Source organism: Allorhizobium sp. NPDC080224, assembly GCF_050281005.1.
Lineage (GTDB): Bacteria > Pseudomonadota > Alphaproteobacteria > Rhizobiales > Rhizobiaceae > Allorhizobium.
This window is the reverse complement of record NZ_JBNNWJ010000003.1, coordinates 115,344-170,641: the sequence shown is the minus strand read 5'-3', so window position 1 is coordinate 170,641 and position 55,298 is coordinate 115,344. Positions and strand designations below refer to the sequence as shown.

The window sequence follows — 55,298 nt, the reverse complement described above, 5'->3', positions numbered from 1 at the left end:
GTCTGGGCATACGCCTAAGGAAAAGCAGACGCTCCGCCAGGTCCGAACCAATCTTGCAGAGCCTGAGCCACAGTTGCGCAAGCGCTTGCAGGAAATATACGACAATTCCGGCTCGGACTTCGTGAAAGAGAACGTCGCCGCGTTCGTCAACATGACGCCGGAGACCTTCTCCGGCGTCTATGCCAATGCCATCAAGGAGACGCATTGGCTCTCATACCAAAACTATGCAGCGCTCGTTTCAGGTTCGACATTCCGGACCGAGGATATCGCGTCGGGCAAAACGGACGTGTTCATCAATATCGACCTGAAGACGTTGGAGACCCACAGCGGAGTGGCACGCGTCGTGATCGGCTCGTTTCTGAACGCGATCTATAACCGCGACGGCGCAATGGACGGCCGCGCCCTCTTCCTCCTCGATGAGGTCGCCCGTCTTGGTTACATGCGGATTTTGGAGACCGCCCGGGACGCCGGTCGCAAGTACAGCATTACGCTGACGATGATCTATCAGTCGATCGGCCAGCTGCGCGAAACCTACGGCGGGCGCGACGCCTCGAGCAAGTGGTTCGAGAGCGCAAGCTGGATCAGTTTCGCGGCCATCAACGATCCGGAAACAGCAGACTACATCTCTCGCCGCTGCGGCATGACGACGGTCGAGATCGACCAGGTCAGCCGCAGCTTTCAGTCGCGTGGCTCTTCGCGGACCCGGTCAAAGCAGCTTGCCGCTCGGCCACTCATCCAACCGCACGAAGTGCTGCGCATGAGGGCGGACGAGCAGATCGTCTTCACGGCTGGGAACCCGCCGCTGAGATGCGGCCGCGCCATCTGGTTCCGGCGAAACGATATGAAGGCTTGCGTTGAGCAGAGCAGGTTCCAGCGTCGCGAAGCGCCCGCACATGAACAATGAAGAGCATCGGAGAAATCAGCATAGCGACGACCGCCAGGGCGTGATTTCGGGAATTCTCGTCATGCTTCGAAAAGCCGTCCACTCGTCGGCGACCCCTTCGGTCAGTTCGTCGAAAACCTCCATCATCGCGTTAGTGATTGATTGGTCAAGAGCGTTGCCAGCGACGCGAACGTCGTTCTCGGAGCCATCGCGAGCAGCACGCGCAAGTTCATACCCCTGATCTGCGACAATCTACTTGGCCACCTCGATTGCCCAGAGACCGAAGTCCCCGCGGTTATCAATCTGGATAGCGCCTTCCATCTGCGTCTCCCGTGATGGTTCGTCGTCTTCTTTTCATGGGCGTTGCGCAACGACAAGCGTGAGACACCGATCTAGGGAGGCAACGGCCGACTTTAAGGGATCAACGACCGTGCCCATGTACGCCAAGCCCGACGATAGTGCTCATCACCGATTGCGGCGATCCACTGTCGGCCCTAAGTGGACATTGCTGGCGGAAGATAAGGGGCAGCTTTGCGCCTCCGTTTCGGACATCGAGTTCACGTTGCGACTGCACAAAAGCAGTCGTTGCCAACAATCACTCAAAAAGGCTGATATGCAGCGGGCCATTGACCTCCTGCGATAGGTCGCGTGCGTGGCTTGCGCGAAGGGGTGACATCATCGATGACCTCGCATTTCCCCGTCGTACCAACCTACCCCATCAGAGCGTGCTACCGAGATCCTGGATCGGATGACCATGAAACCAGTTCGTTAGAGTCGTCATGGCGCTCGGCGTTAGGCGCTGGGTGAACAGCAGGGCAAGCCGACGCTTGGGCCTTGATACCGCGACGTAGAAGAGGTTCCGGTAGCGCTCGTAGCGATCACGCTTCTGTAAATTGCGGTGCGGATCACCCACCATCTCTAGGAAGGCGTTAAAGTCGTAATCCGACCAGCCCCGGCCGAACACGACCAGCACGTTCTCAAACTGGTCTCCTTTGACGCCGTGCTTGGTCTCGAAGGGCGAGTGCCCGTCGAGATATTCGCAGAGTGCGATGATCTCCCTATACCGGACTACGTGGTGCTTATCGAGTTCTTGAAGGCGATCGCTCAAAGGCTCCTGACCCTGCTTTGCCATCGCCAGGTCGTTTTCCATCCGGCTCACTGCCTCGCCGAGAAGCGGCAGGCCAGAGTTTTGAAGGTGAACGATAACGTCGCCGACTGTCCCTGCCTCTCGAAGCTCGCACAGGCGGCTCATCACCGTTGACCAGCGCGCTTTGCAAGGCTCGCCTTTGAGTGACAGTTATCGGTGGTGTGAATGAGCAACCTCAGCAGCATCACTGTCCAGGCGAAGTTCGTGGCCAAACGCCCGTCTAGTGTGGGGACACTGTCTAACTGCGGCAAGCGACCAATGGCGGCATTGCTAATGGCGCGTGGCGCGCTACGTTGCGGCCATGATCAATGACGTAGCGAAGAATGCTGAGCCGCCGCTCCGCCCAGAGGACCTTGAAATGCTTGAGCGTGCCCATCATGCTGTATGTGTTTTCAAGCGACTGGAGCCCAACTCAGCGCAAGCATCGGAGAATGCCAAGCTGCTGATCAACCTGTTTCAGAGCGGGATCCGCAACCGCCACCAACTGGTCGCCATGCTAACTGGGAAGAAGTTCCCCTGAGATGGGGAAAGCAGTCGCATGCGTGATTGCGGAAGGGATCTTGCTTGAGATTGAACGATGATCGGCGCCTTGGTCGGAATTGTTTTTTGTCAAAGAGATCAGTCTGTTATATAATTCATCACTAATTCTCTCGGAACATTTTAGCAACGCGCTGAATGAGGCATTCAGCCGCAGCAGTGATTGCTACTTTAGGAAAGCTGGTTAAGGTGCGTTAACCTGTGGAGAGTAACAATCGTGTGATCAACCCGTGAGGATCATGACGATGTTTCGCCTTCCGTTTACTGACAACCAGGAAGTTTCGTTCTTCAATGCTATTTCGCAGTCACATGCCATCATCTGGTTTGACACAAATGGTGTGGTTAAAGGGGCCAATCAGAATTTCTGTCAGGCGCTGGGATACAGCCTGAGCGAGATCGTCGGGCAACACCACCGGATCTTTATCGAGAAGCGCGAAGTCGAGCGTCCGGAATACCAGAAATTCTGGCGAGACCTCGCATCCGGAAAGGCGCAACATGGACAGTTCAGACGGGTATCGAAGACAGGGTCGGATGTCTGGATCGAGGCTTCGTATGATCCCGTTATTCGCGGGGGCCGAGTAGTTGGTGTGGTCAAGATTGCCGCCGACATCACCAAGTCGAAGATCGCAGCTCTCCATAACGAGAATATCCTGAAGACTCTGGAGCGATCTGTGGCCGTCATCGAGTTCGATCTCGATGGCACGATTGTTACAGCCAATTCCAGCTTTCTCGGCGCAACCGGGTACACGCTTGAGGAGATCGTCGGCAAAAAGCATCGGATCTTTTGTGACCCAGCTTACGCTGACAGCAAGGATTACGGTGAGTTCTGGGAGCGACTGAACGGTGGCGAGACCTTCGCGGATACCTTCAGGCGCTTTGGCAAAGGCAAACGCGAGATCTGGCTCCAGGCCACTTACAATCCCGTCTACAGTTCAAAGGGCGAGATCTACCGGGTCGTCAAGTTTGCGACGGATGTCACCAAACGTATGGCATCGGTTGGCGTACTGGGAGACGCGATCCGCGAGCTTGCGGCGGGCAACCTGACCTCACAGGTTTCCGCACCGATCGACCCATCCATGGAAACAACACGGCTTGATCTCAATGCCGCTATCGCAACCCTCGCTGATCTGATCGGCGACATCTCGGGAACAGCGGGTGAGATCGCGCAGACTGCCAGCGAACTGCGCGAAACTGCTGGCGGGATTGCCAAGCGCACAGAACAACAAGCAGCAGCCCTCGAGCAGACATCGGCGGCCCTCGAAGAGATTACCCAGACGGTGAGCGATTCAAGCATGCGAGCGACGGAGGCTGGTCATCTTGTGAGAGAGACCCGTTCTAGCGCCGAACATTCCGGACGAGTGGTCAAGGATGCCGTTGTGGCGATGGGGGAGATCGAGGCCTCCTCAAAGGAGATCTCGTCAATCATCAGCGTCATCGACGAAATCGCGTTCCAAACTAACCTTCTGGCACTTAACGCTGGCGTGGAGGCCGCGCGTGCCGGGGAGGCGGGCAAGGGCTTTGCAGTCGTCGCTCAGGAAGTTCGAGAACTCGCGCAGCGCTCCGCGACCGCTGCCAAAGAGATCAAGCAGCTCATCTCAAAATCTGCGGCGCAGGTGCAATCCGGCGTTGATCTCGTTCGCCAGACGGGATCCGCCCTCGATGGCATTGTCACGCGGGTTCAGGAGATCGACCGCAACGTGCTGGCCATTGTCGAAGCAGCACGCGAACAGTCTGTTGGTGTTAAGGAGATTGGTCAGGCCGTTCATCAGCTCGATCAGGGAACGCAGCAGAACGCGGCGAGCGTCGAGGAGCAGAACGCTGCCAGCGAACAACTGGCTGAGCGCGCTCAGATGCTGGCAAGGCTGTTGAGCCGCTTCCGGACAGGACAGGTCTCCACCCGAGACTCAACGGTGACGCAGTGGCGGAAGTCCGCCTAAGCCCAACTGCGGCGGTCTGTGTGTTGTATGGCTACGCAGCCGCAGAGGGCTCACTCTGTGGGAAGCTTGACCCGGACCTCCACGCCATCGGTGCGCCCAAGCCTGGGAGATACGATCTCAGCCTTCATGCCAGTCCGATCCGAGATTGTCTTGATGATCGACAGGCCAAGACCGCTTCCCGTGGTGCTTGTTCGCCCACGCTCGAACCTTTGCGATAGCCTGTCGATCAAGTCGGTCGACAGAACTGGTCCTGCATTGCTCACGCTGATTGTGCCGTTCTCCTCAAGACATCCCACGACGTTCTCAGCTTTGGATCCGTGGTTTAGCGCGTTCTCGACCATGTTCCTGAACAAGATTCCGATTGCATCCGGATCGAGCCTCGATAATACGGGCTTCTCAGGCAGAACCAGATTGAGCCTGGTTTCGCCCGTTCGGATGAAGTCCTCTGCGATCAGTCGAAGGATCGGACGAACGTCGGACGACTGATCCGCCTGCAGGCGTCCACCTTCGGCCCTTGCAAGCTGCATCAGCTTTTCCGACATGCGCATCAGTCGCTTAAGCGTGGCTTCAATCTCGGATGCTCGCTGGCAGGTCTGTGGTTCATGCGTTTCTGCCCGGATGCGCTGTGCCTGTGCAATCGCCCCGGCAACTGGCGTGCGCAGCTCATGCGCCGTGTTGGCCGCGAACGAGCGTTCTGCAAGGAATGCCGCCTTCAATTTCTCCAGCAACTGATTGATGCCGGCCGATATCGGCATCAGCTCGCGGGGAACGTTCCCGTCGGGCAGTGGTGATAGATCCTGAGCGCCACGACGGGTGAGTTCCAGGCGAAGATCGTGGACAGGGCGGAGTGACCCTCGGACCACAAAGGCTATCGCCAAGAGGCTGAGCGGGATGACTGCAAACAATGGCAGGACGAGGCCCAAAAGCATCTGGCGCAATAGCGCAGAGCGCTGCGCCAGCGGCTCGGCGACTGCAATCGTCAGGTTTCCATCGGGGTTCGTATCGAGGTATACCTGATGCGTTAATGTCGTAACGAAACCCTGGCCTGTATAAGCCGGGAAGATCGACGGGTCGGCTCCTCTTGAGGACAAGAGGACGCGGCCCTCACGGTCACGAACGACGAAGCTCACCTCGTCTCCATAGCGGACTTCACGTGCATCCCGTTCATCGAGATCATCCTCTTCGTCGGAAGACTCGTGGTGATCTTCTTCATGATCATAGATATCTCTACCATTGCCACGTTCGCGGAGATCGTGTCGAGCAATCGGGAGGATGCGCTGGGCGGTAGCCCTGAGCCCTTCATCATAGACGACTTCCATCTCGCCACTCAAATGATGTGCCGTGATTGCGGCTGCAGCCAGCCATAGCAGGGTGACTGCCAACCCGACTGTCAAAGCGAGACGTTGCTGGATCGAGCCGCGATTGGTCATGGCCGCCCCAGGCGATAGCCGAGGCCGCGCTCGGTCTCGATGACCTTAGCACCCAGTTTCTTTCGCAGTCGACTGACATGAACCTCGATCGCATTGCTGTCGACATCGGTGTCAAAGGAGTAAAGCCGCTCCTCGAGTTGGGCCTTTGACAAGAGTTGGCCCGGTCTCTGCAGGAAGGCTTCAAACAGAACCCATTCGCGAGCGGTGAGAATAACCGCCTTGCCCTCCAGCAAGGCGCTCCGGGCCGCCAGGTCGATGATCAAAGGGCCCAGCGAAATGATCGGATTCGGATTGCCGTGATATCGACGAGCCACCGAGCCGATCCTCGCGGACAGCTCCGCCAGATCGAATGGCTTGACCATGTAGTCGTCTGCACCAGCGTTCAGTCCCGAGATGCGATCCGAAACCTGATCCAGTGCGGTCAAGATGACGACCGGGGTCACATCACCGCGCGACCGTAGCGCCTTGAGGAACGGAATACCCAGCCCGTCGGGTAACATCAGGTCGAGCAACACCAGGTCATAAGCGGCGGCCATCAAGGCCTCGTTTGCACTGTCGAGCCTCACGACCCAGTCCACCGAGTGACCATCGGCATGGATCTGATCGCGAATGGCGGCACCTAAGACAGAATCATCCTCGATTAACAGAACGCGCATCTCTTCAACTCCAGATCCCGTCATAGCTTGTCGCCCGTCCACCTTACCGGAAGCTGAAGCAGTTTCTCGTCACGTGTAAGGGCCCTGTCAGGTTGGTGCCTGAATTCTTGCTGCAACACAGCGAGAGATGAACATGACACGCCCCCTCCTGCCTACCATCGTCCTAGTCACCCTCTTCGGGGCATCCGCTCAGGCTGGTGATGACTGTGACGTGGCGATCGATGCCTGGCAGCCAAGGGAGGCGGTTCGCGCCATGGCCGCAGATCAAGGCTGGCGCATCATCAGAATCAAGATCGAAGACGGCTGTTACGAAGTCTACGGCTTCGATCGTCGGGGGCAGCGGTTCGAAGCAAAGATAGATCCGCAGACACTCCTGATCGTCGAGCTGGAAGCAGAAGAGCACGACGACGATGACTGATGCAGCCCCCCACAACCCATCCACCACAAATGCTCAAAAGGAGAATGACATGACACTTCGCAATCTCTTGCTCGCCGCCTGCGCCGGGACCGGTCTCCTGGTCGCTTATGGCTCGTTCGCTGCTCCCGTATTCTCGATTGCTGATGTCCGCGACAAGCCCTTCATCCTGGTCGACAGCGACGAAGACGATGACGACGACGATGGCGCCTATGGCGACTGCGACGATGATGATGACGATGACTGCGGCCAAGGCCGGATGACGAAGCCGCAGAGCGCGACGCCGCCCGCCAACGGGTTGTTTGCACCGGGATCGAAACCTGCGGTCCAGATCAACTGATTTCCCGACATTCGAGAGGACATACCCATGAAAGCCTTTCTGGCAATGCTCGCCGTGACTACGGCGCTGGTCACTCCAGGTCTTGCCTCTGCAGCGCAGGTGACTTTCACGACCAATCTGAAAGACTACGGCGGCAATGGCGCTTACCTCGCCTATTACGTCACCGATGCTGCCGGCAACTACGCCGGCAGCCTTTGGATGGCGGGAGGCAAAGCGAAGTATTACCAGCACTTGAGCGGCTGGTATCGTGCGACGGCGGGCAACACGGCCGAAATCGACGGGATTACTGGCGCAAGTGTGGGAAGTGGTCGATCCCTCAGCATCACGCTAGATCTGGCCGACACGCTTTTCGATGCCGGTTATGAACTTCACATCGATACTGCCGTCGAAGATATGCGCGATGCTCCCAACGAGATCGCTGTGCCGCTCACATCTTCGGGCGCAGGCCAGGCCACATCCGGGTCGCGTTACATCGCCGACTTCACCTACACGCGCTGACCGGGAGAGCTGTGACATGATCCGCTTGTTCCACCGCTGGATTGGCGTGCCCGCTGCAGTCATTCTATGCGTCATCGCAATGACTGGGGTTGGCCTCGCATTCTTCCCCGTGAATGAGGCACTTCAGACATCGAGCGCTCATGGCATCAATGTCGGCGACCTTGCAGCGCGGGTTCAAGCGGCTCAGCCAACGGTGGAGCAAATCAGGCGGTCGCCATCCGGCCGGTTCACGGCGTTCTACTTCGAGGGCGAGCAGCCTGCATCGGCCGTGATCGACCCGCAGACGGGCAAAGCGGTAGGTCCTGCCGACACGTCTTCTGTGCAGAGGTGGCTGACCAGCCTTCACAGATCTCTGCTGCTCGGCGATGCAGGCCGCATCGTCTCTGCTGTCGGCGCTGTGGCCATGTTCATTCTGTCGCTCTCCGGCATCTTGCTGCTCAAAAGGCGTGCTGGCGGCTGGCTGATGATTCTCCGACCAGTCCGCGGTCAAGGTCAGGGACGCTTGCACTCTGTCGTGTCCCGCTTGGCGCTCCCGGGACTGGTCCTGTCTTCGCTTACGGCGCTCTTGATGTCAGCCTCCACCTTCGGGCTCATTCCGGAAGGGGACGGTGGGCCGTCGTTCCCTCAAACTGTCAGTGGTCGAACGGGCGCAGATCCGGCAACGATGCCGAAGCTTCAGATGACCCCGGTCGATGAGATGATATCGCTGAGTTTTCCGGTTTCTTCGGATGCCTCCGATGTCTACACCCTGAAGACATCTCTCGGTGAAGGCTATCTCGACCAGGGGACGGGTGAACTCGTTGCCTGGGCAGACGCTGGCTGGACCGATCAACTGCTGAGCTTCGTTCGAACTCTTCACACAGGGCAGGGCATGGCGTGGCTTGCAGTCTTGTCCGCGGCCTCGGCTCTGAGCATTCCGCTTCTATCCTGGACGGGTGTCGCGGGCTGGCTGGCTGGCAGGTCCTCGCGCCGTCTGAAATCTCACCCCGCAGAGCTTGCCGATACGGTGGTCCTGTTCGCGAGCGAAGGCGGCACGACTGCCGGGTTTGCAAACACACTGCATGCCGCACTTGTCGAGCAGGGCCTGAAGGTGCACCTGGCACCCATGACACGCTTCGATCCGCCGCGATGGGCTGCAGCCAAGCGTATCATTCTGCTGGCCGCAACCTACGGCGATGGAGCTGCCCCTTCGATAGCCCAGAACTTTCTGGGATCCCTTCAGCAGCACGATGCGCGACCGAACGTCCAGCTTGCGGTACTTGGCTTCGGAGACCGCAGCTTCCCATCTTTTTGTGGTTTTGCTGCCGAAGTCGCGCAGGTTGCCGAAGCCAAGGGGTGGAAGGAGCTTTTGCCTTTCGACACGGTCGATCGGCAGTCACCGCAGGATTTTGCCCGGTGGGGACAACATCTTTCCGAAGCTCTGGGGCTCACATTCGAACTGAACCATGTCCGCGCGCCTGCGCAGACCATGGATCTCACGCTCATTTCGCGCCGGGACTACGGCGCAGAGGTGCAGGCTCCAACCAGCATCCTGAAGTTTGCTTTCCCGAAAACATCCTGCTGGAAACGCATCCTTGGAAACGGCGTGCCGAACTTCCAGGCTGGAGATCTTGTAGGCATCGTGCCTGAAGGTTCGGATCTGCCACGCTTCTACTCGCTCGCATCCGGAAAGCGCGACGGGTTTCTGGAGATCTGCGTCCGCAGGCATGCTGGCGGGCTTTGCTCCGGTCAACTGACCTCCATGGAACCCGGCGACACCATCAAAGGATTTGTCCGGTCGAATCCTTCGTTTCGGCCTGCGCGTGGAAAGAAGCCTGTGATCCTGATTGGTGCTGGCACCGGCATCGGCCCCCTAGCCGGATTTGCTCGTGCGAATTCTTCCAGGCGGCCGATACATCTTTATTTCGGTCTTCGGCATCCCGAAAGCGATGCTCTCTACAGCGAAGAACTTGCCACTTGGACGGAAGATGGTCGGATGAGCTCCGTGTCACTCGCAAGCTCCCGCAGCCCAGTGCCCGCATATGTTCAGGATATCCTGCGCAAAGACGCCGAAAATCTGCGCAGACTGCTTGCCTCTGGGGCGCAGGTCCTTGTGTGCGGCGGGCGCGAGATGGCTTCAGGTGTTGCGTCTGCCATCAGCGACATCCTCGCGGGGCAGGGTCTTAGTCTTGCAGAACTGAAAGCGGAGGGCCGATATGCAGAAGACGTCTACTGAGCTGAAGCGGGTCGCTCTCAACGGTCCGACCATGGGAACACGCTGGTCGGCGCTGCTTCATCTGCCGCCATGGTTCAATGCAGCCGAACTTCAGCGAGCTCTCGCACAGGCCGTCGCCCAAGTGGACGCACAAATGTCGACCTGGAAACCTGACAGCGATTTGACCAGGTTCAACAATGCCGACAAAGGCGTTTGGGTAGATCTGCCTGATGACCTTCTACTCGTTTTGGAAGCCAGCATTGCCATTGGTCGCGCTTCGGACGGCGCCTTCGAAATCGGTGTTGGAGATGCGATTGGCGCATGGGGCTTTGGTCATCAGTCAGCGGACCCAAAGTCCATCGAACGAGCGAGGCTGGCCTCCCGCCGCCCTGCGTATGATTGTCTGGAAATCGACCGCAAGGCTGGCCGGGCGCGTAAACACGCGTCCATTTCACTCGATCTGAACGGGATTGCAAAAGGCTATGGTGTTGACCGGCTTGCCGGGGCGGCAAGAGCATTCGGGCTGGATGCAGGGCTCTTTGCGATTGATGGTGAACTGCGCGCGCTTGGCGCTCAGCCAGACGGGCGTGCGTGGTCCATCGCGGTGGAGCGTCCAGATTATAATCGTCGTGCACCTCATTCGATGATTGAGCTCGTGGATGCTGCGGTTGCTACATCGGGAGATTATCGCCACTGGGTCGAGATCGACGGGAAACGGCTTTCTCATACGATCGACCCGCGCAAGGGCATGCCGCTCGTGCAGTCTCCAGCCTCGGTAACGGTGATTGCCAAAGACTGCATGAGCGCGGATGCATGGGCTACAGCGATGATGGTCCTTGGCGAAGAAGGAGGTATGCTGCTCGCCAAATCGCTCGGCCTGAGTGTGCTGTTTCTGTATCGCGACAGCGATCACCGCGCGGGCTGCGGCGTGTTTGAATGCTGATCGAGCTGCCGACTACCCTTTCCATCAAAGTCTAAATTTCTTAACGGAAACCGCCTATGTCCCGACTTCATTCCGAAAATCACCTGGTCTCCCGCATCGGCTGGCTCCGCGCCGCAGTATTGGGCGCTAACGACGGCATTGTGTCGACTGCGAGCCTGATTGTCGGTGTCGCTTCTGCTTCGACTGGATCACATCAGATTCTGGTCGCCGGGTTTGCGGGAATGGTTGCAGGAGCCATGTCTATGGCCGCCGGAGAGTATGTGTCCGTGAGTTCTCAAGCGGATACCGAAGCAGCAGACCTGGCTCGAGAACGGCATGAACTTGAAACGCAACCGGAAGCCGAGCTGGAAGAGCTGACACAGATCTATATTAAGCGAGGCCTAACGCCCGTGTTTGCTCGACAAGTTGCGGTTCAGTTGACGGCGGGTAATGCCCTTGATGCTCATGCTCGTGATGAACTGGGAATTGTAGAGCATATGGCTGCAAGACCCGTTGAAGCGGCACTAACGTCGGCACTGACTTTTGCCGTCGGTGCCGCTCTTCCTCTCACGCTGGTGGTGATCTCACCAATTGAGATGCTGATCTACATCGTATCCGCAGCTTCACTGGCATTCCTCTCGCTCCTGGGAGCCGTCGGGGCAAAAGCTGGAGGCGCGAACGTCTTTAAGGCAACGCTCCGGGTGACCTTCTGGGGTGCTGCAGCCATGGCACTGACGGCGGGCGTAGGCGCGATGTTTGGCACTGTAGTTTGAACGGAAATTGTTTCCGTGCGAGCCGATAAACTTCAAGATGACATCAGTGAAGGGGATGCTGGCTATGCGTCTTCATTATGATCGCAAGGAATAGGCATCCCCTGCCAATCTATTGGTTGCGAGGCCGGAGGCAGACCTCCGGCCTCGTCTAGATCACATGACCCGCTTGATGTCGCTATAGGCGCCGTCGGTCTTCAACGTGACGGTCACCGGGTCACCCGTGCGGTTGCGCCAGAACCAGCCGTGATTGCCATCGAAGGCGGCTTCCAGAACGCCAGTGTCCTCGGCAACGCCGCGCCCCTTCTCATAGCTGATGCTTTCGTCGCCGCCGTCGCCATGGGTGTCGAAGTTCACCTTCGAGCCATTGGCCGTCCAGCTATAGTTCGCCTTGGCACCCTTCAGCATGACAAGTTTGACCTCAGCGCCTTCGCCGGGCTGCAGCGTGATCGAAACCTCGTCCTGACGCACGGCATCCTGGGCATAGGCCGCCGAGATGCCGAATTCACGGATGATACGCTCCAGAAGGTTTGATCCTTCCTGCGGAGCGGTCGCGGGTGCCGCTTGTGGAGCAATCAGGCTTTCGCCTGCGCTCTGATCCTTCTGGCGATCAAGTTCCGCCTCTTCGGCAAGCTGCGCCTTGATCTCGCCCATTTCGGTCAGGCCCATGGCGGAGCCAAGACCCGTCGGATCGATCGCGTATTCCGAGGGCATAACCACAGTGACCAGCAGGACGCCTGCGGCGATCACGGAGATGATCGTCGACTTGACGAGCTGGGCAGAGGACGGAAGGTCGCCGGGATTGGGAGCTTGAGAATTGAACATTGTTTATTCCTCTGAGGTTCAGGAAACGAAGTAACCGGTCATCTGCATGCCAAACAGCAGCCAGCCGGCGGTCATCATCAGGACATTGGCGGTATAGGCATGGCGCAGGAAACCCGAGGTCTTGCGCCAGTAGCTCATGGCAATCAGGATGATGGCGAGCGCGATGAGCTGGCCGATCTCGACGCCGACATTGAAGGCAAGCAGGTTGGGGATCAGCCCGTCCTCGGCAATGTCGTATTCGAGGATCTTGGTCGCGAGACCAAGCCCATGGAACAGGCCAAACACCAGCGTTGCCACCTTGGTATTCGGTTGGAAGCCCAGCCAGCGCTGGAAGGCGCCGAGATTGTCGAGCGCCTTGTAGACGACCGATAGACCGATGATCGCATCGATCAGATAGGCACTGACATTCCAGCCATAGTAGACGCCGAGCAGCATCGTGGTGGAATGGCCAATGGCAAACAGGCTGACATAGAGGGCGATGTGCTTCAGCCTGTAGAGGAAGAAGATCACGCCGAATAGAAAGAGCAGATGGTCGTAACCCGTGACCATGTGCTTGGCGCCCAGATAGATGAAGGGGATGATGTGAACCCCCGAGATCTCCTGGATATAGCCCTTGTCGCCTTCGGCAACGGCATGGGCCGACGCCCCATGGGCGAAGAGAAGCAGAGAGAGGCTGGCAAGCAGCAGAGTGGTGACGATGTGGCGGGTAAAGTCCCTCTGCCACATGCCTCCGAGAAGCAGTGTTTTCATGTTGGATGTCCGTGAACGGTTGAACCTGCCGCCTGAGGCGGCGTGGATCAGACGACTTTCACGAATCGTGGCGGGCGGTCGATGCCATAAAGGCGACCATCATCCCGCGTCGTATCGATCAAGATGAGGGGCGAGTGCTGACCGGCGGGAACCTTGGGGCGGGGCGCTGAAACCAGACCAGCTTTTTCATGCGTATGGTCCGCATGGTGATGGTCATCGCCAGCCGTATCCACACTCAAGTCCAGGTCATCGTCGTGCGAGTGATCGCCATGCTCATGACCATGGGAGTGGTCGAGAGCCGATTGAGACGAGGAATGTTCGATCAACGGATGACTGCCAGGTGGGACGAACGAAAACACCAGCGTGGCGAGTATCGCCAGCATAGTCATCAAGAATGATCCGAATCGTCGTTCGTTCCGAAGCGTCATGCCGCAGCAGATAACCTTGATTGATGGTGGAAACAAGAAAGAGGATTGAAATATCCCCTCCGGGGGGATAGGAATCGTCCATGAGCGAACATCGACACGAAACGCATCCGGATATCATCAAGCGCCTCAAGCGTGCGGAAGGTCATCTGAGAAGTGTCACTGCGATGATTGAGGCGGGCAAACCCTGTCTCGACATCGCGCAACAACTGGATGCCGTCGAAAAGGCAGTCCGCAACGCCAAGCGCACGCTCATCCAGGACCATCTCGACCATTGTCTCGAGGAAACTGTGGGCGCCCTGGATCTTTCCCAGCGAAAGACGATCGACGACTTCAAGACCATCACGAAATACCTCTGAAAGAGGCGACAGATGCTGGATGTTCTGCACAATCGAACCTACCGGTATCTGTTTCTCGCACAGGTCATCGCGCTGGTCGGAACGGGCCTTGCCACCGTTGCACTGGGTCTGCTCGCCTTCGAACTCGCAGGCGATCGCGCCGGGACGGTGCTCGGCACGGCTCTGGCGATCAAGATGATCGCCTATGTCGCTGTCGCCCCGATTGCCGGAGCCTTCGCTGAAGTGCTGCCGCGCCGGGCCATGTTGGTTACGCTCGATCTCATCAGGGCCGCCGTCGCCCTCTGCCTGCCCTTCGTAACGGAGATCTGGCAGGTCTATGTCCTGATCTTCGTCCTCCAGTCTGCGTCGGCCGCCTTCACTCCGGCGTTTCAGGCGACCATCCCGGATGTCCTGCCGGACGAGAAGGATTATACCCGAGCACTCTCGCTCTCACGCCTCGCATATGACCTGGAAAGCCTTGTCAGCCCGATGCTGGCGGCTGCCCTACTGACGGTCATCTCCTTCCACTCCCTCTTTGCCGGAACCGTATTCGGATTTCTGGCATCGGCGGCACTCGTTGTTTCTGTAACGCTGCCCAATCATCCCGCGAAGGAGCGCCGGAGCATCTATGAGCGAACGACACGCGGTTTGAAGATCTACCTGGCAACACCGCGGCTTCGCGGTCTGCTCGCGCTCTGCCTTACGGTGTCTGCGGCAGGCTCCATGGTGATCGTCAATACTGTAGTGTTCGTGCAGGCGATGTTCGAACTGACCGCCTCGGACACGGCGATCGCGCTCGCTGCCTTCGGGTCTGGATCGATGCTTGCGGCACTCGTTCTGCCCAGGCTTCTCGACCGAATGCCAGACAGGCAGGTCATGCTCTACGGGGCAGCACTCCTCGGTGCAGGCTTGATCGCCACCGCGTTCATCGAGACCTACGGCTTTTTGCTGGCGCTTTGGTTCCTGCTTGGGATTGGCTACTCCGTTGTGCAGACACCATCCGGCCGTCTGTTGCGGAGGTCTTCACATCCCGAGGATCGGCCCGCACTCTTCGCTGCCCACTTCGCCCTGTCTCACGCCTGCTGGCTGATAACCTATCCGCTTGCCGGGTGGCTCGGCGCGGCAATAGGTCTTCCCGGGACCGCCTTGGTCATGGCGGCGATGGGTGCGGCGGGTCTGGTTACAGCATTGTCACTGTGGGAAATAGCGGATGAAGCCGAGTTGGAACACAGTCACGATGACCTTGCAGATGATGACCCGCATCTGAGCGAGGGGCACCATCGCCAGGGTCGTCGGCACAGTCATGCCTTCATGATCGATCGGCTACATCTGGATTGGCCACGTGAGCATTGATGTCTGCTGTTGCTAGTTTGATCGACATATGCGGACTTTCCGCTGTCGGCCTCCAGTCATCTAACTCGAAGGTATTCCCACTGGTTCAGGGTGTAGGATACGGCATCGCCGATCTTGCTGTCGGGCAGGACCTTTGGCGCGATGTCATCGAGCCATGCCTTGAGAGCGTTCAGGATGGGGACGCTGTGCTGCTGGCGGAAACGGCGAATGCAGTCGGCTTGCGTTTCTCCAGCTTCTGCCTTTTCTACTCTGGCTTGGCTTTCGATCCGGTAGAGCTGCTCGAAGAACTTCAGCGCCTGCTCCGGTGGTCCGCCACCTTTCTTCCTTGTCTTCAGGGCATCGACGAAGCGACGCCTGGAATGGGCCATGCATCCCAAATGCGTTGCCCCTTCCAACGTTCGCCAGGCGGTGTAGCCATCGCTCATCAGTATGCCGCGGTAGTCGCCGAGGAAGGCCTGCGGATAAATCTGGCCGCGGCCGGGTTGGTAGTCGAGAAGCACGATCGGCTCATTGCTGTCCTCACCGCTCCGATACGCCCACATATAGGATGTGCTGGTGGCCTCCCTGTCCTTTTCCTTCAGAACCTGGACCGTCGTTTCGTCGCCGTGGACGAGCGGTTGGGCCCGAAGCCGGAGCTTCAGCGCATCGTAGATGCGGGAGAGATGCCTCTCGCTCGATCCAATCACCCAATGCCCGAGAGCGCCGCGGCTGATGGGAACGCCGGCGCGCTCGAAGGCCTGGGCAAGACGGTAGAGCGGCGTGCCGTCGACATATTTGTGGACGAGCGCGAAGGCCAGCGTCGAGGCCGTGGCGATGCTGCCCGGCAAGGGTTGCGCGGGCATCGGTGCGAGGACAACAGGCGTGTTGATGCCGGTCCGGTCGCAATGACGGCAGGCATATTTGAACCGAACATTCTGCAGGACCTTGGCCTTTACCTCGATATGGAGCTGCTCCGAGACGGCCTCACCCATGCGATGCATCTGGTGATGGCAGCACGGACAGGCCTTCTCATCGTCGGTCAGGTCATATTCGACGCGCTCGCGCGGCAGATGTGCTGGCAGGGGTTTGCGGCCGCGCTTCTTGCCTTGCAGTTTCTCGGTTGACGCCAAACCCGTGTCCGGCAGGTCGACGAGATCGCCGTCGTCGTCGCCAGCGTCCTCCTCATCGACAACCTGCTCGGCTTCATCAAAGAGCCGATCGACGTGCTTTTCGCTCTTCGGTGCAAACCGATGGAGCCGCCCAGTGCCAACTCTTCCTCTGAGCTTGACCACGCGGGCGCTGAGCGCTTCCTTCTCGGCTTTCAGCGCGGCGATTTCGGCAGCATTCGCTGCCAATTGCGCCATCAGTTCCGCAATGCTGGGTTCGCCGGGTCGGTTCATCAGATTCTTGAATCTGAGCCGCGCCGACGCGTCAACAGAAGAAGTCGGCAGCCGTCACCCGGCGATCTGGTATTGCCGAACCGGATGACGGACCATCGCATCAATATCGATGCCGTCGAGAATCCAGTGCAATTGCTCAGTCGAAAGCGACACCACCGCCGTTTCCCGGCGCGGCCACCGGAACCTGTCCTCGGTCAATCGCTTCAGGACCATCACAAAGCCGGACCGATCGAAGAACAACAACTTCATCCGATCCCGTCGGCGATTGCAAAAGGCAAAGACCGCGGGCGCAAAAGGGTCGAGCTCCATCGTCTCCTGCACCAGGACAGCAAGGCTGTTGATGCCGGCGCGAAAGTCGATGGGCTCGCGATGCAGGTAGACCTTGAGATCAGCGCCTAGTCTGAACATGGCAAAGCGCTCCGATGATTGCCGTCAACGCATCCACATCCCCACATTCCAGCGAAAGCTTCACGCCGTTCGGCAGCAACGCTCTGATCTTGGAAGAACCAGAGGGGCCTGCTGTCCGCCCCGGTGATGCCGGTTGGCTTTCACCTCGTGCGACCTCCACATCCAGCGAGCGGGTCTCATCAGGCCGGCCACAGTCGGCGGCTACGACCGGGATAAACGCGGATCGTGATGATACCGTTGGCAGCCCGGATTCCCTGGCATCTTTGACCCACTTGCGTAGAACGTTCGCGTTGACCCCATGGGCAAGCGCCAGGCCTGATATCGAAACCCCTGGCTCAAGGCAGGCCGCTACAAGCCGGGCCTTTGACGATGGATCATAGCGGCGTCGCCCATCACGCCCCACAAGCCGCACTCGCAGTTTCTGCTCTTCGTCACTCATATTTGGCGTCCACCTATTTTAAGTGGACACTTCATGCGGCATAGGCGTCGGTGGTAAAAGGTGCGCCGAAATTAGCGCTTACTCTCCGCGCGCATCTCGCGGCGCAATCTCGATGTTTGGCTGGAGCCTTGGAACGCGTCGCCGTGGTGCAGATTTGGAGGTCCATGGCAGTGCTAGTTGCTTTGTGGCACGGCGGATCAAGTACATCCCTTCCGCTAATCAACCAAGATAAATCGTTGCGGGCCGCCGACAAACCGAAAGCTCATTTGGAGCATCCACGCTTTACTTTGGCAGGAGTTCATTGTCCGCTCGATTGGTGTTGCCCTTATTCGTTCGGTCTTCGTTTCTCGGAATTGCCGGGACTAACTTCTACGTCTTGTGGGCTGGAAATTTTTTGAGCGGTAGTGGCGGCCCCGAAGGTCGGGTGTTTAACGCCAGTTTGCTCTCTGCGGTCGCGCGTTCTAGCCCTCTGATATGAGCGTCGAGCAACGCGACTGCGGTGTGGTGATCGCCCTTTTTGAGGGCGTCTACTATCTGTCGGTGGCCAGTGCTAGACCCTGGCCGCCAGCCGCCGGATCGACTTGCTGAAAAAATGATACGCGATATTGCGAGCTGCAGATCATCGAGCATCGTCAGCAGCCGTGGCATACGGCAGGCGCTTACCAATTCTCGATGAAAAGCGCGATTGGCAGTTTCCCAGTCAACGATGTTTTCGGTCATGTCGCAGGCAACGAGTGCCAGTTCAATTCGTTCGAAGGAAGTGGCATTCATCTTGGGAGCCGCGAGCCTCAGAGCGAGGGTCTCGAGTGCTGCTCTAATCTCGATAGTCTCCTGAATAGACGCGGGATCGATCGGCGAGACACGCATGCCGCGCCGCGGCAGACTGATGACTAGCCCCTGTGCGCGAAGGAGTTGCAGAGCTTCTCGTGCTGGCACGTGGCTGGCGCCAAATTCGTTGCCGATATGATCCTGCCTTAGGGTCGCCCCCGGTGCCAGTTCTCCCGACACGATCTTTTCGCCTACGATTCGCGCAATGCGCTGTGCAACAGTTTCAGACATACTGAGTCCTAGATAATCTATGAAATTATAGATTGCGATGCCGATTTCTGCCGCATATGGTCAGAATAGGTCGGACAGTAATAGATAATCTATAAAAAGCAAGGCCGCCGTTTTGTAGAGTCGAGCAATTGAGGAGTCAAATCATGACCGCTGAGATCGTCAGTGCCGCTGCAGACAGGTCAACCCAAAGGCCATGGACCCTGAGTTCAGCGCGGGCGCTCTATGAATTACCCTTCAACGAGCTGCTCTACAGATCCCACTGCATCCATCGCGCTAATTTCGACCCTAACGAAATTCAGTTGAGCAAGTTGCTCAACATCAAGACCGGTGGCTGTCCGGAAGACTGTGGATATTGCAGCCAGTCGGTGCACGCCCAAGGCATTGCCGCCTCGAAGCTAATGAAGCTGGATGAGGTAATGAGGCAGGCCGTTAATGCGAAGGAAGGTGGCGCAACACGCTACTGCCTGGGTGCAGCCTGGCGTAGCCCAAAGGGAAGGGATGAAGCGGCGATTGTCGCGATGATTAAAGGTGTGAAGTCTCTTGGGCTGGAAACCTGCATGACCTTGGGGATGATCTCACAGGAGCAGGCGGCGGTTTTCGCAGAGGCGGGTCTGGACTACTATAATCACAACCTCGACACCTCCGAACGCTTTTACCCTAATGTCGTCACTACCCGCAAATTCTCGGATCGGTTGGCGACCCTATCACATGTGCGCGAAGCAGGGATGAAGGTTTGCAGCGGTGGTATCCTTGGCATGGGCGAAACGATCGATGACAGGATCGATATGCTTGTGACGCTTGCTAATCTGGCCGAACCGCCGGAAAGCGTGCCCATAAACCTACTTATTCCGATGCCAGGCACCAAGATGGCTGATGTCGCCCCTGTGGACCCCATCGAGTTTGTTCGTGTGATTGCTCTTGCCAGGGTGATGATGCCGACCTCGTTCGTGCGCCTGACGGCTGGGCGAACAGCGATGAGCGATGAAATGCAGGCACTCTGCTTCTTTGCTGGTGCCAACTCCATGTTCATCGGCGACATGCTCCTCACAGCTTCCAACCCGGGCAATGATCGGGATCACAGCTTGCTCACAAGGCTTCGCATGACGGCTTCGGGCAAGGGAGATCTCGTGTGAGCGTCGATCGCCTATTACAATTCAACACTGCGCTCAGTCAGTTGGGCAACAAGGGTCGCTTGCGCACGCTGACGTTCAACTCGGGTGCCGATTTCACGTCGAATGACTATCTAGGCCTTGCCGCATCGCCCGAATTGCGCACCGCTTTGGTCGACGCAATCGCACGTGGTGTCCCTATGGGTGCGGGGGGATCGCGTCTTCTACGCGGTAATCATGAAGAGCACGAAACTTTGGAGCGGGAAGCCGCTGCCTTCTTCGGCTGCGAACGCATGTTGTATTTCAGTAGCGGCTATTCAGCTAATCTCTCGATCTTAAGCACATTGCCGCGGCGCGGCGATTTGGTCATCTATGACTGTCTTATTCATGCTAGTGCACATGAAGGGATCAAAGCTGGAAAAGCAGACGCTGTTGCCGTAGCTCACAATGATCCGGAAGCAATTGAGGATGCGATCCGTACCTGGCGAGCAGGAGGCGGGATTGGTTTTCCTTGGATCGTTTGTGAGAGTCTCTATTCAATGGATGGGGACCAAAGCGCGCTATTTGACTTGGTAGCCATCGCAGATCGCCATGACGGCTTTCTGGTCATAGATGAGGCGCATGCAACAGGAGTGCATGGACATCAAGGAATCGGCTATTCTGGCGAACTAAGGGGTCGCGAAAACGTCGTCGTTCTGCACACCTGCGGTAAAGCACTGGGTGTAGCGGGAGCGCTCGTTGGAGCCAGCAGCGTCCTGTGCAACGTCCTTGTGAATCGAGCGCGACCCTTCATCTATTCGACGGCTCCATCACCTCTACAGGCAGCTTGTGTACGCCACGCACTCCAAGTTCTAGCAAACGAACCGGAGCGACGTCGACGCCTGAAGCAACTCATTGAGAGCGCGAACAAACTGGTCGCATTTCGATTTGGCTCACCTGTAAGCGGTACGCAGATCATTCCTTTGATCATCGGTGACAATAGCCGCACCTTGCGCATCGCAGCAAGAATGCAACGCAATGGCTTTGATTTGCGGGCAATCCGTCCGCCCACTGTGCCTGCAGGCACGGCAAGGCTCCGGATCACAATAACACTGAATGTCGATGAGGCAGCTATCATCCGGATGGTGGACACGCTTGCCGATGTGCTGAAAGAGGAAAAAGTATGACCAGATGCTTTATCGTAACGGGGACAGATACTGGCATTGGCAAGACTGTTTTTTCATCTGCGCTGGTCGGCGTTCTCAACGGCTATTATTGGAAGCCGATACAATCGGGCTTAGACCAGGAGACGGACAGCGAAGTTGTCAGACGGTTGTCCGGTCTTGCCAACGATCGCATTCTCCCGGAAGCATGGCGATTGCGCACGCCTGCCTCCCCACACCTCTCGGCCGCGATCGACAGAGTGGCTATAGTCCCGGCTCAGCTTCGGCTTCCCGACATCGACCAACCTTTGGTTATCGAAGGTGCCGGTGGCCTGCTCGTACCTCTGACACGGAAAATCACCTACATTGAAGTTTTTTCCCAATGGGCTCAGCCCGTCATCTTGTGCGCACGGACAGAACTAGGCACGATCAACCATACGCTCATGTCGATTGAGACCTTGCGGCGGCGCGCAATACCAATCGCGGGGGTTGCCTTCATCGGTGATGAACGTGCCGACACGCAGGAAATCATCGGTGAGATGACAGCGGTGCCGATCCTGGGTCGTTTGCCGATCCTGGGCGAGTTGACGCAAGAGAGTTTGCGCAACGCGTTTGAGGCTCACTTCGATCTTTCTTTTTTGGAAGAATGGGCCGTGGCATGACAGGCAACCCGATCAGGTCGCCGATTTGGCATCCTTTCACGCAGCACAAGCTCGAACCGGCTTTCAAGAAAATTGTCGCAACTGACGGAGCATACCTAATCGACGAAGACGGGCGCTCTATTCTCGACGCAATCTCCTCTTGGTGGGTCGTCACACATAGGCATCGCCATCCAGCCATTACGAATGCAATTCAGCTCGCAGCCGAGCGTTTTGATCAGGTTATTTTTGCCGAATATACACACGACCCTGCCGAGGAATTAGCAAGGGGACTCATTGACTTGACACCGCCTGGACTTGCGCATGTTTTCTACTCCGACAGCGGATCGACCTCCGTCGAAGTAGCCCTAAAGATGGCTCTCGGCTTCTTCCACAACAACGGTGCACCACGTTCGCGCGTAGTTGTTATGCAGCATGGCTACCATGGCGACACAATCGGCACCATGTCAGCCGGCGAGCGTGGCGTATTCAATGCCGCGTATGCGCCACTGCTTTTCGATGTCGACACAATACCTTTTCCAGAGCCGGGTCACGAGCAAGAGACGCTTGACGCTCTTGAGCAATTTTGCCGCAGCGGTGACGTTGCAGCTCTTGTAATTGAGCCTTTGGTACTCGGAGCCGGGGGCATGAAGATCTACCCTGCTCAGCTTTTGGTAGAGTTTCAGCGAATTACGAGGCGGTTTGGCACACTGTTCGTCGCAGATGAGGTTATGACGGCATGGGGGCGTACTGGGACCCTACTTGCCTGCGATCAGTGCGACCTTTCGCCCGACATCCTATGTCTGTCGAAAGGAATTACAGGCGGCGCTCTTCCACTCGCAGTGACTTTGTGCACTGCCGAGATTTTTGATGCCCATCTCTCCGAAGAAAGGCGCCGCACGTTCTTCCATTCGAGTTCCTACACGGCAAATCCGATTGCGTGTGCCGCAGCCGTTGCCAATCTCGACGTATGGCGCGCCGAGCCGGTGGAGGAGCGGGTTCGGGCAGTTGCGGCGATGCATCGCGACAGGTTAGTACGGCTTCAGTCAAACCCGCGTTTCCGGAACGTGCGTCAGCAGGGTACAATTGCTGCGCTAGACTTAGCAGGCAGCAGCGACGGTTACCTCTCGGAGGTCGGGCCACGTCTGCGGGCCTTCTTTCGCCAGCGAGGGATCCTTATTCGGCCCCTGGGCAACGTAATCTACTTGATGCCGCCTTACTGTGTGACTGAAGAAGATCTCGATCTGGCCTATGATGCTATCGAAGAGGCCGCCGATTTCGTCGGAAATACAGTCTGATGAATGTTTCGAGTCAAATGGCGGGGTTGGGCCATTACGTGCCCGCTAGGTGCGTGGACAATATAGAGCTCGAAACGCAACTGGGCCTTGATCCCGGCTGGATTGAACGCCGGACTGGTATCCGGTCGCGTCGGTGGGCGGCCATAGGAGAAACTGTCACAGATATGGCTGTCAGAGCGGCTGAGATGGCACTCGAAGAGGCCAGCGTGGATCGAAAAACCGTAGCGCTAACGCTGCTGGCGACTTCAACGCCGGATCATCTTCTGCCGCCATCTGCACCATTGCTCGCATATCGTCTTGGCTTGACCAACTGCGGCGCGTTCGATGTCGCGGGTGCTTGCACTGGTTTCCTCAACGCGTTGGCTCTCGCTGACAGTTTTGTACGCGCGCACGGCAAACCAGTGCTCGTCGTTGCAGCAAATATTTTGAGCCGGCGGATAAACATGGAAGAGCGTGGGAGTGCCTCTGTGTTTGGAGATGCGGCTGGCGCGATACTTCTTTTGCCCTCCAAGACTCCAGACAGTGGGATTATCGGCGTTGAGTTTATCCAGGAGGGACTACACTACGATTTGATTCAGGTTCCGGCTGGTGGAAGTGCGCAACCTTTTGAGCCTGGCACAGACTTTAGCAAACTGCGCATGACCATGCGCGACGGTCAGGCAGTTTTCGTTCATGCTGTTCGGATGATGGCGAAAACAGCAGCTCTGGTAATGCAGCGGTCAGGTCTCGAGGCCAAGAACATTGACTGCTTCGTACCCCATCAGGCGAATTCGAGGATGATTGATGCAGTCTGCGACAAACTCGGTATCTCACCAGCCGTCACGGTTCGAAGCATAGCGGAATTCGGAAATTCCTCAGCAGCAACTATTCCACTCTCTCTCTCCTTGGCTAGGAAAAGCGCTGAAACTGCTAGTGGCGGGTGTATTCTGATGGCTGCGGCTGGTGCAGGTATGACATCCGGTGCAATTTTATGGAAACACGAAGCATAACCGTTTGCTCCACTTTTACCTTGATGGCTCCTAGCTTCGATAGATTGCAGCTCCAGGAAAAATGTTGTGCGGAAGAAATCTACGATTAGGTTTTATAACTCACTCTTACGCCGACTGCTATTTTTAGAGTTGTAAGCGACTGATCAAGCAGGCCTGTGGTTCAAAGTTTGTCTTTAGGTACCTCAACCAGACGGACCGACACCCTTCACTCGGAATGACCGTATCAAGCGTCGCGGACGGCGCCGTGCAGCAAGAGGTTCCGTTGATGCCCGACTGGCTTAAAGCAATATCTTCATGGCATGGCGGCATGGTTCGGGTTGTTCAAGCTCAAGCTCATGTAAAGATGGTGTCACAACGATGACGTGATGAGCAAGCAGGAGCGCGCTCCTAGCTGCCTCCCCCGTGCTGTAATCGCTCGCAGAGTAGTCGTTTCTGATGCTAACGCAGCCAAGAGTTGACTGTCCACTTTCGGGTCCGTCATCTAACTGTAAGGTGTGCGTTCTCCTTGTGGCCAATGGTGACCATAGGAGAACTGAAATGGGTATCTCACAATATGATCCTGGCGCACTGGGTCGACCGGCTTGGAACGCAGGCAAGCAAGTTGGCGTCAAGAAGCCCCTGAAGCAGCGCCAGATCTGGGCAATCCGCTTCTTTGCGGATTCCGGTCTGAAGCCGGCCGGCATTCCGATTAATTACCGGCCACCGTTCCGATTTGAAGCCGGCCACTATTCCAATCAATTACCGGCCGGTTCTCGGCTCTAACGATACCCCTTGGGTCAGCAACTTTGGCATCAAGCCTCCCGGTACACGAGGAGAGTTTGATGCCGGCAAATAGAAGGCTGACCATGAGACAATTACGACAGATGCTCCGGCTTGCCGGAAGCGGAACAAGCAGCCGCGAGATCGCGGTGGTGCTGGGCGTTGCTCGCAGCACGGTGCAGGATAATCTGAAGCGGGCGGCGCTTGCGGGTTTGACCTGGCCCTTGCCCGGAGAGCTGACCGACGATGCGCTTGAACATCGTCTTTTCGCCCGCGCTGGGGTCAAGCAGGGGCAGCGGCGAAGGAAGGAGCCTGACTGGGCTGAGCTTTCGATCGAGCTGAAGAAGCCAGGCGTGACACTGCTGATCCTTTGGGAAGAATACCGTAGCGACCATCCCGACGGTTACGGCTACAGCCGCTTCTGTGAACTGTTCCGCGGCTTCGAGCAGCGCCTGTCGCCGACGATGCGCCAGGAGCATGCCGCCGGCGACAAGGTCTTCGTGGACTATTCCGGAAAGAAGGTGCCGATCGTCGATCGCAAGACCGGCGAGGTCCGTGAGGCGGAACTGTTCGTCGGCGTACTCGGCGCATCGAGCTACACCTTTGCCGAGGCCACGTGGACCCAGACCTTGCCGGACTGGATTGGCTCGCATGTACGCATGTTCGCCTTTTTTGGTGGCGTGCCACGGCTTGTGGTGCCTGACAACCTGAAGTCCGGCGTCAACCGTGCCAGCTTCCATGATCCTGAGATCAACCGCAGCTACGGCATGATGGCATCCCACTACGGTATCGGTGTCCTTCCGGCTCGGCCGCGACGCCCGAAGGATAAGGCCAAGGTCGAGAACGCCGTGCGCTTTGCTCAAAGCTGCATCCTCGGCCGCCTGCGCAAACAGACATTCTTCTCGCTTGCCGAGGCGAATGCCGCGATCACTGATATGCTCGCACGCATCAACGATCATGTCATGCACCGGCTCGGTGTCAGCCGTCGCCATCTCTTCGAGACGGTCGAGCGTCCAGCCCTCGCAGCCCTTCCTGCCGAGGATTACGAGTTCGCCGAATGGCGGCTGGCGCGGGTCTCGACGGATTATCATGTCGAGTTCAAGACCTTCTTCTATTCGGTCCCGCACGGCCTCATCCGGAGCCAGGTCGATATCCGCGCCACCGCCCGGATGATCGAGATATTCCATCGTGGAAAGCGCGTCGCAGTGCATCAGCGCCGATATGGGGGGCCGCGCTTTGGCACCGACCCCGATCACATGCCGAGTTCGCATCGTCGATACGCCGAATGGACACCGGATCGCTTCCGGCGCTGGGCTGCATCGATCGGCCCCGAGACCGAGGGGCTGATCACCGCCATCCTCGCCAGCCGGCCGCATCCCGAACAGGGCTTCAGAACATGCCTCGGCATCCTGCGCCTCTATCGTGATCTTCCCCGGGAGCGCGCCGAGACTGTGTCGGCGCGTGCCGTCGAGATCGGCGGCCTGACCTGCAAAACCATCTCCGCGCTCATCGCCACCCACAAATCCAACAGACATTCCGCCGAACCCGCCGCCGTCATGGAGCACGCCAACCTGCGCGGCCCCGGCTACTTTCATTGAGGATCAAGATCATGCTGACCAATCCCACCATCGACATGCTACGCGAACTCGGCCTCTCCGGCATGGCAAGCGCCTATCACGAGCTTGAGGCCCAACCAGAAGTGAGGAGTCTCGAGCATGGCGAATGGCTCGCTCTTCTTCTGGAGCGCGAGGCAACCATGCGCCGCCAGAAGCGCTTCGAGGCGAGAGCCCGCGCGGCAAGGTTGCGCCATGACGCTCAGGTCGAGAACATCGACTTCCGCGCTGCCCGTGGCCTTGACCGCAATCTGTTCCTGAAGCTCGCCGGCTGCGACTGGATCAGGCAACATCACAGTCTCCTGCTCATCGGACCCGCCGGCGTCGGCAAGAGCTGGCTGGCCTGCGCACTCGGACACAAGGCATGCCGCGAGGACTTCTCCGTCGCCTATCATCGCCTGCCGAGGCTGTTCGCCACTCTTGCACTGGCGCGCGGCGACGGCCGCTATCCCAAGGTCCTCAAGGCGCTAGCCAGAACAGACCTACTCATCCTCGACGACTGGGGCCCCGAGAAGCTCAGCGACGAGCAGCGCCGTGATCTTCTGGAGATCGTTGAGGATCGCTATGAGAGGCGATCCACCATCGTCACAAGCCAGGTGCCCGTCGATCACTGGTACGACATGATCGGCAATCCGACGCTCGCTGACGCCATCCTCGATCGCTTGGTCCACAATGCCTACCGCATCGAACTCACCGGCGAGAGCTTGCGAAAGCAGCGTCCGCTACCATCCGACGCTTGACCCCACGACAATCCAGAGCCATTCAAAACAACGACCCAAGGGAGCATCGACTGGCCGGCTTCAAATCGGAATGCTGGCCGGAATGAAATCGGAATGGGTGGCCGGCTTCGTTTCGGAATCAATGGCCGGCTTCATCGGAATACGCATTCTTCCTGGACCGTGAAGGAAGGATGCGAGATCGGGCGCTTTTCGATCTTGCCATCGACAGCAAGCTCCGCGGCTGCGATCTGGTAAAATTGAAAATCGGAAGTCTCGTGACTGGTCACGACATTCGAACTCGGGCGACGGTCGTCCAGCAGAAAACTGGACGACCCGTGCAGTTCGAAATCACGACGGAGGTCAGAGCTAGTCTGCTTGCCTGGCTTCAACGAAGGGGAGGAACAGTCGATGACTATGCCTTTCCCAGTCGCGTCGGCCACGCAGATCATCTTAGCACTCGGCAGTACGCCCGACTGGTCGATGAGTGGGTGACAGCGATCGGGCTTCGTCGGGAGGACTACGGTACGCATTCCCTGCGACGAACGAAGGCTGCCATGATTTACAAGGCCACTGGCAATCTTCGAGCGATCCAGATCCTGCTTGGCCATACCAAGATCGAGAACACAGTCAGGTACCTCGGCGTGGACATTGAGGACGCACTAGAATTGGCCGAGCGGACTGAAATCTGAATGCGGGCGGCCCCGCACGCCGTGGGGCCGCTCCTTTCCCCGGAGAGCCTTTCAAAGGACTCGATCCGCTTTGCGCTTTGATAAGGGCCACAAAGTCATTGCCCAGACCTCCCACAAGCAGCCGTTCTTCGCCTGGTGCAGATCGGCGCCGTTAAACAGTTAACGTTTGAACTTCCCCCGAGCGGACCAGCGACCGGCCGCTAGCCTCCGCTTGCTTCCGATGCGACCCAAAGGAGAAATGCTGCAACAGAAGAGGTATCCGGCGTATCTGCTTTCGTGATGAGATCATAGCCAACATCCAAAGTCATGGTCTGCGAGCTGACCTGCACAAGCAACCCGCTTGCAACGAGATCGTGTAAGACTGGTACACTTCCCAACAGCAATCCCTGACCAGCGATCGCGGAACCAACAGCCATGTTGTAGTCGGCGAAAGTGAGACGTCGTCTCGGCTGTGTGTCTGAGCCGAGATTACCGGCGTGCCGAAACCACGCATCCCAGGTCCAAACCCTGCGCGTTGTCTCGGCCCACACCAGAGGGGTCGTATCCCAATCAATCAGCGGCAGGTCCGAAAAACTGTCACTTTGCCCGATCTGTGCAGCAAGTGGTTTTCCCGCAAAAACGGCCAGAACCTCATTGAACAGACGATAGGAGCGCAGCTCTGTGTCTTCTCTATTTTTCTCGCCGAAACGGATCGCGATGTCGGCTTCGTTCCCCCCTATGTCGATCAGATGGGACGAAGTGTTGATCAGCACGTCGACATCCGGAGCGACCTTCTGGAAGCGATGGAGACGGGGGACGAGCCATAAGGAGGCAAGTGATGGTTCGACCGAAAGGACCAAGCGGCTACGCTTGTCGAACCGACGGATCTTTTGAACACCGAGCGCCAAATTTCGGAAGCCGCCGTTGAGATCGGAGACGCCAGCAGCTCCCGCCGCAGTCAATCGCAGACCGCGCCCGCTCCGCTCAATCAGTGATGTACCGAGCTGTACTTCCAGTTTGCGTACGAGTTGCTTCACGGCAGCCGGAGTTACGCCGAGTTCACGGCTAGCCTTCTCAAAACTGAGCGTACGGGCGGTGGCGGTGAAGGCGCGAAGTGAGTTCAGCGAGGGGAGCCAATCAGACATAAAGTTAGTTTATCTTACCTTTACCGATGGAACAAATGCTTTGCCATCAGATGAAAAGGGCATCAAAGCTGGGGAGCAATTGACAATCATGCTCATGAGTTAGAGCACGTCCGCTTTACTCGGGATCATATCCGCACGATTTGAAGTAGTTGGCGCATTCTTGTGGTTCGAACAGCGTGACGATCTGGCCGACGGCATTCCATAAGCCCTCGACCGTTCGCTCGGCTTTGGCGCGCAAGACGGCCTTGAGCTTAGCGAAGGCCTTCTCGATGGGGTTGAAGTCTGGACTGTATGGAGGAAGGTAGAGCAGCCGGCACCCTGCACCTTCGATTGCGAGACGCACACCCTCCGCTTTATGTGCCGGCAGATTGTCCATGATGACGATATCGCCGGGCACCAAGGTTGGAACGAGAACCTGTTGCACATAGGCCTGGAACGCGACGCCGTTCATCGCACCGTCGAGGACCATGGGCGCGGTCATGCCAGATAGCCTGAGCGCGCCGGTAAACGTCGTTGTCTTCCAATGGCCGTGAGGGACCGGTGAACGGCATCGATCTCCGCAAGGGGCTCGTCCGCGAAGCCGGGACATCTTCGTGCTCAGGCCGGTTTCATCAATGAAGACGAGGCGGGCTGGATCGAGATCGAGCTGGCCGTCGAACCAGTCCTGGCGACGCTTCAGCAGGTCAGGACGGTCCTGCTCCAGTGCATGTGCGGTCTTTTTTTGAAAGTCCAGCCGCGTTTTCGCAGCCAGACGTCAAGCGCACTGCGGCCGATCGATACGGCTCTCTCCACATGCAATCGCAGAACCATCTCGTTGAGTGTGATGTCCTTCGCCTCTTCGATCATGCCGATGATGAAGTCCTCGTGAGCATCCAGGCGCGAGCCGCCGCGTCGCCCCTGTTTCGCCGGGGTCAACCGACCCTGCCGCGCACTCGCAATCCAGGCGATGGCTGTCGAAATTCCAATCCCAAATCGTGCTGCCGCTGAACGCGCCGACATGCCATCGCGTGACGCAGCCAGAACGCGGCTACGCAGATCATCGCTGAACGCTCGGGTCATATTGCCTCCGACCAAATCACCAGTCGGAGCGATGGAATCAGAATTCGGTAGCCAAGGGAATCCTCAACGCGATTCCGCGTTCAATGGACGTGCTCTAGTGCACACAATGCAACGATTGGACCCGACGTTCGCGGCTTCGGCGATCACACTGTTCACTGGAATTCTCTGGGGTGCCTATTGGCTTCCTGTCCGGGAGCTTGCTGAATTAGGCTACCCGGGATCCTGGGGCACGCTTGCGATCACGGCCACAACGGCGGCGATGCTGCTGCCATTCGTGGTCGCGCGGCGCAAGACATTCGTCCAGGCAGATATCCTTACGTTATCCGGTATTGCCTTGGGCGGCGTGGCCTTTGCGCTCTACTCGATCAGCTTTCTCTATGGCCGCGTCGGCATAATCATATTGCTGTGGTTTTTCAGCCCGCTCTGGAGCGTGTTGATCGGACGCTTTGTCATGGGCTGGGAGACGCCTGCTCTCAGGTTCGTGGCTGTGCTGCTTGGCATAGCAGGGCTCTCCGTCCTGCTCGGGGCAGGCGGAGAAGCACCATTACCTCAAGGGCGCGGGGAGTGGATGTCTCTCGCTGGCGGGGTTCTGTGGTCAGTATCGACGACGATGATCAGGGTCCGGCGTCCGGTGACCGCCGTAGAAGCGGCGTTTATGTTCGCACTCGGCGCTAGCATCGCCTGTATCGTTGCGTCGCTCTTTCTTCAGGATGTCTTCGTCGTGCCTACACAAGATGTCGGAACTGCCCTCAGTATCGTTGTGGGTACGGCATTGCTATGGTGGGCGTTCTCCGTGATGGCGCTTCTGTGGGCCGCCACGCAGATCAATCCAACACGCGTCTCACTGCTCCTTATGTCCGAAGTCCTGGTCGGCGCCGCTACAGCAAGCCTGGTCGCCGGCGAACACCTGCACACGCATGAAATGATCGGGGGAGGACTGGTGCTCGTGGCTGGCCTACTGGAGGTTTTACCTCAAAAGCGAGTGCACCAAGAGGGTGGCGTTAGCGAGTAGCGTCCACCCTGTCATTTGGTTGAGTAAGCTGTTGGGTAGGCTCATCTGAATGTCTGATACTTCGGCTCGTGCGCCAAGAGCCGACTGTCCGCTTTCGGCCCCAAAGCCGCATGCCGAAGGCGGACAACCCAAACACGACTGCATCGCCAGATCACGAAAATGAATCGATCACGCCCGAGCGATTCAAAACTCTCGTTGGACCTCGATTTGAACAAACACGATCATGCCGGCATGATCAGTCAGCCATATAAGCTCTATGTAGAGAGGACGGACGCCAAGAAAAAAATGGCCCGCTTTTACGCGATGTCGATCGAGCCGAACCTGTTTGGGGAGGCATGCCTGACGCGGCGATGGGGACGGATTGGGACGAACGGTCAGATGAAAACTCATCAGTTCGAAAAGGAACAGGCCGCTGTTGACCTCTTCCTTGAACTCCTGAGGCAAAAACGCCGCCGGGGATATCGGGCAATAGGCTGTGTCAGCTCGCAATAAACTCTCGACGATACTGCCGCTGGCAAAAGAAAGTGTGAGGGCGGACCTTGGTCTTCTCGAACGGAGACCCTGCTGTCCACACTCCGCTATCTCGATCGGCTAACTTCCGCAAAGGACTTTCGACGGGCAATAAATTCGCGCAGAAGCGGCAAAAAGAATGCCTTGCTGAAGTGACCAAGCGGAGGCTCAGGCTCCAGATAGAATGACCGGCCTATGATATCGCTGTTGAACTCATCCAGGATGAGCCACAGTGGAAGATCTGCATCAAGACCCGCGCGTCGCTTTTCGATGGTCGGGATCTCGACGGCAAAACGATTTCGGTCGGGCATCTTTGTCGTGATCGGAAAAAACAGGACAAGATCGCCACCCGACCTCGCGATCCGCACGCCGACAGCCACAGGACGGTTCTTGCGCCCTTCCGTTTCTCCCTCGTTTGCCTCATGGCTCCACAGATATGGATATCGAACTACCGCAGCCGTCTGGACCTTGTCGTATACGCTCATCGACTCGTCTCATCAGACTGGGCGTAGGCATCGACGGCCTCTTCAAATTCAGCAAACAGCTCGTCGGACATTGTCTCCAGTCTGCCGACAGAGCGACGATCCGACTGGCGCATAAGACGTTCGTAATCGTCTATGTTCAGCAACACCAATCGCGGCTTGTTGCGTTGGGTGATGGTGACAGGGTGTCGAAGTGCCTCGGCGATGATATCTCCGGATTTCCGAGAAAGGTCGCTTGTCGTGTAGGAGCCGTTCCTGCTTGTCATGTGGCCAGCCTCAATACGATTAGGGTCAAAGGGTCTCAGTGCTGTTTATACAGCATATACAGCATTGGTGTAAATAATGTATTCGTGGTCGCACGGTGGAGGGGTTGGTAGAGATCACCGCCGTCAGAAAGGCGGCTCTGCCTCAGCCAGGCCCTCCATCTCGGCAGCCGCGACGATCAGCTCCGCCAGAGCGCATTCCAGTTCGGCCTCGATCTGGCGACGCTCGGCGCCATCAACAGCGTTGCGCAGCTCGACCCGCAGTTCTTCGATCTGGATTTCGAGTTCGTAGGTCATCTTCGTCTCCTTGACGTTTGTGAAAGATGACAGGCGGGTCCGAGAGGGGATGGCGGGGTCAAGGATCGCATGCGCGACCGGCAGAGCCGGTGAGTGGGGGAGCCGATTTGCGGAAGCTGCCCTTGAGGGCAGGTGGAGCAAATTGGGGGAACCGCTCATCCTCGAGGCCGGTGTCGCCGCTTGGCACAATCATGCATTCTGAGCAGCTTCTCCGTTCACAGTATGCCACCAAAAAAGCCGGGCCTGGCTCGATGCCAGATCCGGCTTTGACTTCTCCGGCAGGAGAGTGGGCTCCGCCGATGGCGGAGCCTCGTGATCCTGATCAGTCTCGGTTCGGGCGGGACCAGATGAGCTGGAGGCCATCCTCGCCCTCGACCTCTGCGAGCGTCGCGTAGATCGGAGCCGGGAAGCTCGGATCGTCGAGCTTGACCGAGAGGTAGTCGCGGCCCTCACCGGAGGTCTTCTGCCAAGCGGCGCCGAGCTCAACGGTACCCGCATAGACGCGGAACTGCGGGCCCTTTTCGGAAGGGTTTTCGACCCGGGCGATGCGGGCCTTGACGTTGAGGGCGAGTGTACGGATCGAGCCCGTGAAGCCATTCTCGGTGGAGGTGAAAGTGCCGATGGTAGCCATTGTCGTATTCCTTTTCTGGTGTTCGGGCCGCGCCCATCGCGGCCTCGATGGCAGTCGACAAGACCGGAGACGATCGGACCGCACCCAATAGGGCCGTAGTGAAATGGAGGGCGGCAAGTCGCAGATTTGTTAGCGGGAGAGGAGGAAGGCGCAGCCTTCCGGGGTAAGAAATCTGAGCCTTGTCGTTGCGGGAAGACGATCGAGGCGCAGCCGGACTCCGGTCAGACATGCCTCATCGAGCCCGCAGATGGGCTGCCTGAAAACTCTGACGTGAGGGATATGGCAATGGTGTTCCGACGCACTCGCCCGGGCACTAATGTTCTTGCGCCATCCCCCACTTCTGCCGTCGTTGCTTGTTTCAGTCGGGGACTGGAAGCCCTCACATGGTAGACCCGCTTGCCCAGCTTACACTGTGCGATATCGTTGCACTCGCGAATCGCAGCCTGGAGGATCAATGCGCCAGCAGACAAAGCCGTTCATCATTGAGCGCAAGCCATCCCGCAAACCCAAACTCGACGCTCAAAAACCGTCAATCTGGGGAAGGCTGGGCGGTGACATCGCACAAGGTCTCAAGGACGAACGTGATGAGGAGCACGCGGTCGCCACAGGCGGTGACGACCGCGCCTGAGCGTCAGGCCGCAGCCTTCACCTCCGATTCCGGCTGTAGGGAATGCAGGAAACTCACCGCGCGCTGCGCATGGGCTGCCGCCTGGAAGATCACTCGCTTGTCGTTGGCCAGCACCGATAGCCAGGACTGCAGGTAGGACGCGTGATCGGGCCGCGGCTCGAGCTCTGGCGCAATGCCGAGATCGGCGCAAAGGAAGCAACTTCCAAGCTCGGCAATGAGCTCTTCGCGGGCACGGTCCGTCCGGTCCTTGGTATAGCGCGAGAGATCACGTCCGACGCGATGCGCCGCCGCTGTCCAATGGGTCAGCTCATGGCTGAGGACGGCCGCGTGCCCAGCAGCATCGCGAAACGCTTCGAAGGGCGGCATCTGGATAAAGTCCTTGATCGGCGAATAATAGGCCTGGTTGCCGCCGTGCCGGATCACGGCGCCGGTGTTGCGGAAGAAGAGATCGGCGCGCGCTATTCGCTCGACAGGATCCCGGACCTTGGCCGGCGGGGCATGATAGGTGTCGGGCAAACCATCGATTTGCTCGATATTGAACACAGAATACGCCTTCAGGAACGGGATTTCCCGATCGACATCATTGCCGTTTCCGTCGGCCACCGACTTGGTGAACCGGCTGGCGAAGACAACCGTCGAGCCCGTTTCGCCTTTCCGCACGGCCCCGCCCAGTTCGAGGGCCTGTTTGAAGGTCATCCACATCGAGGAGGAGAAACCGCGCGATACCTGCTCTGACCACAGGAGCAGCACATTCATGCCGGAATAGGGGAGGCCATTGTGGCGCACCGGCCGGCTGATGCGACTATGCGTGTTGGCGGCGCTCCATGGTTTCATCCAGGGGCGCACGCCCTGTTCGAGATCCTCTACGATCCGTTCGGTGATCCTCGTATAGATGTCGATGCGATCGTTATCCGTTTTCCTGCCCATGACTTCCTTCTCCATTTCTCAGAACCGCGTCTTTCGCGGTCCGTCACGGAGGTCTGAAGTCAGGGGCCGATGGTGCGCCCATGCACCGGAACGGCCGCAACAGCGTGGAGGACGGCGAAGCCGTTGCTTGGGTGCCCGGCTCCTGCAGGACCGCCGAGCGGGACAGGCCGCGACAGGTACGTCTCCAGCTTTACTTTTCGACAAGGAAAAGGCCGGCGCTGTCTGGCGCCGGCCCCGGGGAGGAGAAAGGGGCGGGGTCATCACCGCCGGTGGTGTTATCCGAGAGCCGCCATCTGCGCTTCGGCAGCCTTGCGATCAAGAGAGGCGCCGGGGTTCTCGACCGGCCGGTCGAAGGGCTTCCAGGTCTCGCCGACCACATGCTCGTAGGCAGCAACCGCGCCTTCGGCTGCCATTCGGAGCGCGTGGGACTGGACGCCCATGTCGGCTGCGAACTCGCGCTTGCGCTGGGCCGCGCTGTCATAGCCGACCGGACCGTCTAGGTCCTCATCGCGGGCGTCGTTCGACGCCTTGGCGGTCGCGTCGCGCGCCTCGGTGACGGCGCGGGAGTAAAACTGCCCGGCGCCATGCGCGGATCCGACGAAGGCTCCGACGATACGCTGCAGATGGATCTGCATGGCCTTCTCGCCGATGCCATCGGAGAGGCTCTCGGCGGTCTCGACGATCAGCCGCTCATGCAGGCTACGGATGCCATCGCTATCGACGATGGCCGTGCCGAAGCTTGTCGCGATCTTATGCGCCTGGATTGCATCGGGGCAGGAGAGGCGGACCATTTCGAGGGTGGTACCGCGGCGAGATTGAGAGACCCGTGCGTTGGAGCGGTTGGGGGTGGCGGGCTTGGCCATGTCTGTTCCTTCCTTGGCTTCCGAAGCGGTTCCGGCCCGTGCCGGTCTGCCCTTCGATGCGGGCGACCAGGAACCGGCAAAGGGCGGGCGGCTTCAAAGGTCCGATCCGGCTGAGCCAGCGGGGCAGGGTTGCGAGCCAGCAGGTCTTGACCTGAGCAGACCGCGAGCCTGCCCTCGCGCAGAGAGGCTGGATCGGCCGCCACGCGGCGCGACAGCGGCCTTGAAACGATCGGCCGCCGGTTCAGACCGCAGCAACAAAGAAGGGCAGTCCGGCTCGGGTCCGATATCAAATGCAAGCCCGAGAGGGACGGCATGGCCAAGCCCGCCACCGAAATAGACGCCAAGACCGTATGATGGTGACCAAGCCGCCCCGCTACTCCGCGTCAGATCCACCTATCCCGCGAGAGGCAAAACAGGCGCGTGACCGTGAAGCTCGAGCGCGTCGATGATCTGCTCTTGCACCACCAGCCTGCATGTGAGCGTGTCGAGTTCGCTCCACCGCTCGAAGGCCAGGCGCTCGACAAGCTCCTGATGATAGAGACGGCGACCGGATCGCCGGCGCGCCCGGCTCCTGGTCTTCACCGTGATCGCCTTACGTCCGGCCCGCGCCGCAATCTGGCGGGTCAGACAATCCAGAAGCCGCAGGGTCTCACGCCGGGCACTGACTGCCGTCGCCAGCGATCTCGATGCGAGGACATCAATCATGACCCGATCCCCCGGCTTCGCCAGCCGAGAAATGAGGATGGCCCATGATATTCGGCATGACGGTCGGGATCGATCACAAATCCGAACCTACCGCGCCTGGCATATTCGTCGCTCGGCACAAGGAAGCGACGTTCATTATCCCAGGCCTTTCGGTCACCCGCCCCTCTATCACCGGCGACGACCGCCACGACCTCAGTCATTCCGGGGTTCTTATCGGAGAAGATTGCCGAGGTGGCGACGTGGTCTGCGGCATGGCGTTGATCAAACGCGCGGCGATCCTTCGCCCAGCTCTCACCCTCGGCGAGCGAGCAACCGTGGATCTTCTCCCAGACGTCGGGCCAGGTATTGCGGATGGTCTTTTCTGCCATTGACCGCTCGCAGTCGGTGAACAGGTCCGGAAAACTGATCGCCACGATCGCCCATTCGCAGTCTTCCTCGTACCAGAGCGTGTCCTTCCGCAGCAGCGGATGGACTTTAGCATTGCGATCGGAAGAGAGGTGAAAGCCGCCGTGGCCGGCCGTACTGTGGGCGACAACGCCTTCGGCGTAGACGACCGCCATCTGTGAACCGCCCCAGGGCGTGCTCGCCGACATGCGGGTCTGCACGCGGTTGAGCTTGGCCAGATCGTGTTTATGACCGGCCGTCTCGGCGACGCGCATTCGAAACTCGGCCTCATTGGCCACCCGGCCATCATGACCGAAGAAGTCGGCGCGCGTCAGCTCTGCCAGCGGCCGACGAACGGCGACGGCACTCGCAAGGAACGCGAAGCCGCTGTGTGATGTGACCATGGCAAGGACCAAGTCATCAATGCGAGCGACGGGCATGCCATCGGCACTGGTGGCAAACTCCACCCCCGAAAAATCGGGGGTGGGTGCGACGATGTTCAAGGTTAGGGCGGCGGTCATGCTGCTGCCCTCTGATTGAAGTCCTGATCGTCGTCGTCATCGGTTGCGACGTCTGTGTCCTGCAGAGCATCGTGATCTGCATCTCCTTCGACCTGACCCTCCTGTTCATCAGCAGGGTCGTCAGCTTGGCCGCCGTCGCCCTCGCCCGCACCGATGACATCCGTAGTGGAGCTTGCCCGGATCCACGCGAGCAACTCGTCGGCCGGCGGTGCGAAGCGGCCGGACGGATGGACGAAGTGCTCGGTGGCAAAATGCTCCACGAGCGCTGCGCGGGTTTCGCGCACCTTCTGCCGTGGCTGAATCGATGCCTCGGCGCAAGACGCTTCCAGCGCCTGGCGCGACAGGCACAAGAGGAAATCTTCCGATCCCATGTTCGGCAGGTATTTATCGGCTCCGATCGCATCACCGGCAATGCGCGCCACCATGCCGCTATTGGACATGCCCCTGCGGCATGAAAGTACATCGACCAGCACCGAGCGAACGGCAACTCGAAGCGTATCCTGATCGAAGGCGAGCTTGCCATGCTCGCCAAACAGTCCGACGGCATGACGCGAGAGGCGCTTGCCGCCGTAGAAGGTCCCGTCAGCACCGGAGTCGATGCGAACATTCTGGCCAGCGAAGGCCAGGACCATCAGTGCCATCAACATGTCATCCTCGATCGGCGCGCGACCGAGCGCGTCATGCAGCGCGTCCGTGCGGAAATCGCCGATCATGTCGTGGCCCTTCTGCGTGACGTCTGGCCGAGCCTTCGGCGCTGCGATCGCGTCGCTATCATCAGTGCCGCGGGTAAAGCCGTCGCCACCGCCTCCATTCTGCTTCGCCGCCTCTGGCATGCGGTAGTGGACCGTCTGCACCTTGCCGTCACGATCGAGATAGAGCGCCGCGTGGTCGGACTTGGACGGCTTGCCGTAGACTTGGGCAGCCTTCTTCGGCAGTTCCGGCTGGCCCCAGCTGTTGACCTCGACGATCGCGCCGCGCTTCGGCAGATTGCCGGTCATCCATTCATGCTGGGCACCGAGAAATCCCTCGACATTTGTGGTGTATCGACCGTCCTGGTTGGCCGGTGCGAAGAGATCCTCGACCCATTCGATCCCATAGGCTTGGGCAAGATCGTCACCAAAGCTCGCATCCTTAGCGTACATGCGCTTCTTGGTCAGGGCATTTGCGATCTGCCACCAGGGCGCTGTGTCGCCCTTCTTCGGCTTGTGCGCCTTCCAGACCTCCTTCTGGTCGAGCTGGCCGGCCGCCGCGATCACCCGCAACTGTTGTTCGTTCGGCATATCGCCCAAGGCCATCTGTTCGAGCATGCCCGGCAGGACATTGGCGAGCAGGCGTAGCTTGCGGATCTGGCGGACGGGAAGGGCGAGAGCGACGGCAATCGCTTCCTCCGTCCAGCCGAGAGCGACGAGCCGTTCGATGCCACGCCATTGATCAACCGGGTTGAGTGCTTCGCGAACCGAGTTTTCGACCATCGAACGCATCGCGCCATTGTCGTTAGCGGCGTCAACGACGAGGATCTCGATTTCTTCGAGACCGGCGGCGATGGCAAGCCGGACGCGGCGATGGCCGGCGTCGATGATGTAGCCGTTTCCGCCATTTACTTCCGCTGCCACTACGGGCGGCTGGACGATGCCAACCGCCTTGATTGTCGCCAGCATCAGCGCATCGGCCTGCGGCGAGGATTTCGACTGGCGCATCCGGTCTGGGTTTTCCTTCAGCGCGCGTGGGTCAACCTTCATGATCTGCATGGGATTTTTTCCTTCCGGGAGAGTTCCGAACCGGCGCCTTGCCAGCCCTTCCTGTCTTCATTTTTCTCGAAGACACCTCCCGGACCGCCGAACGGCCGGACTGACGCAACTGCGGCCGAGCATCCCTGCTGCGAGGGACAAGCGGGGCTGACAGCCCTGCGAAGAACGAGTGGCCGGGATAGCGCAGGCGGCGGTTGAGCGCACGCGCCGGCAGGAGGACCGATCGGCGACCGGTTCAACTTCCTGCTTTTCTTCCTCAATCCCACCTTCCAGTTCGAGCTAACGCTCGAAGATGAGACTGCTAGCGGCGGCCATACCTCGACGAAGGGACTAGGTTCGGCGCCTGAGCAGGGCCAGACCATCGGCGAGCATGCGCTTCAGGCTCGGCTTCCTGCTTACCGGTTCAGCAGGGGCGGCTTCGGCGCTACGAACAGCAGCAGGCGGTGGACCGGCGGCCTCGGAACGTGAAGGCGGAAAGGGCTCCTCGACGACGGCGGCGACAACGACATGCGTAATTGTCGTCTCATCCGATTTCACCGAAACGGTGACCTGTCCGCCGGAGCGAAGGCGGTCGACGCCCGTTTGAGCGGCCTCCTGCTCGTCTCTAGCTTCGACCAGCGATGTCTGCGTCACCAGAAAAAATGGCATTTGTCCCTGCGATGTGTTCTACCACAGATCTCATCCGCTTAGCGGTTGCGGTCAAGATGCAGCACCTCCTCAGCGGCGCCTCCGATACAAAAAAGCGCTCAAACCGTGAGGGGAGCGCCTTCTTCTGTATCCCGGGACAAGATCAAACGCCGCCGCGATTGCAGCGAGCAGGACATCGGCTTATCGGGGAGTGATGCTCAGATCTTGTTGACGAAAGGCACTTTCAAGTCGTGATTCGACTTACCGCCTGATAGATCTCTAAGCCTATCAGAATGCCAGGTGAAACGACATGAGCACAGATCCCGAGGCCCGGAGAGCGATCGCGCAACGCGCCATTGATCGCGCGCAAGCGCGTGGGACGCCGATCGACACGGATCCTGCCTTCCTTGCCTTACTGGAGGAATGGATCGGGGGAGAAATCGACATGAAGGCCATGCGCTTACGATACCTTGAAATGACCGCTCTACGAGCTGCCGAGCGGCGGGGCTCGCGCAATAGCCTCTCCGGCATAAACCCTTCGGAAACATCGTACGAGGTGACCGAAGAATAAAAAAATGGGCCTGCAGAAAACTGCGGCCCATGAAGTGTGGAGATCTGAAACCTCCAGAGGGGAACAGCTGCTGCGACGGAACTGGGAGGTGACCGTCATGTGCATCAGCTGAAGGCACTATGCCCGAATTTTGACCAGACGGAAAACATTTATTGTGCAATGCAGCTATGCGGCGGCTGCGTTGGTCTCGTCGTCCAGATCCTCCGCCAGCCGGGCCTCGATTGCCCTAAGCTTTAGTCGCTTTTCCTTCAGATCATTGGCAAACGCGAAAACACCGCCGTCACGCGACCGGTAAGAGGCCAGACGGCGTTCGGCTTCCTCCAGCCGCCGCCGATACTGACGCTGCTCGTCGTCAAAGCCATCCAGTGCATGCTCCAGACGAGAAATAGCGCCAAGCGGCGTGACCGTAATTGCCAAATCGATCTCATAGTCGGCGCCGGTGCGCTGGAGCAGGGTCTCGAAGCGATAGCCATCCCCTTTGCCAAAGCGCTCACCGTCATAGACAAGATCGAAGCCACCGATCGTGGCGAGATGAACCTCGCCCTCGTGCTGAAGTTGGAGAAGAGTAAGAATCTCCTTCATCAACGCGCGGCCAGCCTCCTTGCGTTCGGTATGGTTCTGGCCGAGCACGGTCATGCTGAAGGCGTCGCCTGAGGTGGGCTGGAGCCGTTCAATGTCCTGGCCGATCTCGCCTAGGCGTCGGTTCGAAACCTCAATCTCACGCTCGGCATCGCGCATCTGTCGGCGGACGGCATACTGATCGTCTTCGTGCGCGGCCCGTAGCCGTTCGAGCCTGGCAATATCGGCTTCGAGGCCAGCCTTCTGCATCAGCCGCGCGTCGCCGGAGGCGATAGCCTTTGCCATGGCGAATTGGTTGGCGGCACCTTCACCGATGTCTTCGAGCCGGCGGATTGAGGTATCTCCCGACAAGGCGGCGGCGATGAAGCGCGCCTTGCGCTCATTGTTCTGCCACATGCTGGCGTCGAGCGAACCCTCGGTGGCATAGGCGAAGATATCGACCTCCTCATGCTGGTTGCCCTGACGCACGATCCGGCCCTCACGCTGCTCGATCTGCGACGGCAGCCATGGCACGTCGAGATGGTGGAGAGCCTTCAGGCGAAGCTGGGCGTTGACCCCCGTGCCCATGGTCTCGGAAGAACCGATCAGGAAACGGACCTTGCCGGCGCGGACATCGCCGAACAACCGTTGCTTGGCTTCGGTCTTCTTGTAGTCCTGCATGAAGGCGATCTGTGATGCCGGCACGCCGAGCCGGACCAGTTCGTCGCGGATAAAGCGATAGGCCGAGAAGCCACGGGTCTTTTCCACATTAATCGTGCCGAGATCCGAGAAGATCATCTGGGCGGCGCCTGGCAGATCAAACTCCTTGCCGTCGGAGCGTCGATAGATCGCCTCGCTGGTATCCTTCCAGATCCCGTAGGCATTGCGGACGAGCAGATTGAGCTTGTTATTCTCCTCGTTGTCGGCCGCCGGCATGACGAAGCGCAGGTCGATCGCGGCATGGCGGCCATCGGTGATGACCGAAAGCAGGATATCGTCGCCGGGCTTGGCCGGCCCCTCACGCTGCTCGATCGCCGTGATGCGCGCGTCTAGCATCTGCTGGTAGGTCTTGAACAGCGCCGTCGGCTTGGCGGTCAGGATCTGCCGGCGCCCGGTCGAGATGTGGGGCACCTTCACATACTGCCTGAGTTCATCGGGCATGACAACATCGGCAAAGGACCGGAACATGGCAATCAGTTCCGGCACGTTGACGAAGGAGGCGAAACGGCTCACTGGCTTGTATTTGCCGGATGGCTGGATTTCGAGTTCGGTGGTCGTATCGCCAAAGCAGGAGGCCCAGGCATCGAACTCGTGCAGCCCGCGCTCGGCAAGTGCTGCAGGCCCAAGCAGGCGCTGGATCGAGAACATCTCGCCGAGCGTGTTGGTGATCGGAGTTCCAGACGCCAGCACCAAGGCCCGGCCGGGGTTCTTCGTCTCTATATAGCGGGATTTCACATAGAGATCCCAGGCGCGCTGCGAGCCGTTCGGATCGATGCCCTTGAGCGTCGACATGTTGGTGGCGAAGGATAGCTTGCGAAACTCCTGCGCCTCGTCGACGACGATCTGGTCGATACCGATCTCCGAGATGGTGAGAAGATCGTCCTTGCGGGTGGCGAGACCTTCAAGCCGCTCCTGCAATCCTTCCTTGAGCCGCTCGAGACGCTTGCGCGAGACGCGGTCCTCGCTGTCGACCTTGGTCAGCAGATCCTCATAGAGCTGCAGCTCGTCCTGGATCATCCGTTGCTCGAAGGCCGATGGCACGGCGATGAACCGAAACGCCGAATGGGTGATGATGATCGCATCCCAGGTCGCGGTCGCCGCCCGTGACAGGAAGCGAGCACGCTTATCCTTGGTGAAGTTCGTCTCGTCGGCGACGAGGATGCGCGCATTCGGGTAAAGCGCCAGGAACTCTCGTGCGGCCTGCGCCAAGCAATGCCACGGAACGACCAGCATCGCCTTGGCGATCAGCCCGAGTCGGCGCTGTTCCATAATGGCGGCTGCCATGGTCATGGTCTTTCCCGCGCCGACGGCATGGGCGAGATAGGTCGAGCCATCGGCGATGACCCGCCAGATGCCGCGTTTCTGGTGCCCGTAAAGAACAAAGGCGCCTGAGGCGCCGGGAAGTTTCAGATGGGAGCCGTCGAATTTTCGCGGCGCGATGTTGTTGAAACGATCATTGTAATCGCGGGCAAGCCGATCGGTGCGATCCGGATCAGTCCACACCCAGTCCTGAAACGCCTGCTTGATCCTCTGCAGCTTGTCGCGCGCCGCCTCGGTATCGACGACGTTGAGCACACGCCGCTCGCCATCGGCATCCTTAAACACATCGAAGATCTGCGGGACGCGGCTGTTGAGCGCATCGGTAAGTAGATCGCCGGCATCGCGGCGGCTCGTGCCCCATTCCGACGTGCCGGAGGCACTGTAACCGAGCTGACGGGCCTCCACCGTCCAGGAACCAAGCTCCGGCATATGGTGGATGCGGATATCGGCCTCCATCTTTTCCTTCACGAAAGCCACGACATCGGCGGCCGGAATCCATGGGGCGCCGAGACGCACGGTGATGTCTGAAGGGCGAAGATCGGCCGGCTGCACGTTAGTCAAAGCGCGGACATTGCGCTTGTAGGTCGGATCGAGTTCGGCCGCAGCCTGCGCCGCCGCAAGCTTGGTTCGGACAGCGCCTGAGAGATATCCGTCAGCCGTCTTCCACGATCCATCGGCGGGATCGCGGAAGACGGCGTCGCCCAACTCGTCGATTACCACCGCCGGATCGCTGTGCAGCAGTTCGGCGATATGCTCGATATCGACATGGCCGCGTTCGTTCAGCACCACGGCGAGCGCATCCGCAGGAGATGTGATTATCGGCGCCGCTGGCGGTGCAATCACGCGTTCGGAAAAGATCGGACCGGGTTTCGCCGTGCCCGTCTCCAGATCATAGTCCTCGATCGAGGCGACCAGCCAGCAATCCGGGTCATCGCGGAAGGGTGCAAGGTTCGGCTGGCGATGGGTCTCCTTGACCTCACCGGTCTCTGCATCTTCCTGGATCGAGACCGTGGTGTGATTGATCGGCCCGAAGTCGCGGACGAAGCTCGACCAGGCGATACGCAGCCTGACCTGAAGGTCGCGCCAGGGACGGTCGGTTTCCTGCGCCTTTAACACCTCCCGCACCGCATCGCGGATCGGGATGAGTTTGCTGATGATCCGGACGTGCTTTTCCGGGATACCATCGCCTGAGCGGCCCTTGCGGACCGTGACCGGCACGGCTGATCCGTCGAGCATCTGCATCAGACCGTTCGCCCGGTCGAGAAAGAAGCTGCCTTCGCGAACAGACCCACCCTTCGGCTGCAGCTCGACAATCTCGCCGAGCTCGTCCTCCAGATCGATGTCGATCGGCGTCGGTTCGCCGTCGTAGAGATCGGTGGGCAGGAGATCGATCGCAGAAGCGAGTGCGGCTTCGAGATCTTCGCCATGACGGGGCCGGCATGTGTAGGTCTCGCCGAACGGGCCGGAAGTCAGGGCGTGTGTGCCGAGCACGAAGTCCGGATGTCGACCAAACCAGCGATTGACCCTGATGGCGTCTTCGTCGTCGGTGGCCGGCCTGACCTCATCGACATCAAGCCATAGCTGATCTCCTTCCGGTTCAGCGGGTTTGCGCTTGCGGAAGAAAAGGATGTCAACGCCGACATCCGTGCCGGCATCGCGGCGAAAGCTGCCTTCGGGCAGACGGATCGCGGCGATCAGGTCGGCGGACTTCGCGATATGCTCCCGCGCCGTCGTATCGGCCTTGTCCATCGTCCCATGCGAGGTGACGAAGGCGGCCAACGCGCCAGGCTTCAGAAGATCGATCGACCGCGCAATGAAATAGTCGTGCAGGCGAAGACCGAGCGACCGATAGGTTCGGTCCGAACGGACAGTGCGGTCGGAGAAGGGCGGGTTGCCGATGGCAAGATCGTAGATCGGCGCCAGATAGGTGCGTACGAAGTCATCATTGATGATGCGAGCCTTTGGCTGCAGCAGGCCGACGATACGGGCGGTGACTGGATCGAGCTCGATCCCGGTAACAGAGGCGGCATCGCGATATTGCTCCGGCATCAGGGCCGGGAAGAGGCCTGTGCCGATGCCCGGTTCCAAAACCCGACCGCCGCGCCAGCCAAGTTTTGCAATCCCGGCCCATATCGCCCTGATGATGAATTCTGGCGTGAAATGCGCATATTGGGTGCAACGCGCGAGCGACGAATACTCCGCTTCGGATAGGGCAGTTTCGAGCGAGGAGCCAAGCTCGTCCCAGCCCTGCCTGAAATCGACCTCCCCCGGGCGGCGGAACATGCCGTTGGCGAGTTCGCCGGCGCCGAAGCCGGTGAAGCGGATCAGCTGCGTCTGTTCTTCATACGTTGCAGGCCGGTCCTGCTTGGCAATCGCGTCGGCGATGAGGATCGCCGCAACATTCGCGCGGGCGCGATCCTTCCAACTGGCGCCCAACGCGCGGTCGCCATCGAGATAGAAGTTTGCCCGAAACCCTGCTCGCCGAACAGGCGCGGCAGTGACGGGGAGGGCAGGGGCCGATGCGGGCGGAGTGGGATCCGGGTCGTCGTCGTTGGCGGGATTGGGAGAGAAACCTCCAAACGCGGTCACATCAAGCCCGAGCCCGGAGGACAGGGCAGAGCCGCCGAAAATGTCGAAGGTAAAGGGATCATTGCTCATGAAACGCTCCTTTGGAAAGCAGGCGTGCGAAATCGTCCGGTCAAGGGTTCGACCGGCGGCAGCGCCCTGAGGGTGGGGATTGGTTCCTGCTTAGGCCGCCAGGACCGTGGGGAGATGGCGCAGATGTACCGGCAGCTTGGCCGCGATTTCGTCGTCGGTCAGCGTGCAGAGCAGCTTCAGGAGAGTGCCTTCCTTGCCGCCATAGAGCATGACCGTGCGATGGCCCTGCATCGGCTTTGGCCAGCGGGGACCGGCATAACCGCGATAGTCTTCCGCGGTGGTGCTCCAGATATGTTCGAGCCGTTCCTCTCGGCTCATCGCCCGAACCGGCCGGGTTTCGCGGTCAAGGATCGCCGAGCGCATCGCCTCGACCGAGTTCGGATCGGATAGGTCGCAGTATGTGTGGAAATAGCGGACGGCGTCATCGATCCGGATCGCATAGAAGACCGAGGTTACGGAACCGGTCATGAACTCGCGCATCGTAAAGATCGGGGCCAGCATCCAAAGCGGTGGCAGGATGTCGAGCATGTAGGTGTAAGAGGTCTCGTCGGTCTCGAACCATTCGCCGGCATAGATCGCAGACAGAGCACCAGCAAAACGATCCGGGCGCCTTGCGTGCCGATCGAGAATCCGGAACATGTCGGCGCGTTTGGCCACACCCTGAAACACTTTGCGGGGGACGGATATCGAAGTCATCAGCTTGATCCTTTCGGGGTTTTGGGACCGAAGGCAGCACTGTCGTTTCGACCTCACTATCCTCTTCAGTCCTTCATGACCCTTCCCGATCGGCCGGCCTCGTGTCCGGCCGGGGCAAGGGCCGGCGCATGCCCCGGCCGGCCTCGTGTCCGGCCGGGGCAAGGGCCGGCGCATGCCGGGCGAAGCCTCCCTTGACGCGGCCGGCGCGCATGCGGCAGGCCTCATCTTCTTATCCATTTTCCTTTCCCGTCTCTCCTTTTCTCTGTTCTTCAAGACCTCGTTCCAGTCGTCCTCCGGCGGACGTAGCCTCTGCCAATCGCAGCCGGACGCCTCGGCGAGCGCACGCAAACGCGCTGCGTAGATGTCTCCTTGGGAATTGCCATCCGTCGCGGCCACCAGTGTCAGCCCCGGCCGGAGGGCGAGTTCGCAGAGCGCGGCATCTGTTGCCGGTGACCACCCGCCGCCTGTACTGAGATAGAGCGTGCCCTCGCGTGAACCCTCGAGCGCTGCGAGGCTCATCGCGTCGATCGCGGCCTCGGTGACGCAAATGCGATTGGCATCACTCGGACCCAATCGGAACAGAAGCTTTGATCCCCTGGTCGAAAATCCGCGCCATTCGGGTCCTCGTTCTTCCCAGCCGACCACTCGGCCATGGCTATCAACATGCGCCGCCCACATGCTGCCAAAAGGTCCTTCCCGCAGGACGTCTTCCCGAATGGCCTGCCGGATTATGGCAGGCGGGATCAAGCGCTGCCAAGATAGATAGCGCCACGCACCCGATCCCGGCGAAGGCGAGCGCCGGCATCGCCAACGGTCAGCGATGGCCTCGTCTGACACTGCAGACCGCGACGGACGCCATTCCGGCCGCGAAAGCTGAAACCCGACCAGCGCTGCGACAGCGTCCGCGGCGGCCGGGAACCTCGTCTTCTCCAGAAACATCGCGAGGCCGAAGACGTCACCCTTCTCGTCGCTCAGCGGATCGAACCAGCCTCGTCCGTCATGGGTCACGATAATGATGCTGCCACCATGCCGGTATTTGACGGCGCGACGCGTGCTTTCTCTCAGATCGAGTTCGTATCCGGCTTGCTCCAGCAGGGCTTCACAACTGACCCTGGCGCGCAGCGCCTCTAATCTTTCTCGTTTCATATTTCTTTCGGCCGTGTAGCGGACGCTCCTTCTTTGTTGCCGCAATCTGCGGGTCACCTCTGTCCCGCCGCGAAGAGCGGAGGGGGCAAGGGCGCAGTGCGCAACCGACAAAAGTTGCAGCAAGCGCTGCGGTGAAGCTTCCCTTGCGGCCGACAGGTCGTAAGCGGCAGGACATGCGGGTCTCAATGAGACCCGCGCGGGAAATATTCGTGAACGATCTCAAGATCGTCTTCGTCATCCAGTTCGTCGGAGGGAAGGACGCCGAATTCGTCGCCCGATTTGAACAGTGTCACAGGAACCATGAGGATGCGTGAAAGAGAAAATGCATGGGCTTGGGCGAGGGCAAGATTCTGTGCCATGTGAGAAACCTCCGTCCGGAGCGGGCCGATCCCGCTCGATGGCTCCTCAAAGGACCGGGGACGGTCGCGATCACCGCGAAGACGAAGGCGGAGCGGCGGCAGCTTGCTAGCCGACCCTGAACGGGTTGATCGACGGAGATCCGGACATGGTCCAGGACGCCATCCATAAAGAGCGGGATTGGTTTGCTTCGGCGGGAATTGAGGTATTCGGCACAGATCGGTCACGGAAGCCAGCTCAGCATTTGTTGCCGAGAACCTGTCTGACCAGCCCGCCAGTCAGCGACGACGTGCTTTCTCCTGATCGGACAAGGCTTCGACAACAGAAAAGTCCATCTCAGGGCGTGGCTCTATCCGGGCTATCTCGCTGGCGACTTTCGACCAGTGCCAGAACTCGTCGAGTTCACCAGTGGGCCGGCTATGAAACGCACGGCGCTGTGCTTCGTAGTAGCTACCGGCTGGATCCGAAATTGCGAGAAGCCTTGCATCAGCCTGCCATCGCCGCCGTATTGCCCGGCGATGTGCGAGCCATCGTGTGAGAAAGCGGATCATCAATAGCTCGAGACCGGTGGCGACAGAGGCAAATTACCACAAGACCCGGATGATAGAGATGTGATATTATATAAATAAATTCAATATTTTATCAAAAATTGCATAAGCATAATTATGGAACTGTCCGGCATCAACGCCCATGAGACAGGGCTGACCTAATTAGGAATAAAGGATTTTCGGCTCATCGTAGCTCGTTCAAAGGAAGCGAAGATGACACAGAAAACCTGGCCGCAGACATCGACGGCCGAGAAGACGATCAAAGACAAGAGATGAAGCCAAGCAGGACGTGTTCGATCGCATCGAGATGTTCTACAACCCGAAGCGCAAACATGTCAGAAACGGGATGCTGTCGCCCGTCGAGTGCGAAAAGCAGCGGAAAACGTAACCCGGGGCTATTCAGTCTCGCTAATAGGGCATCACTCCAAAAACCGACCTCTCGTCTCAAGCTGAACCGAGAACCGTCCCGCATCCCTATCGGGAACCGCTGCTCCGTTTGCAGGAGCCCTTAACGCCGGTGATCGGAAGAGCGCCCCGAAGGTCGGGACGCTGCTGTGATCGAGCCTAAGTTCGGGTCCTAACGCCAGAAGATCGTCGGCTGGCAATTGTCGTCAACACCGCTGCAATAACGATCACGGCTCCAGTGGAAGCCTGGACGTAGAACGAAGGCACTTGCGCCAAAGTCAGGAGATTGTTGATCACCCCGATCAGAAGAACACCGCTCACGACACCGACGATCGTTCCTCGGCCACCGCCGAGGCTGACGCCGCCGATGACAGCTGCGGCAAATGCTGAGAATATAATTCCCTGGCCTTGCGTTGTAACTGCGGAATCCAGTCGGCCGGTCATCAAGACACCAGCCAGTCCCGCAAGAAGCGCGGCGAAGACAAATGCGGACCAGATGACTTTGTCGACGTTGATGCCAGCAGCCCGGGCCGCCTCCTCGTTGCCTCCAACGGCATAGAGTGCCCGCCCATATCGATGATACTGAAAGATCAGACCAACAACGATGGCAACCAGCACGAAGACGTAGACGGAAATCGGTATGCCAAGAAAGCTGGCTGACCCGAGATACGTCAGCGCTTTGCCGGGCGAGTATATCGACCGACCACTGGAGACGATAAGGATGCCACCGCGTAGCAAAACGAGAAGGCCTAGTGTAGAAATGAATGGATTGAGGCCCACTTTTACGACCATGAAGCCGTTGAAGACGCCGATCAGACCAGCTGTTCCAAGTGCTATAAGCAGTCCTGTCCAACCGGGCATCTCGATGCCAAAACCGCCGGCGGCCGCGGGTACAAGACACACCGCCGCAAACATCGGGGCAAAGCCAACGATACCCTCGAGCGACAGGTCCAACCGCCCTATGAGGACGACGAATGTCAGGCCGATGGTCGTCAACCCCAGCACACTGACCTGATCGAGGATGTTGATCATATTGATCGTAGTGGCAAACCTCGGTGCGACAATCGAGCCGACGATTACCAAAACGAGCAGCACCGGATACATCGTGAAGCCACCGGCTACGAAGGCACTTGCCCATTCGCTAAACCGAGACCGTTCCGAACTACGTTCAACGGGTTTCGCAGTGTTGACTGCTTGAACGCTCATAGCACGCCCTCCATTCGCAAGATTAGGTCTTTCATTGTGTAGTCCCCAACCAGCTCGTCGACGATCTGGCCTCCAACGACAATCACGACACGGTTGGCGAGCTGGACAATCTCGTCCTCTTCATCGGAGACGACAATGACACCCAGCCCCTTGCTGGCAAGATTGCGGAGCAGCGAGTAAAGTTGCTCCTTGGCCCCGACGTCCACCCCGCGCGTCGGGCTGAGCGCGACGACGACGTCAGGATCGCGGCAAAGCGCACGTGCAAAGACGACTTTCTGCTGGTTGCCACCGCTCAACTGCCCGACTGCCTGTTCAAGTGATGAGCAGATGACGCCGACTTTCCCAGCCAGTTGGCCGACATGCTCCGTCTCTCGGTCCGACGAAATGAATCCCAAGGGGCCCGACAGGACGTCGAGGCCACCGATGCTGACATTTTCTCGGACGCCCAACATACCGACATAACCACTGACGTGACGATCGGTCGGAACCAGGCCGATTTTGGGGAATGTCGGCCGCTCGCTGGAAACTTCACCGGCTACGGGCACCTGTTGCCCGGCCAGAATCATTGCCAGCGCTTCCTTTCCACCGCCAACGGGTCCCGCCAGCGCGACGATCTCGCCAGACCGGACATGGAAGTCGATATTGCCCCCGGCGTCGAGGTCCACAAAGACATTTCTGGCTTCCAACAGGACTGGTGCATTCTTATCCGTGTGGTCTTCGCGGATGCTGCGCGCCGTTTTCTCACCCATCATCAGATCGGCGATCGTTTCGACATCGAGGCCACCGACCGGCTCACGCGACTTAACGACAGCCCCGTCTCGAAGGATGGTTACCGTGTCTGCCACTTCGAAGATTTCATCCAGATGGTGCGAGATGTAGATGAACGATACTCCCGCCGCCTTCAGCGTCTTTACCTGGTCGAACAGGTTTCGCTTTTCAGCGTTGCTCAATGCAGCTGTAGGCTCGTCGAGGATCATCACCGGGACACCCCGGCTAAGAGCCTTCATGATTTCGAGCAGTTGGCGGGTGCCAGCGCCCAATTCACCAGCGAGCGAGTCAGGACGGATGTCCATGTTCCATTTGCGCAGCAAATCGACTGTCCGAGCCATCATGCTGCTGCGGCTAACCACTCCGTACTTGTTGCGTACCACCGGACTTTCCAAAAACAGATTTTCCGCAACACTGAGCAGATTGAATAGTTGCGGTGTCTGCTGCACATGCGCAATGACCTTGCGAATGCTCGCTGCATAGGATGACCCGTTTGCTTCGATTTCAGTGTCGGCAATGCGGATCGTTCCGGTATCGGCAGGGGTAAAACCACTGATCGTCGAAACGAGTGTGCTTTTCCCCGCGCCGTTTCGGCCCAATAAGGCGTGGACTTCACCCGGCATAACAGTGAAGTCCACACCCCGAAGAGCGCGCGTCGAACCAAAAGTCTTGGTGATGCCGCGCATCTCGACGATGGGCCGCGTGTTGTCCATCAAAGTCGTGGCCACGCGGCACCTCCTCTTCTTCGCTTACTGGCCGACTTTGTTGGCCCACAACTCGGTGGAATCAACGTTGTCTGCGGTAACGAGAGTAGCATTCAGCTGGTACTGAGGGCCGACTGGCGTCTCGATAACCTGACCGTCCGGCTGGGGGCCGATCTCGATCTTGCCACCCTTGGACACCAAATCGATCAGTTCAGCCGTCTTGCTCGCGTAGGCGCTGAGAGGCTGAGAAACCGTAGCGTCAAGCGCCTTGTCGCGAATGAGCTGGAGACCTTGCGGTGTGCCATCGATGGCAATGCGAATGACGGAGTTGGGGTCGCCGACCGGTGCGCCCTTACCTGCAGCTGTCAGCTGAGCATTAACCGCAGTCGCCATTAGCTCGGACGCCTCGAAGATTCCGCTCAGGTTAGGGTTCTGGGTAAGCACATTTTGGGTAGCGTCCGCCGCCATGTCGGCAGTCCACTCGGTGGGGCGCTGGATCAGGGTGACCTTCGGAGCCAGCTTCTGGAGCGTCGTGGAGAAGCCGGTGGACCGATCCAAGCCGTTGGGAGAAGTCAACGCTCCTTGGAGTTCAAGGACAATACAGCTGTCATCAGACCAGCAGGCTTTGTCCTTCAATCTTTTGACCATCTCCTCAGCACCCTGCGCGCCGGCATTGACGTTGTCAGCGCGAACAGTTGCAGTGACCTTGCCACCAGCAGGCGCGTCATCGATCGAGAACACCAGGACATTCGCATCATTGGCTCTTTTGACCGCCGGTACGATCCCAGACGCGTCGATTGGCGCGAAAACGATGACATTGGCTCCGTTGGCCATCAAGTTTTGAAGCGCATCGACCTGCGCCGCAATATCACCGTTCGGGTCCGGCGCGCCGATCAAGGTGAAACCGCGCGCATCGAACTCTTTCTTTGAAGACGCCAACAGAAGCGTCATGAAGTCGTCTTTCAGGAACTTAGGCGTGTAGCCGATACGGATGTCGGGTTTTGCATCCTGCGCTGAGCCCGATCCGGCAGCCAGGGCGAGTAGAAGCGCGCCCGTGACGAGCGTTCCCATCGTCTTGCGACGGGTCAGTGTATGAGCCTTAGAATTCATGTCATCCTCCACTTTGTTTCGAAGTCCGGCGTGTCTGAACGACACGCGGCACTTCCACTTCCCCTTTAAGCCTCCCAAAGGGGTTCGATGATGCGCTTTCCGAAAACAGGCAGGCGCTGTCGTCGGCCGCAAATTTTGTGAGTATCCTCCATGACGCTTCACCGACTCCGTTTAACGAGCACCCAGCTCTCTTGTCGGATGCCACTTCCGGATCGTCATGCCTGATAAGGCATCGAGCACGCTATCGGATGGTGCGGCTACCACCTCCACGGCAGCCGCAGCAGGAGAATAGGGTCAGGCGATCTCCGACACTCGCACCAGGCGATGTTCCTTCATCGACTTGTATGCGGCCTCGGCGAGGATGAGCGCGCGTCGTCCATCTTCAAAGCTCGCAAGAGGCGAGGCACCCTTCTCGACGCAGTCGACGAAGCCATCAATCTCTGCCATAAAGGCCTCCAGATACCGCTCGAGGAAGAAAAACTGGTATGGCTGACTGGCTTCTACCGCGGCTCCGCTGAACCTTCTCAGTTCATGCGGCTTGCGGTTATCCGAAATCAGCATCCCATTGCTTCCCATCAGTTCGACACGTTGGTCATAGCCATAGACCGCAGTGCGCGAGTTATTGATGTGGCACTGCTTTCCGGACGCCGTCCTAAGGATGAACATGGCGCTATCCACCTCATTCAACTCGGCCCCCAATGCCGGATCGATCAGAGCATTGGCCAGGGCGAAAACCTCAGTCGGCTCCTCGCCCAGCATGAAACGAGCAAGATCAAAATCGTGGATCGTCATGTCGCGGAAGAGACCGCCCGCGGCCTCAAGATAAGCGCGAGGTGGCAGGGACGGATCGCGCGAGGTGATTATCACCTGGTGCAGCTCCCCAATTTCGCCTGCCAACATGGCCGCACGTGCTGCACTATGTCCCGGATCATAACGGCGATTGAACCCCAACTGGATCGGCACTTTCGTCTGCCCAATTTTGGCAGCACACGCATTAACGCGATCCAGGTTCAGATCGATTGGTTTTTCACAAAGAACAGCCTTGCCAGCCGCGACGGCCATTTCGATGTAGTCAGCATGTGTGGGTGTAGCGGTGGCAATCAGCACCGCATCAACTGAGCTAGAAGCGAAAATTTCTTCGGCACTCTGCGCAGCGGAAACCCCCTGTGCGGCAGCGACTTTTTCCGCCGATGGACGGTGAACGTCAAACACGGCCGCCAACTCCGCTCGGGGATGTCGCGCGATATTGGCCGCGTGCATCTGCCCAATTCGGCCACATCCGAGCACTGCTATCCGTAACATAGTCACTTCCTCTCCCATCACACTCGAAACGGGAATGCGTTTCGTGCGCCTGGATGCAAAACATCTTGCATCTACGCACGCATGTCAACACATTTTCCACATATCAATTAAATGCAATTTTCATTGCAGTCATCTGAACTTTCACGTTTGAAAGGATGAGCCACGAGAGACAGGATTATTGTGGCTGACGCCTGCTGATCTCGCGAAAGCTACAGAAATGCCTCAACGTCGCTAGGCCGCCTCCGTAGCAGGATCAGATGGAAATCGAGGACGTGCGTTATGCCCACGTTGCTCATGGCGCATTCAGTTGGTCGACTGACCAACCGCTGGCGTGGTAAAAAATTGGCGCTAGTAAATTGCTGTCAGGCTAGAAAATTGAGCAGTTGAAGCGCGTGAACAACTGGCTCTGGGTGAGACAATTAACAGGCTGGACGCCCTTGATAGCGGACTTGATGCAGTCGACCGATAAGTCGATTTCGTGCTCAATGTCATGGCCAATTGCAATGTCCATGATGCCGCGCTCCAACAAGGACCGGGAATTCACATTCAACTCATGGCCAATAAAGATCACCTTATCGCTCAATCCCTCGTCTTCAAGTGCTTTGCCAACACCAAGATTTGCACCGGAGACATTGTAGATCGCGGCCGGCGCACCGCTCTTCGCGATGTACCGGCGTACCGATTCATAGATGACTTCAATGCTCTCATTGGAACTGACTTTTTCGTCGATACCGAGCCATGAAAACTCGGAGCGAAGAACTTGGCGAAATCCTTGCTCTCGCTCTTGGTGGCAGCGGAAAGGCACACTGCAGATAAAAAGTACGCGTCCCTCTTCCTCCCTCGGAAGCATGCGCCCACAGAGCCAGCCTGCAGTCGCACCGGACGCGTATTGGTCCGATCCCACATAAGCAGTTCGCCCAGATGCCGGGAGATCAGTTGTCAGGCAGATAACGGGAATTCCGCGAGCAGTCACCGTCCTCACGGCCTCATTGATCGCAGGATGCTCCCTGGCCACAAGAATGATGCCATCGGACATTTCCGCTGACGCCTCGACATTTCGAGCCAATGCCGCAGGATCGACTTCATAGGACACATGGAGCTCGGAGACGATTTCAACGCCCGGATTCTTCGAGCAATAAACTTTGCTGGCTTGACCAGCAGCCTCGTTGAATGACCGACCGGAATCAGCGAACAAATGAATCCGAAGAGGGCATGAGATATCGGCACCCAACGCTCGCTGAGCACTAGCCCGCTTACTTTCAAGCAGAGAATTCGATAGCTGAGATTGCAAGACCGCCTGTAACTCCCGATACCCCGCAAAACCCAAACTTTGCGCCAGACGGACAACAGTCGAAGCGTGGACATTGCAACGCTTGGCCACCTCAGAGCTCGGGAGCATTGCCGTTTGGTCCAGGTTATCGATAATGAAATTCGCTAGCCGGCGACCTCCTCTACCGAAATCCCCCTGTTTGATTGACAGGACACGGCGAAGCTCATCTGCATTGTGGGGTTTGGGAAATTGCTGGTCCATGAACGCTCCTTTGGTCCGGAGCATAGTTGCAGCGTGCGCGTTTGCAACGAAAATTGCGCATTTGACGAGGCGGTGCAGTTGATCGTTGGCATTTTAATGGAAGACGCCAATAGAAAAGGCGGATGCAGCCACCTGCATCCGCCTTTTGTCGTCACCCTTGAAGGATCATCACACTGCTATGGGTGTTATCCAGATTGGGTCTGTGTTTTCGGCGCTATCCACAACCGCCTCAACAAAAGCGACCCCCTTCAGTCCA

General features: G+C 58.7%; 54 protein-coding genes and 5 pseudogenes (2 of these 59 cut by a window edge). 26 read left to right on the top strand and 33 right to left on the bottom strand.

The annotated features are described in order from the left end of the window. Positions 1-904: the 3' end of a Ti-type conjugative transfer system protein TraG gene (gene traG / locus ACQKP1_RS21410; protein WP_427276926.1), read on the top strand. Its footprint begins 1,031 nt before the window's first position; only the last 904 of its 1,935 coding nucleotides appear in the window; the start codon falls outside the window, past its left edge; its stop codon occupies positions 902-904. 15 nt (positions 905-919) lie between these two features. Here the strand turns inward: traG and ACQKP1_RS21405 are convergent. Then, positions 920-1,204, bottom strand: a pseudogene (locus tag ACQKP1_RS21405) (hypothetical protein). A 397-nt stretch (positions 1,205-1,601) separates the two neighbouring features. After that, positions 1,602-2,135: a hypothetical protein gene (locus ACQKP1_RS21400; protein ID WP_427276925.1), complete on the bottom strand. Its 534-nt coding sequence runs from the start codon at positions 2,133-2,135 to the stop codon at positions 1,602-1,604. A gap of 196 nt (positions 2,136-2,331) precedes the next feature. On the opposite strand from ACQKP1_RS21400, the gene ACQKP1_RS21395 reads away from it, so the two are divergent. Then, complete coding sequence (locus tag ACQKP1_RS21395; RefSeq protein ID WP_427276924.1) at positions 2,332-2,550, top strand: hypothetical protein; 219 nt, start codon at positions 2,332-2,334, stop codon at positions 2,548-2,550. Positions 2,551-2,812: 262 nt separating this feature from the next. Continuing rightward, on the top strand, positions 2,813-4,504 hold the full coding sequence (locus ACQKP1_RS21390) for a methyl-accepting chemotaxis protein (protein WP_427276923.1): 1,692 nt from the start codon (positions 2,813-2,815) through the stop codon (positions 4,502-4,504). 50 nt (positions 4,505-4,554) lie between these two features. Here the strand turns inward: ACQKP1_RS21390 and ACQKP1_RS21385 are convergent, their stop codons facing one another. Both ACQKP1_RS21385 and ACQKP1_RS21380 read right to left on the bottom strand, forming a co-directional pair. Then, entirely contained in the window at positions 4,555-5,934 is a 1,380-nt protein-coding gene (locus tag ACQKP1_RS21385; protein WP_427276922.1) for a sensor histidine kinase, read from the bottom strand. Then, positions 5,931-6,590 carry a response regulator transcription factor gene (locus ACQKP1_RS21380; RefSeq protein WP_427276940.1) on the bottom strand — a complete coding sequence of 220 codons (660 nt, stop codon included), beginning with the start codon at positions 6,588-6,590 and terminating at the stop codon, positions 5,931-5,933. The genes ACQKP1_RS21385 and ACQKP1_RS21380 overlap by 4 nt, the downstream gene beginning before the upstream one ends. Before the next feature lie 133 nt (positions 6,591-6,723). Here ACQKP1_RS21380 and ACQKP1_RS21375 point away from each other — a divergent pair, with 133 nt between their 5' ends. From ACQKP1_RS21375 to ACQKP1_RS21350, 6 genes are read left to right on the top strand one after another with little or no spacing between them, the layout of a single operon-like run. Continuing rightward, complete coding sequence (locus tag ACQKP1_RS21375; RefSeq protein WP_427276921.1) at positions 6,724-7,008, top strand: PepSY domain-containing protein; 285 nt, start codon at positions 6,724-6,726, stop codon at positions 7,006-7,008. A gap of 49 nt (positions 7,009-7,057) precedes the next feature. Beyond that, positions 7,058-7,345 (top strand): hypothetical protein, encoded by a 288-nt coding sequence (locus tag ACQKP1_RS21370; RefSeq protein ID WP_427276920.1) that lies wholly within the window; start codon positions 7,058-7,060, stop codon positions 7,343-7,345. A 27-nt stretch (positions 7,346-7,372) separates the two neighbouring features. Next, positions 7,373-7,843, top strand: a complete 471-nt coding sequence (locus ACQKP1_RS21365) for a DUF2271 domain-containing protein (protein ID WP_148166552.1) — start codon at positions 7,373-7,375, stop codon at positions 7,841-7,843. A 16-nt stretch (positions 7,844-7,859) separates the two neighbouring features. Beyond that, positions 7,860-10,058: a PepSY domain-containing protein gene (locus ACQKP1_RS21360; protein ID WP_427276919.1), complete on the top strand. Its 2,199-nt coding sequence runs from the start codon at positions 7,860-7,862 to the stop codon at positions 10,056-10,058. Further along, complete coding sequence (locus ACQKP1_RS21355) at positions 10,039-10,980, top strand: FAD:protein FMN transferase (protein WP_427276918.1); 942 nt, start codon at positions 10,039-10,041, stop codon at positions 10,978-10,980. Before ACQKP1_RS21360 ends, ACQKP1_RS21355 begins: the two co-directional genes overlap by 20 nt. A gap of 56 nt (positions 10,981-11,036) precedes the next feature. Next, positions 11,037-11,732, top strand: coding sequence for a VIT1/CCC1 transporter family protein (locus ACQKP1_RS21350; RefSeq protein WP_427276917.1), 696 nt, complete (start codon positions 11,037-11,039; stop codon positions 11,730-11,732). Positions 11,733-11,885: 153 nt separating this feature from the next. On the opposite strand, the gene ACQKP1_RS21345 is transcribed toward ACQKP1_RS21350, so the two are convergent. The 3 genes from ACQKP1_RS21345 to ACQKP1_RS21335 all read right to left on the bottom strand — a co-directional run bounded on the left by ACQKP1_RS21345 (position 11,886) and on the right by ACQKP1_RS21335 (position 13,693). Next, complete coding sequence (locus ACQKP1_RS21345) at positions 11,886-12,554, bottom strand: transmembrane anchor protein (protein ID WP_427276916.1); 669 nt, start codon at positions 12,552-12,554, stop codon at positions 11,886-11,888. An 18-nt stretch (positions 12,555-12,572) separates the two neighbouring features. Then, on the bottom strand, positions 12,573-13,280 hold the full coding sequence (locus ACQKP1_RS21340) for a HupE/UreJ family protein (protein WP_427276939.1): 708 nt from the start codon (positions 13,278-13,280) through the stop codon (positions 12,573-12,575). 71 nt (positions 13,281-13,351) lie between these two features. Further along, on the bottom strand, positions 13,352-13,693 hold the full coding sequence (locus ACQKP1_RS21335; RefSeq protein WP_427276915.1) for a hypothetical protein: 342 nt from the start codon (positions 13,691-13,693) through the stop codon (positions 13,352-13,354). Positions 13,694-13,812: 119 nt separating this feature from the next. Between ACQKP1_RS21335 and ACQKP1_RS21330 the strand changes: the two genes are divergently transcribed. Together ACQKP1_RS21330 and ACQKP1_RS21325 are read left to right on the top strand one after the other, a co-directional pair. Further along, complete coding sequence (locus ACQKP1_RS21330; protein ID WP_054148722.1) at positions 13,813-14,088, top strand: metal-sensing transcriptional repressor; 276 nt, start codon at positions 13,813-13,815, stop codon at positions 14,086-14,088. Positions 14,089-14,100: 12 nt separating this feature from the next. Next, positions 14,101-15,420: an MFS transporter gene (locus tag ACQKP1_RS21325; protein WP_427276914.1), complete on the top strand. Its 1,320-nt coding sequence runs from the start codon at positions 14,101-14,103 to the stop codon at positions 15,418-15,420. Between the two features lie 68 nt (positions 15,421-15,488). Here ACQKP1_RS21325 and tnpC read toward each other — a convergent pair. From tnpC to ACQKP1_RS21305, 4 genes and pseudogenes are all read right to left on the bottom strand, one after another. Next, positions 15,489-16,799, bottom strand: a pseudogene (tnpC, locus tag ACQKP1_RS21320) (IS66 family transposase); the annotation flags it as partial. Positions 16,800-16,853: 54 nt separating this feature from the next. Beyond that, positions 16,854-17,207 (bottom strand): IS66 family insertion sequence element accessory protein TnpB, encoded by a 354-nt coding sequence (gene tnpB, locus ACQKP1_RS21315; protein WP_037160879.1) that lies wholly within the window; start codon positions 17,205-17,207, stop codon positions 16,854-16,856. Continuing rightward, the gene (gene tnpA, locus ACQKP1_RS21310) at positions 17,188-17,646 is read right to left on the bottom strand and encodes an IS66-like element accessory protein TnpA (protein ID WP_113460323.1); all 459 of its coding nucleotides are present in this window, start codon (positions 17,644-17,646) and stop codon (positions 17,188-17,190) included. The genes tnpB and tnpA overlap by 20 nt, the downstream gene beginning before the upstream one ends. 369 nt (positions 17,647-18,015) lie before the next feature. Then, positions 18,016-18,705 (bottom strand): GntR family transcriptional regulator, encoded by a 690-nt coding sequence (locus tag ACQKP1_RS21305; protein ID WP_427276913.1) that lies wholly within the window; start codon positions 18,703-18,705, stop codon positions 18,016-18,018. Between the two features lie 143 nt (positions 18,706-18,848). Between ACQKP1_RS21305 and bioB the strand changes: the two genes are divergently transcribed. From bioB to ACQKP1_RS21260, 9 genes and pseudogenes are all read left to right on the top strand, one after another. Further along, complete coding sequence (gene bioB, locus ACQKP1_RS21300) at positions 18,849-19,838, top strand: biotin synthase BioB (RefSeq protein WP_427276912.1); 990 nt, start codon at positions 18,849-18,851, stop codon at positions 19,836-19,838. After that, a complete protein-coding gene (locus tag ACQKP1_RS21295; RefSeq protein WP_427276911.1) occupies positions 19,835-20,980 on the top strand; it encodes an 8-amino-7-oxononanoate synthase in 1,146 nt (381 codons plus the stop codon). Before bioB ends, ACQKP1_RS21295 begins: the two co-directional genes overlap by 4 nt. Further along, on the top strand, positions 20,977-21,618 hold the full coding sequence (bioD, locus tag ACQKP1_RS21290; protein ID WP_427276910.1) for a dethiobiotin synthase: 642 nt from the start codon (positions 20,977-20,979) through the stop codon (positions 21,616-21,618). The genes ACQKP1_RS21295 and bioD overlap by 4 nt, the downstream gene beginning before the upstream one ends. Next, positions 21,615-22,892, top strand: coding sequence for an adenosylmethionine--8-amino-7-oxononanoate transaminase (locus tag ACQKP1_RS21285; RefSeq protein WP_427276909.1), 1,278 nt, complete (start codon positions 21,615-21,617; stop codon positions 22,890-22,892). Before bioD ends, ACQKP1_RS21285 begins: the two co-directional genes overlap by 4 nt. Further along, positions 22,892-23,881, top strand: a complete 990-nt coding sequence (locus ACQKP1_RS21280) for a beta-ketoacyl-ACP synthase III (RefSeq protein WP_427276908.1) — start codon at positions 22,892-22,894, stop codon at positions 23,879-23,881. The genes ACQKP1_RS21285 and ACQKP1_RS21280 overlap by 1 nt, the downstream gene beginning before the upstream one ends. 537 nt (positions 23,882-24,418) lie before the next feature. Further along, complete coding sequence (locus ACQKP1_RS21275; RefSeq protein WP_427276907.1) at positions 24,419-24,643, top strand: hypothetical protein; 225 nt, start codon at positions 24,419-24,421, stop codon at positions 24,641-24,643. An 83-nt stretch (positions 24,644-24,726) separates the two neighbouring features. After that, a complete protein-coding gene (gene istA, locus ACQKP1_RS21270; protein ID WP_427276906.1) occupies positions 24,727-26,238 on the top strand; it encodes an IS21 family transposase in 1,512 nt (503 codons plus the stop codon). Between the two features lie 11 nt (positions 26,239-26,249). After that, positions 26,250-26,993: an IS21-like element helper ATPase IstB gene (gene istB / locus ACQKP1_RS21265; protein ID WP_097143548.1), complete on the top strand. Its 744-nt coding sequence runs from the start codon at positions 26,250-26,252 to the stop codon at positions 26,991-26,993. Positions 26,994-27,139: 146 nt separating this feature from the next. Then, positions 27,140-27,661: pseudogene (locus ACQKP1_RS21260) on the top strand (tyrosine-type recombinase/integrase); the annotation flags it as partial. 200 nt (positions 27,662-27,861) lie between these two features. On the opposite strand, the gene ACQKP1_RS21255 reads toward ACQKP1_RS21260, so the two are convergent. Next, positions 27,862-28,785 (bottom strand): LysR substrate-binding domain-containing protein, encoded by a 924-nt coding sequence (locus tag ACQKP1_RS21255; protein ID WP_427276905.1) that lies wholly within the window; start codon positions 28,783-28,785, stop codon positions 27,862-27,864. A 115-nt stretch (positions 28,786-28,900) separates the two neighbouring features. After that, positions 28,901-29,844 (bottom strand): IS630 family transposase gene (locus ACQKP1_RS21250; RefSeq protein WP_427276904.1). Its coding sequence is split into 2 segments (ribosomal slippage): positions 28,901-29,520 and positions 29,520-29,844, totalling 945 coding nucleotides; the frame shifts between segments, so codons are not numbered across the junction. Positions 29,845-29,950: 106 nt separating this feature from the next. Between ACQKP1_RS21250 and ACQKP1_RS21245 the strand changes: the two genes are divergently transcribed. Both ACQKP1_RS21245 and ACQKP1_RS21240 read left to right on the top strand, forming a co-directional pair. Then, positions 29,951-30,856 carry a DMT family transporter gene (locus ACQKP1_RS21245; protein ID WP_427276903.1) on the top strand — a complete coding sequence of 302 codons (906 nt, stop codon included), beginning with the start codon at positions 29,951-29,953 and terminating at the stop codon, positions 30,854-30,856. A gap of 159 nt (positions 30,857-31,015) precedes the next feature. Further along, a complete protein-coding gene (locus ACQKP1_RS21240; protein WP_167495057.1) occupies positions 31,016-31,348 on the top strand; it encodes a WGR domain-containing protein in 333 nt (110 codons plus the stop codon). 86 nt (positions 31,349-31,434) lie between these two features. On the opposite strand, the gene ACQKP1_RS21235 is transcribed toward ACQKP1_RS21240, so the two are convergent. The 4 genes from ACQKP1_RS21235 to ACQKP1_RS21220 form a co-directional block, all read right to left on the bottom strand. Then, positions 31,435-31,851 carry a hypothetical protein gene (locus ACQKP1_RS21235; RefSeq protein WP_027488996.1) on the bottom strand — a complete coding sequence of 139 codons (417 nt, stop codon included), beginning with the start codon at positions 31,849-31,851 and terminating at the stop codon, positions 31,435-31,437. After that, entirely contained in the window at positions 31,848-32,114 is a 267-nt protein-coding gene (locus tag ACQKP1_RS21230) for a type II toxin-antitoxin system prevent-host-death family antitoxin (RefSeq protein WP_027488997.1), read from the bottom strand. Before ACQKP1_RS21230 ends, ACQKP1_RS21235 begins: the two co-directional genes overlap by 4 nt. A gap of 123 nt (positions 32,115-32,237) precedes the next feature. Continuing rightward, complete coding sequence (locus tag ACQKP1_RS21225; protein ID WP_167495056.1) at positions 32,238-32,408, bottom strand: hypothetical protein; 171 nt, start codon at positions 32,406-32,408, stop codon at positions 32,238-32,240. A 322-nt stretch (positions 32,409-32,730) separates the two neighbouring features. Then, positions 32,731-33,039, bottom strand: a complete 309-nt coding sequence (locus tag ACQKP1_RS21220) for a DUF736 domain-containing protein (protein ID WP_136542981.1) — start codon at positions 33,037-33,039, stop codon at positions 32,731-32,733. Between the two features lie 454 nt (positions 33,040-33,493). Between ACQKP1_RS21220 and ACQKP1_RS21215 the strand changes: the two genes are divergently transcribed. Then, complete coding sequence (locus ACQKP1_RS21215; protein WP_167495055.1) at positions 33,494-33,667, top strand: hypothetical protein; 174 nt, start codon at positions 33,494-33,496, stop codon at positions 33,665-33,667. Positions 33,668-33,670: 3 nt separating this feature from the next. Here the strand turns inward: ACQKP1_RS21215 and ACQKP1_RS21210 are convergent, their stop codons facing one another. The 6 genes from ACQKP1_RS21210 to ACQKP1_RS21185 form a co-directional block, all read right to left on the bottom strand. Then, on the bottom strand, positions 33,671-34,594 hold the full coding sequence (locus ACQKP1_RS21210) for an ArdC family protein (RefSeq protein WP_427276902.1): 924 nt from the start codon (positions 34,592-34,594) through the stop codon (positions 33,671-33,673). 275 nt (positions 34,595-34,869) lie between these two features. Continuing rightward, a complete protein-coding gene (locus ACQKP1_RS21205) occupies positions 34,870-35,457 on the bottom strand; it encodes a hypothetical protein (protein WP_153763734.1) in 588 nt (195 codons plus the stop codon). Positions 35,458-35,850: 393 nt separating this feature from the next. Continuing rightward, on the bottom strand, positions 35,851-36,162 hold the full coding sequence (locus tag ACQKP1_RS21200; RefSeq protein WP_427276901.1) for a hypothetical protein: 312 nt from the start codon (positions 36,160-36,162) through the stop codon (positions 35,851-35,853). After that, positions 36,159-37,067 carry a DUF7007 domain-containing protein gene (locus tag ACQKP1_RS21195; protein ID WP_427207809.1) on the bottom strand — a complete coding sequence of 303 codons (909 nt, stop codon included), beginning with the start codon at positions 37,065-37,067 and terminating at the stop codon, positions 36,159-36,161. The genes ACQKP1_RS21200 and ACQKP1_RS21195 overlap by 4 nt, the downstream gene beginning before the upstream one ends. After that, positions 37,064-38,815, bottom strand: coding sequence for a ParB N-terminal domain-containing protein (locus ACQKP1_RS21190; RefSeq protein ID WP_427276900.1), 1,752 nt, complete (start codon positions 38,813-38,815; stop codon positions 37,064-37,066). The genes ACQKP1_RS21195 and ACQKP1_RS21190 overlap by 4 nt, the downstream gene beginning before the upstream one ends. A 330-nt stretch (positions 38,816-39,145) precedes the next feature. Next, positions 39,146-39,463 carry a hypothetical protein gene (locus tag ACQKP1_RS21185; RefSeq protein WP_153763731.1) on the bottom strand — a complete coding sequence of 106 codons (318 nt, stop codon included), beginning with the start codon at positions 39,461-39,463 and terminating at the stop codon, positions 39,146-39,148. 289 nt (positions 39,464-39,752) lie between these two features. On the opposite strand from ACQKP1_RS21185, the gene ACQKP1_RS21180 reads away from it, so the two are divergent. Next, on the top strand, positions 39,753-40,013 hold the full coding sequence (locus ACQKP1_RS21180; protein ID WP_172890997.1) for a hypothetical protein: 261 nt from the start codon (positions 39,753-39,755) through the stop codon (positions 40,011-40,013). A 165-nt stretch (positions 40,014-40,178) separates the two neighbouring features. Here ACQKP1_RS21180 and ACQKP1_RS21175 read toward each other — a convergent pair whose 3' ends face one another. From ACQKP1_RS21175 to ACQKP1_RS21160, 4 genes and pseudogenes are all read right to left on the bottom strand, one after another. Then, on the bottom strand, positions 40,179-45,269 hold the full coding sequence (locus ACQKP1_RS21175) for a DEAD/DEAH box helicase family protein (RefSeq protein WP_427276899.1): 5,091 nt from the start codon (positions 45,267-45,269) through the stop codon (positions 40,179-40,181). Between the two features lie 90 nt (positions 45,270-45,359). Next, entirely contained in the window at positions 45,360-45,965 is a 606-nt protein-coding gene (locus ACQKP1_RS21170; RefSeq protein ID WP_427276938.1) for a DUF1419 domain-containing protein, read from the bottom strand. A gap of 330 nt (positions 45,966-46,295) precedes the next feature. Further along, positions 46,296-46,904 (bottom strand): annotated as a pseudogene (locus ACQKP1_RS21165) (DUF3991 domain-containing protein); the annotation flags it as partial. A 389-nt stretch (positions 46,905-47,293) separates the two neighbouring features. Continuing rightward, positions 47,294-47,470: a hypothetical protein gene (locus ACQKP1_RS21160; protein ID WP_427276898.1), complete on the bottom strand. Its 177-nt coding sequence runs from the start codon at positions 47,468-47,470 to the stop codon at positions 47,294-47,296. Positions 47,471-47,616: 146 nt separating this feature from the next. Here ACQKP1_RS21160 and ACQKP1_RS21155 point away from each other — a divergent pair, with 146 nt between their 5' ends. Then, entirely contained in the window at positions 47,617-48,006 is a 390-nt protein-coding gene (locus tag ACQKP1_RS21155; protein ID WP_153763728.1) for a hypothetical protein, read from the top strand. A gap of 242 nt (positions 48,007-48,248) precedes the next feature. Further along, positions 48,249-48,404 (top strand): annotated as a pseudogene (locus ACQKP1_RS21150) (IS3 family transposase); the annotation flags it as partial. A 176-nt stretch (positions 48,405-48,580) separates the two neighbouring features. Here ACQKP1_RS21150 and ACQKP1_RS21145 read toward each other — a convergent pair. From ACQKP1_RS21145 to ACQKP1_RS21120, 6 genes are all read right to left on the bottom strand, one after another. After that, positions 48,581-49,627 carry an ABC transporter permease gene (locus tag ACQKP1_RS21145; RefSeq protein WP_113458354.1) on the bottom strand — a complete coding sequence of 349 codons (1,047 nt, stop codon included), beginning with the start codon at positions 49,625-49,627 and terminating at the stop codon, positions 48,581-48,583. Further along, positions 49,624-51,123 carry a sugar ABC transporter ATP-binding protein gene (locus ACQKP1_RS21140; protein ID WP_427276897.1) on the bottom strand — a complete coding sequence of 500 codons (1,500 nt, stop codon included), beginning with the start codon at positions 51,121-51,123 and terminating at the stop codon, positions 49,624-49,626. Before ACQKP1_RS21140 ends, ACQKP1_RS21145 begins: the two co-directional genes overlap by 4 nt. A 21-nt stretch (positions 51,124-51,144) precedes the next feature. Next, positions 51,145-52,209, bottom strand: a complete 1,065-nt coding sequence (locus tag ACQKP1_RS21135) for a sugar ABC transporter substrate-binding protein (RefSeq protein ID WP_113458352.1) — start codon at positions 52,207-52,209, stop codon at positions 51,145-51,147. A gap of 294 nt (positions 52,210-52,503) precedes the next feature. Next, entirely contained in the window at positions 52,504-53,511 is a 1,008-nt protein-coding gene (gene iolG / locus ACQKP1_RS21130; protein ID WP_427276896.1) for an inositol 2-dehydrogenase, read from the bottom strand. A 367-nt stretch (positions 53,512-53,878) separates the two neighbouring features. Continuing rightward, positions 53,879-55,042, bottom strand: a complete 1,164-nt coding sequence (locus ACQKP1_RS21125) for a substrate-binding domain-containing protein (protein ID WP_427276895.1) — start codon at positions 55,040-55,042, stop codon at positions 53,879-53,881. 168 nt (positions 55,043-55,210) lie between these two features. After that, a protein-coding gene (locus ACQKP1_RS21120) for a Gfo/Idh/MocA family protein (protein ID WP_427276937.1) crosses the window boundary here: on the bottom strand, positions 55,211-55,298 show its final stretch. 1,046 nt of this gene lie beyond the right edge of the window; 88 of the gene's 1,134 nt are visible here — the last part of the coding sequence; its start codon lies beyond the right edge, outside the window; its stop codon occupies positions 55,211-55,213.

What these genes read in the sequence shown, in the direction of transcription:
- ACQKP1_RS21400 (WP_427276925.1), bottom strand. Translation starts at nt 2,135, where the DNA reads ATGAGCCGCCTGTGCGAGCTTCGAGAGGCAGGGACAGTCGGCGACGTT.
- ACQKP1_RS21395 (WP_427276924.1), top strand. Translation starts at nt 2,332, where the DNA reads ATGATCAATGACGTAGCGAAGAATGCTGAGCCGCCGCTCCGCCCAGAG.
- ACQKP1_RS21390 (WP_427276923.1), top strand. Translation starts at nt 2,813, where the DNA reads ATGTTTCGCCTTCCGTTTACTGACAACCAGGAAGTTTCGTTCTTCAAT.
- ACQKP1_RS21385 (WP_427276922.1), bottom strand. Translation starts at nt 5,934, where the DNA reads ATGACCAATCGCGGCTCGATCCAGCAACGTCTCGCTTTGACAGTCGGG.
- ACQKP1_RS21380 (WP_427276940.1), bottom strand. Translation starts at nt 6,590, where the DNA reads ATGCGCGTTCTGTTAATCGAGGATGATTCTGTCTTAGGTGCCGCCATT.
- ACQKP1_RS21375 (WP_427276921.1), top strand. Translation starts at nt 6,724, where the DNA reads ATGACACGCCCCCTCCTGCCTACCATCGTCCTAGTCACCCTCTTCGGG.
- ACQKP1_RS21370 (WP_427276920.1), top strand. Translation starts at nt 7,058, where the DNA reads ATGACACTTCGCAATCTCTTGCTCGCCGCCTGCGCCGGGACCGGTCTC.
- ACQKP1_RS21365 (WP_148166552.1), top strand. Translation starts at nt 7,373, where the DNA reads ATGAAAGCCTTTCTGGCAATGCTCGCCGTGACTACGGCGCTGGTCACT.
- ACQKP1_RS21360 (WP_427276919.1), top strand. Translation starts at nt 7,860, where the DNA reads ATGATCCGCTTGTTCCACCGCTGGATTGGCGTGCCCGCTGCAGTCATT.
- ACQKP1_RS21355 (WP_427276918.1), top strand. Translation starts at nt 10,039, where the DNA reads ATGCAGAAGACGTCTACTGAGCTGAAGCGGGTCGCTCTCAACGGTCCG.
- ACQKP1_RS21350 (WP_427276917.1), top strand. Translation starts at nt 11,037, where the DNA reads ATGTCCCGACTTCATTCCGAAAATCACCTGGTCTCCCGCATCGGCTGG.
- ACQKP1_RS21345 (WP_427276916.1), bottom strand. Translation starts at nt 12,554, where the DNA reads ATGTTCAATTCTCAAGCTCCCAATCCCGGCGACCTTCCGTCCTCTGCC.
- ACQKP1_RS21340 (WP_427276939.1), bottom strand. Translation starts at nt 13,280, where the DNA reads ATGTGGCAGAGGGACTTTACCCGCCACATCGTCACCACTCTGCTGCTT.
- ACQKP1_RS21335 (WP_427276915.1), bottom strand. Translation starts at nt 13,693, where the DNA reads ATGACTATGCTGGCGATACTCGCCACGCTGGTGTTTTCGTTCGTCCCA.
- ACQKP1_RS21330 (WP_054148722.1), top strand. Translation starts at nt 13,813, where the DNA reads ATGAGCGAACATCGACACGAAACGCATCCGGATATCATCAAGCGCCTC.
- ACQKP1_RS21325 (WP_427276914.1), top strand. Translation starts at nt 14,101, where the DNA reads ATGCTGGATGTTCTGCACAATCGAACCTACCGGTATCTGTTTCTCGCA.
- tnpB (WP_037160879.1), bottom strand. Translation starts at nt 17,207, where the DNA reads ATGTTCAGACTAGGCGCTGATCTCAAGGTCTACCTGCATCGCGAGCCC.
- tnpA (WP_113460323.1), bottom strand. Translation starts at nt 17,646, where the DNA reads ATGAGTGACGAAGAGCAGAAACTGCGAGTGCGGCTTGTGGGGCGTGAT.
- ACQKP1_RS21305 (WP_427276913.1), bottom strand. Translation starts at nt 18,705, where the DNA reads ATGTCTGAAACTGTTGCACAGCGCATTGCGCGAATCGTAGGCGAAAAG.
- bioB (WP_427276912.1), top strand. Translation starts at nt 18,849, where the DNA reads ATGACCGCTGAGATCGTCAGTGCCGCTGCAGACAGGTCAACCCAAAGG.
- bioD (WP_427276910.1), top strand. Translation starts at nt 20,977, where the DNA reads ATGACCAGATGCTTTATCGTAACGGGGACAGATACTGGCATTGGCAAG.
- ACQKP1_RS21285 (WP_427276909.1), top strand. Translation starts at nt 21,615, where the DNA reads ATGACAGGCAACCCGATCAGGTCGCCGATTTGGCATCCTTTCACGCAG.
- ACQKP1_RS21280 (WP_427276908.1), top strand. Translation starts at nt 22,892, where the DNA reads ATGAATGTTTCGAGTCAAATGGCGGGGTTGGGCCATTACGTGCCCGCT.
- ACQKP1_RS21275 (WP_427276907.1), top strand. Translation starts at nt 24,419, where the DNA reads ATGGGTATCTCACAATATGATCCTGGCGCACTGGGTCGACCGGCTTGG.
- istA (WP_427276906.1), top strand. Translation starts at nt 24,727, where the DNA reads ATGAGACAATTACGACAGATGCTCCGGCTTGCCGGAAGCGGAACAAGC.
- istB (WP_097143548.1), top strand. Translation starts at nt 26,250, where the DNA reads ATGCTGACCAATCCCACCATCGACATGCTACGCGAACTCGGCCTCTCC.
- ACQKP1_RS21255 (WP_427276905.1), bottom strand. Translation starts at nt 28,785, where the DNA reads ATGTCTGATTGGCTCCCCTCGCTGAACTCACTTCGCGCCTTCACCGCC.
- ACQKP1_RS21245 (WP_427276903.1), top strand. Translation starts at nt 29,951, where the DNA reads ATGCAACGATTGGACCCGACGTTCGCGGCTTCGGCGATCACACTGTTC.
- ACQKP1_RS21240 (WP_167495057.1), top strand. Translation starts at nt 31,016, where the DNA reads ATGAATCGATCACGCCCGAGCGATTCAAAACTCTCGTTGGACCTCGAT.
- ACQKP1_RS21235 (WP_027488996.1), bottom strand. Translation starts at nt 31,851, where the DNA reads ATGAGCGTATACGACAAGGTCCAGACGGCTGCGGTAGTTCGATATCCA.
- ACQKP1_RS21230 (WP_027488997.1), bottom strand. Translation starts at nt 32,114, where the DNA reads ATGACAAGCAGGAACGGCTCCTACACGACAAGCGACCTTTCTCGGAAA.
- ACQKP1_RS21225 (WP_167495056.1), bottom strand. Translation starts at nt 32,408, where the DNA reads ATGACCTACGAACTCGAAATCCAGATCGAAGAACTGCGGGTCGAGCTG.
- ACQKP1_RS21220 (WP_136542981.1), bottom strand. Translation starts at nt 33,039, where the DNA reads ATGGCTACCATCGGCACTTTCACCTCCACCGAGAATGGCTTCACGGGC.
- ACQKP1_RS21215 (WP_167495055.1), top strand. Translation starts at nt 33,494, where the DNA reads ATGCGCCAGCAGACAAAGCCGTTCATCATTGAGCGCAAGCCATCCCGC.
- ACQKP1_RS21210 (WP_427276902.1), bottom strand. Translation starts at nt 34,594, where the DNA reads ATGGGCAGGAAAACGGATAACGATCGCATCGACATCTATACGAGGATC.
- ACQKP1_RS21205 (WP_153763734.1), bottom strand. Translation starts at nt 35,457, where the DNA reads ATGGCCAAGCCCGCCACCCCCAACCGCTCCAACGCACGGGTCTCTCAA.
- ACQKP1_RS21200 (WP_427276901.1), bottom strand. Translation starts at nt 36,162, where the DNA reads ATGATTGATGTCCTCGCATCGAGATCGCTGGCGACGGCAGTCAGTGCC.
- ACQKP1_RS21195 (WP_427207809.1), bottom strand. Translation starts at nt 37,067, where the DNA reads ATGACCGCCGCCCTAACCTTGAACATCGTCGCACCCACCCCCGATTTT.
- ACQKP1_RS21190 (WP_427276900.1), bottom strand. Translation starts at nt 38,815, where the DNA reads ATGCAGATCATGAAGGTTGACCCACGCGCGCTGAAGGAAAACCCAGAC.
- ACQKP1_RS21185 (WP_153763731.1), bottom strand. Translation starts at nt 39,463, where the DNA reads ATGCCATTTTTTCTGGTGACGCAGACATCGCTGGTCGAAGCTAGAGAC.
- ACQKP1_RS21180 (WP_172890997.1), top strand. Translation starts at nt 39,753, where the DNA reads ATGAGCACAGATCCCGAGGCCCGGAGAGCGATCGCGCAACGCGCCATT.
- ACQKP1_RS21175 (WP_427276899.1), bottom strand. Translation starts at nt 45,269, where the DNA reads ATGAGCAATGATCCCTTTACCTTCGACATTTTCGGCGGCTCTGCCCTG.
- ACQKP1_RS21170 (WP_427276938.1), bottom strand. Translation starts at nt 45,965, where the DNA reads ATGACTTCGATATCCGTCCCCCGCAAAGTGTTTCAGGGTGTGGCCAAA.
- ACQKP1_RS21160 (WP_427276898.1), bottom strand. Translation starts at nt 47,470, where the DNA reads ATGGCACAGAATCTTGCCCTCGCCCAAGCCCATGCATTTTCTCTTTCA.
- ACQKP1_RS21155 (WP_153763728.1), top strand. Translation starts at nt 47,617, where the DNA reads ATGGTCCAGGACGCCATCCATAAAGAGCGGGATTGGTTTGCTTCGGCG.
- ACQKP1_RS21145 (WP_113458354.1), bottom strand. Translation starts at nt 49,627, where the DNA reads ATGAGCGTTCAAGCAGTCAACACTGCGAAACCCGTTGAACGTAGTTCG.
- ACQKP1_RS21135 (WP_113458352.1), bottom strand. Translation starts at nt 52,209, where the DNA reads ATGAATTCTAAGGCTCATACACTGACCCGTCGCAAGACGATGGGAACG.
- iolG (WP_427276896.1), bottom strand. Translation starts at nt 53,511, where the DNA reads ATGTTACGGATAGCAGTGCTCGGATGTGGCCGAATTGGGCAGATGCAC.
- ACQKP1_RS21125 (WP_427276895.1), bottom strand. Translation starts at nt 55,042, where the DNA reads ATGGACCAGCAATTTCCCAAACCCCACAATGCAGATGAGCTTCGCCGT.